The sequence below is a fragment of the Bartonella sp. CL434QHHD genome, assembly GCF_042195145.1.
In the GTDB taxonomy this organism is placed as follows: Bacteria; Pseudomonadota; Alphaproteobacteria; order Rhizobiales; family Rhizobiaceae; genus Bartonella.
The window spans coordinates 64,856-122,526 of the sequence record NZ_JBHINT010000042.1 but is presented as its reverse complement, the minus strand read 5'-3'; the positions used below and the strand labels follow the sequence as shown (position 1 = coordinate 122,526).

Sequence of the window (57,671 nt, the reverse complement as noted above, 5' to 3'; positions counted from 1 at the left end):
ATAGGAGTCAACATTGGAGCCAATAAGGATACGGTCGATAAGATTGATGATTATACTGTTGGTATTGTTCATTTTTATGATGTTGCTGATTATTTTACGGTTAATATTTCTTCTCCTAATACACCAGGTTTACGTGATTTACAGGCCCGTGACAGTTTGCATCTTTTGTTGAGTGCAGTTTCGAAAGCGCGAAATGAGCAAGAGAACAAGCATGGATTCTCCATTCCTATTTTTTTAAAAATTGCTCCCGATTTATCAGAGAAAGAATTAGATGATGTTGCTGAAGAAATAAAACTTTCTGATTTTAATGGACTGATTGTTTCTAACACAACTCTTTCACGCCAGGGGCTTAGCAATAGTCACTTCAGTAATGAACAGGGTGGGCTTTCTGGACGTCCACTTTTTGAGCGTTCTACTATTGTGCTTGCAAAAATGCGTAAAAAATTAGGGAAGGAGATTGCAATTATTGGTGTTGGCGGTGTAAAGGACGCACAAACCGCTTTGGAAAAAGTAAAAGCTGGTGCAGATTTAATTCAATTATATAGTGGGATGGTTTATGAAGGTCCAGATCTTGTCATAACTATTCTGCAAGAGATTTTGCAGATGATGCAACAAGATGGAGTTGATAACATAAAAAGCTATCGTGATCATAGTCTTGAACATTGGGCAAAATTTCCTTTGTAAAAAAACGCTTTTTTCTTCACAAAAAATTGCGAGATTTTTTTTAAGGGGCTTGCAAACTTTGTTGATTTTCCTTATGTCACATAAGCGTAAGAATAAATGTTTACGAAATCGTGAACATTTATGATACATTTTCTTTTTATGCGGTTGTAGCTCAGTTGGTTAGAGCGCTGGTTTGTGGCACCAGAGGTCGTAGGTTCAAATCCCACCAACCGTACCAAGAGAGACGTCATTTCTGCACTAATCGGTGGATTTTGTGCTACTGGTCTCGCGCATATAGGAGCCTGCAAATATGCTGCCATGCGACTTTCTAGTGTCCTCCATGAGATTGAAATAGAGAATCTTGAGGTGGCGGTAACGCATTATTGCAAAGACAAACCCTGGCTAGGGTTTGGTCATCCGATTATGCAACGGGATGTCTGGGTTGATTTCTTTTTTTTTACGCTTTCAGGCGCCTATGCGCCCCTTCAGTTCGCTTGCGCGATCTATTTCGGACAATACAGGACAGCAACCCAATGTCGATTTTCTAATTGCAAGCATCATGAGCAAACATCGGGCTGCTCCTGAGCTGGGATTGTTGGCTTTTTTCGTTTGTCGTATGCCGATACTTCTCGCGCACTATCAAGCGCGGTTTAGCACTCATTCCTTCAGTTTATCATCAAAGGATTTAAGAGAAAAATATAAAAAGGTCTCCCAATTATGGCTATAAAGCATCACACCGAGCCAAATTTCTTGGGTATATGTCAGAGTATTACCTTAACCGCACCGATGCGTGCTTGCGGGCAAATCGATATTTCTCACTGGAATTTAGCCCATAACTATTTGAAACAGGGCTTGTTACTCGAAGCCTTGCATCAGTTTTCAGTTCGATTCGCCACCGTGGTGGCTAAAAACTCGGATCTCACTTATCGCTATCTCCCTGTTATGGTTGAACAGTTTTTCTCTACCACCCATTTTGATAGCGATCGGTTATGCGTTGAAGGACATATTGAACGCATTAATGAGGCCTACCGTATTCACTGTAAGGCTAGCACATATGACAATGGAAAGGCCGTTATTGCGCAGGCAATCATCATGGTCAGTAAGGTCTGCTTCTTTAGCTCGTGTTCTGAGAAAGCCGCTCTTCCATTACTAGGCGATTTATGTAAGATTTCCTCCGTAACCGGAGATTCTTGTACTTTTTCCTTTAATGCGCATCACCCGCTTTTTGAGGAACATTTCCCCTCCCGCGCCGTATGTCCTGGTTCACTATGATTGAGATGGTTCTGGCTTTAGCCACGCAGGGTAGGACAAAAAATATCGCATCTGTTGCGCTGAAAAAAGTAAAGTTCATTGAAGCAGTTTATCCGGGAGATACCTATCAGTTGACCATTAAACAGGATACAGAGTATGAACCGGGTGGCGTTTTTTATATTCATACGGAAACTAAAAAACGAAGCACTTGCGGTAAGTTTTCTATCAAATATAAAAAGGAGGATGCGCCATGTTTAACATAATAATCTCTTTTATTCCGTGGAGTATTTACTCCTGGGTTATCAATGGAAACTTTTTAACTCTGGTCGAACGCTCTCTCATCTTAACTGTGATTTCATTGTTCATTATTGCTGTGAATATTAAAATTGTCCGGCAGGGAGAACCCGTGATGATTACTAACATTCTGACAGTTATTGTCCTGTTTGTTAATTATTTCGCTGGATGGTCTACACTTTTACTGAACTACCCCACAGTTTTTTGCTATCTGTCACTTGCTCTGGTTTCATTGATTAGCTTGCTGGTAAAGAAACCCTTTACCATTTTTTATGCCAGTGCTGGTGTTTCTGAAGAAAAACGCAAACATATCCTATTTTATCTCATCAATAAATATATTACATGGATTTGGGTAATCATCTTTTTTGCCAATGGCCTTCTAGTGGCTTTTTTTACATGGACCCCGCAGATTTGGTTGGTCACTATGGGTTTAATTTGTACTGGTATTCTTTTTTCTAAATATCTTCCTAACATCATGCAATATTTTTATCGCATCAAACATCATGGAGCATAATATGTCATTGTTTAACATTCTGACCGGAACCCCTTTATGGGCTTGGATTTTGCTTATTTTTCTCATTGCGAGGGGAATAATCGCATTGAAAGATAGGGAAACGAAGGTTTACCGCCTTTTTCTCTTGCCGTTAGTCTTTCTTTTTTTGGGCGCAAGCGATGTGATTAACCAGCTGGCTTTCCCACGCTGGGGAGCAATCGCAATGTTGGCAGGGCTGATGATCGGCTTTGGCGTTGGCTGGTTGCTCTGGCGTGCTACTGCGCGTTTAAAAATCAAAGAGGGAACGGATTTCATTATTCTGCCTGGTACGCCGTTGACGCTGACATTTATTCTTATCGCTTTTGTCATCAAATTCACATTGATTGTTTTTCTCAAGGTTGTACCTGATTTGAAATATGCATTTGATTTTAACCTTCTTTTTGGTCTTTTAAGTGGGTTTACTGGTGGTGTGTTGTGGGGCGGCACATTAAATTTATATATAGCATTTCGAAAGAATCCAAATTAGTTCCTATATCCTTAGCTGTTGATGCTTCTGTCAAGTATTATGATACAGAAGCGTCCGCTATTTTACGTTGAAACTGCGGCTGCTATACGACTAAGTGGCCTTACGCCTGAGTATGCAAGAGCGGCAGAGTTTGTACAGTCTACGCCATAATATGTGGAGCACTCTTGCGGGAATGAGTGCATTATTATTGCGATATACATGTAACCCTCTAGCTAATATTATATTAGTAAGGCTGTTTTTTGAAGCCGCTTGTAATTACGGTGTGTTTTTAAAGAGAACGTTCGAACCGATGTATCGCTTGCAGTACCATTTCTCTTTATAAGACTATTATCATTTCTTTTAGAAATCTGCACTTCTCACCTTTTTTGCGTATGATCGATAACGTAGTTAAGATCCTTGAGATAGTGAATTTTTATCTCTTTTGCTAAAAATGCCCAAACCATCTTATTTAGTCGAGACTTTGTTTAAGAAGGGATCTTCTAAATTTATTTTTTCAATAGGATATAAATTTCTCGTTTTGGGTGCGCGGTAAACTTATAGCAGCAATAAGCTTAGGTTTATTGGTTCTAAGCGTGGAGGGAGTTGAGCTATCCAATGCAAAAGAATAAATTGCACTTTTGTCTGACTTTGTGAACACACACTATTTTCTGGACTAATCGAGGAAATAGAACATTCATGTGTTTGAGAGGATTAGACAATGAGTTGTAAACAATTAGAGCAAGAAATAGCCACAGTAAAGTATACGTCAATGTAGGAGCCCAAAGCCTTATGGCACACTTATTTCAGTGACGATTATTTAGGACAAACGCATCATGTGCTTGTGGTGCCAAAAGGCTATCAATGAGGGCAAGATTTACAAAAGCTTGAAAGTTATTGCCAAGCATATTACCGGCATCAATTGGAATAGCCATTTGTTTTTTGGCCTTGTAAGGCGGGGATGAGAGGATGACAGGGGACAAGAAAGGTGCTTAAACAAGCGATAAAACCAATACGCGGCGCTATATATAGACGTAAAACCGAAGAAGGTTTAAAGCAAGAGTTTAACTAACGGGACGACAAAAAGAAGCAGACGAAAGCTTTGTTAAAGCTTACCGTCATGAAGGTTGGAAATTAATACCAACGTTGCTGATAATGTAAAAATCATGCCGCAATATATTTAAGGAGCGAGTGCAAGAGATTAATACATTCCTATGGCAGATTGTAAAAGCATGGTTTATACATGAGCCTAATTATATGATTGATAAGGCAATACAAATCACTCAGGGACAAAATGATAAGAGCTATATTTTATTATGAATCTGACACACAGTATAAAACCTATAAAGGCAAAGCGTTTTATGGCATGGGAAGGATTTTCAGCCTACTGGTGGGCGTTTGAGGGTGTTTTTATTTTACCTTCCGTAAAAGGTATTTTAGCAAATCTTGCTTGTGCGGACAAGGGAAAACTAGAAGTGGATGCTGACATAATCCCTTGTGAAATGGTTTTTATTGCGTCGAAATACATGATGAAGAAATTTATGTTTTCGTTGGCAGTGATAGTACTTGGATGTGCTTGTGCCAATTGATAAGCTTATTGATAATATTTGTAAGTGCCATAATAGCACACAAGAAAAAATATAAAATCGCTGTCTTTATTATGCCAAACAGCGGCTAATTTAGAGCGCGAAATTATTGCTTTTGCAAAGTAAATCAAAGAAAAGCAAAATGATCAAAATGTGGTAATGCGAATTTATTTAGCTGACTTGCGTAAGCAAAAAGAAATAAAACAAGCACAAGAAACTTTAAAAAATAAAGAGAACAGCTTATACGACATTTTTCATGAAAGTAAATTTGCAGAGGATATAGAAATAAATAGGATAAAAGGAATTGCGACGTACAAAAGAAATATTCATAGACATATTTTATACTAAGCGTAACGGAGAAGCGCAAAGATGAGTATAATAGCGGGTGAAGATAAAATAGAGGGCATGAGTCAAAGCCCTATTAATCCAGACATAGAAAAGTTAAAAGCAGTCTTTCCGCAATGTTTTGCTGAGGGAAAGCTGGATATAGATCAGCTTCTTAATCTATGCGGCGAATATATTGATAATGATTTTGAGAAGTTCAAATTTGAATGGAAGGGCAAAGGAGCAAGTTTAAAGCTTGCGCAAAAGCCTTCACTTGCGACATTGCGCCCGAAGCGCGAGGAGAGCGTAAACTTTGATAATACACATAATCTTTATATTAAGGGCGATAATCTTGAAGTGTTAAAACTTATCCAGCGGGCTTATTTTGGCCAAGTGAAGATGATCTATATAGACCCGCCCTATAATACGGGTAATGATTTTATCTATGATGATGATTTTAAAGACCCATTGGCGCGATATAAGGAAGTGACGAGCCAAACGACAAAATCGAACCCTGAGACAATGGGGCGGTTTCACACGGCTTGGCTCAATATGATTTATCCGCGCTTGCGTTTGGCACAGACCTTATTGCGTGACGATGGGGTGATTTTTATCTCAATAGATGATCATGAAGTTCATAATTTGCGCAAAGTATGTGATGAAGTGTTTGGCGAAGAGAATTTTGTTGCGCAGCTGGTGTGGAGGAAACGCACTGGTGCTAATGATGCGCAAAACAATGTAAGTACAGACCATGATTACATTTTGTGTTATAGTCGCAGGCACACTGTTTTTAGTGGAGTACAAAAGAGTTTTGCAAATTATACCAACCCCGATAATGACCCGCGCGGGCCTTGGATGGCTGATAATTTGACATGCAATAAAACAGCATCAGAGCGGCCAAATCTTAATTACCCGATTACTGATCCACAAACGGGTGTAGTTTACCAGTGTAATCCCAATCGTGTATGGGCTTATGAAAAAGGACGAATGGCAAACATCATCAAAGAAGGCAAGGTGATCTTCCCAAAAAACGGACAAGGTACGCCTACTTATAAACGTCATCAAACAGAAGTTAAATCTCAAACTAAACCATTTAGTACAATGCTTGAAACAGATATGAATTTTATAGCGACCAAACAATTACGAGAACTTTTAGGCGGCCAATTTTTTGATCATCCCAAGGGTGTGAGTCTTATAAAGCAATTGATTGAACAGACGACCAGTGACAACGACATCATTTTCGATTTTTTTGCTGGTTCTAGTACAACGGCGCATGCAGTGATGGCTTTGAATGCTGAAGATGGTGGTAATCGCAAATTCATCATGGTGCAATTGCCTGAATTATGTGATGAAAAGAGCGAAGCCTATAAAACTGGTTATAAAACTATCTGCGATATAGGTATTGAACGTATTCGCCGCGCTGGTGCACAAATCAAGCAAAAGCATGAAGCAGAACTCACAAGTGAGCAGCCTCTAGACACCGGATTTCGCGTTCTAGAGCTCGATAGTTCCAACTTTTCCATATGGGACGATAGCCCGATTGATCCGAATGCACTTGATGTTAAAGAACAATTGCAAATGCGCTTGGATCATATTTTGCAGGGGGTGAATCCCGAGCGCTCTCATCAAGATATTATCTTCGAAATCATACTTAAATATGGTTGGCCACTGGATTTAAAAATTTACCCTTTACCAATCAATGGCAAAAAATTCTATTATATAGGCGAGAGCGAAGGCGATGTCTTGGTAATTATAGCCATAGACCCGCCCTTTGAACCCGAAGATGCGGAAGAGATGATAAAGTATTTGCCCGTAAAAATCGTAGCGCTTGATGCGGCCTTTAAAAGTGATGAGGCGCTTATTAATTGCGACTTTATCTTTAAAGACAATGAAGTAAGTTTTGATAAAATTTAAACTATAGAGAGACGATTGGGGCGGCGATATGAAACTTAAATTTAAACAACAAGAATTTCAAAATGATGCGGTTAAAAGCGTCATTGATTTATTTAAAGGCCAACCACGACGGAATTCTTCTATTTTCTTGCATTCAGAACAAGGACAATTAGCGTTAAATGAATTTGGTTATGGTAATCAATTATTGATCAGTGATGAAAGCATATTAGCAAATTTACAAGAGGTGCAACAGAACAATAAACTCTTGGCGAGTAAGACGCTAGAGCAAAAGCAGTTTTCTATTGAGATGGAAACGGGAACAGGCAAAACTTATGTCTATAGCAAGACGATTTTTGAGTTAAATCAACGCTATGGCTTTACCAAATTTATTATCGTCGTACCAAGTGTTGCTATTCGCGAAGGGGTGTATAAATCACTTCAGGTAACAAGGGAGCATTTTCAAGCAGAGTTTGATAATCTGCCCTATCGTTATTTTATTTATAATTCAAAAGATCTTTCGCAAATTCGCCAATTTGCAAGCTCTACCAATATTGAAATTATGATTATCAATATTGATGCATTTAAAAAAGCAGAAAATATTATCAACCTTCCGCAAGATAGACTGAATGGCGAAAGTGCTATGCGCTATATCCAAGATACAAATCCGATTGTGATCATAGATGAACCGCAATCGGTGGATAATACAGCAAAAGCGAAGGAGGCTATTGCGAGCCTTAATCCGCTTTGTGTTTTCCGCTATAGTGCCACGCATAAAGATGAGATTAATCTTTTATATCGTTTAACACCTGTTGATGCTTATAAAAAAGGACTGGTAAAGCAAATTTGTGTTTCTTCTAATCAGATAGAGCAAAATTTTAACCGTCCCTATATTGCCTTGAAATCCGTATCTCACAAACATGGCTTTAAGGCGCGCTTAGAGTTGGATATTGCGGGAAAGAATGGCACTGTGAGCCGCAAAACAGTTACAGTGAGACAAGGCGATGATCTGTATCGCGTTACGGGCGGGCGTGAGCTTTATAGGGGTTATATTGTTTCGGGTATCAATTGCATGGCGGGGGATGAAGCTGTTGAGTTTTCTGATACTGAAATTGTCAAATTTGGCCACGCCCTTGGTGATGTGAATACAATAGAGCTTAAACGCGCGCAAATTTATCGCACTATAGAAACACATTTAGATAAAGAATTGCGGCTTGCGCCTTTAGGGATTAAAGTTTTATCACTTTTTTTTATTGATGAGGTGGCTAAATATCGTAGCTCTGATGAAGAGCCAGCACTTTATGAGCGTATGTTTGAAGAATGTTATGAAGAGCTGTTGGCGAAAAAGAAATATGCCTCCTTGCGAACTAAGTTTGCACAAAATGTTCGAAACGTGCACGGCGGTTATTTCTCGCAAGACAAAAAAGGCGTCTATAAGGATACAAAGGGCGACAGCCAAGCTGATGATGACACTTATAACACGATTATGCGTGATAAGGAGTGGTTATTATCTTTTGCATGCCCCTTGCGTTTTATCTTTTCGCATTCGGCCTTGAGAGAAGGCTGGGATAATCCGAATGTGTTTCAAGTGTGTATGTTGATTGAGCAAAAATCGAATTTTACCGTACGGCAAAAGATTGGTCGCGGTTTGCGCTTGTGCGTAAACCAACACGGTGAACAGGTAGAAGATAAAGATATAAATGTGCTGCATGTCATGGTGAATGAAAGCTTTGCTGAGTTTGTGAGTACATTGCAAAAAGAATTAGAGGCGGATATTGGTTATAAACTTGGTACATTGCAGATGGAGCATTTGGTTGGCCGTATTTATGAAGATGTAAAATATGTGGCCGCTAAAGTGGAAGTATCGCAAGCACAAAAAATTGTTAAAATACTTGTTGCAAAAGATTTTATTGATGAGGCAGGTGTCGTTAAAGTAGATCAAGATTTAGTAGCGAGCGAATTTGATGCTATAGGGGCGGAGGAAATGCCACGCGAATTGCGTCAAGAAATTGTGAAAAAAACTGATGCGGGCGCGCTTATTAATGTTGAGACGCTGCAAGATCTGATTTATATGACAACTGTGACAGAAACAAAAATTCTGTCTTCGCAAGAGGCTGCTGATATATTGGTTGAGTTGCGTGAAAAAGCCTTGCTTACATCAGCAGGAAAAATCACAGATACATTAAAAGCGCAATGGGCGACTGGGACGTTAGATTTAAGTGAACGTTTTAGTAAAGGGCAGAAGCAGGCTGTGCTGCAGGCGCTAGAAGCGAGCCAAGCCATGCCGATTATTCGTAATGCTACGCGCGAGGTGCGGGTTAAGCTTAAAAAGCAAACAGTGGCTTCACCAGAGTTTTTGGCCTTGTGGGAAAAGATCAATAAAAAGACCACTTATCGTGCAAAGCTTGATCGCACAGAGTTTGTTGCCAAAGCAGTGGATGCAGTGGAAAAAATGGCGCCAGTTGCGCCCGCGCATTTGGTTTATCAGACAGCAGAGATAGAACTGGATAGTGCTGGTGTGACCTATGAAGAGCAGTTATTAAAGCAGAGTGCGCTTGATTATAGTTTTTGTGCACTGCCGAACATTGTACATTATTTGACCTTAAAGCTGAAATTAACCACAAAGACAATTATTGGTATTTTGACCAAGAGTGGCCGTGAGCATGAGTTTGTAAAAAATCCACAAGCTTTTTTAGAGCGCATAGAAGAAATACTCAATAAAACCCATGTTAATCTTACAATTGATGGCATTAAATATTTAAAGCTGGTCGGGCAAGAATATAGTGTGCAAGAGCTTTTTACCAGTGAAGAGCTTGTGGCAAATTTAGAGCGTACAGCTGTTGTGAGTGAGAAGAGTGTGTATGATCATGTGGTTTATGAAAGCAGTGTGGAGAAAGAGTTTGCACAAAGTCTTGAAAATGATCCTGAAGTCAGATTGTTTTTTAAACTACCAAGAAGTTTTAAAATAGCCACTCCCATTGGTTCTTATACGCCTGATTGGGCAGTTTTTTTAGAGCGAGATGGCGAACAAAAGCTTTACTTTGTGCTGGAGACAAAAGGGGCAAATAGCGAGTTTGATTTGCGACTTAAAGAAATACTGAAGATTAAATGCGGCAAAGCGCATTTTGCTGCACTGCAAACGAGCGTTGCGTTTAACGACCAGCCGGTGATAAATTGGCGTGAATATAAGCGTACTTTGCCCGAAGGGGCGCATGAGTTTCCAAGTGCTGCGGTGGTTGTTACAGAATGATTGGAGCATGAAATACTTAAGGGGGAGGGGAGAAAAGATTTTTATATCAAAATAATAAATTGATAAAAGGTAGTTATAATGTACACTTCATGTTGAATTTAATTGTTTTCATTTAATACAGGAGGTAAAGTTATGAAAACTAAAGATATGTATAAACCCCTGAAAAAAAATTAAACGGGTTGATGTTGCTGCGCTCAAAGCCCGAGCAAGTGAGCAGAAAATGGCTGCTTGAGGCGCTTCTATGAATTGAAGTTTTAAAATATATAAAGCTGGCGGCAAAAAAGCTGCCAGCTTTATAGCTTTTGGATATATTAATGACGATAGATTATGAAGTTAAAAAGTTGCTCTATGGCTGTGGGGCAATGAGCGGGGTTCGGCTGATTACAGGTTCCTTCCATGCTTTTTTTTTCTTGTCTATGGGCGTTAGTATAGCACAGTTAGCCTTATTACAAATTGTATTTAGCGCGGCTATTTGTATTTTTGAAGTGCCTTGTGGGATTTTAGGAGATAAAATTGGCGTTAAAAAAAATGTTATCTTATCATGTTTCTTTTTTTCGCTCTTCTTCTTTTTATGTATTTACGCGCCTAATCTTTCTGTCTTAATTCCGGCAGAAATTATATATGCTTTAGGCTTTGCTTTATGTTCTGGCGCTGATAGCACATGGATTAAAGGCTTAATCGATAGCGGTGGTTACAAAGGTAGTTTGGTCTACCACCAAGTAAACGCCTATAAGCGGGAACTAACGGCATTCATGAATACGGTTGCTGGTGCTCTAGGTGTTCTTATTGTTTTGTGTATGGATAATTATCAGTCGGCATATTATTTTTGTTCTTTCGGGTTTCTCGTGCTTGTATTCTTGTTTAGTCGGGTGACGGGGATAGGTATTGCATCCGCTTCGGATAGTCAGTCAATAAAATCGGGTTCTTTGTTGCATGCAACAGAAGCTTTTACTTATTTAGTTACCTCAAAAATCGGGTTATATTATATATTGATATGTGGTTTTATTGTTGCTGCATTGCAGCCAATATTTCATTTTTGGCAACCTTTTATTTTGGGACAAACAGGAGTATTAGACAATGCAACAGGAAAGACTAAAATTCTTATTCTTGGCCTGTGCTTTGTGTCTTATACTCTCGTAAAATACTTATTTAATCGCTTTGTAATTAAATATCTTATGCAAAAATATGCTCCTATGGCGATAACTTTGTGCTCACTCGTCCTAAGTGCTGTTGTTATGCTTGCTCTGCTTCTCGTTGCAAACAGTTGGGCTCCTATTATTTTATTCACCGTATTTCACAGTTTTTTTTCTGTTCCTATGACGCAGTTTGAAGCAGAGTTTTTTAAACATATTCAACAAAAGAATGCAAATACGGTTTTATCCATGGTTAGTTTTCTTGCGCGTATTTTTGGTATTTTAGCGCTTGTGCTGATTGGTTGGTTGGCAAATAATGTTTGTATAGAAGCAGCTTTTTGTTTTGCCTTGGTTTGTATATGTTTAATTATCCCGCTTAATTTGGCTTGGCTTTATACTGATAAAAAGTTAATAAAAGACGAGGAGGTTTGAAAGTGAAGATACAGTTGAACAGGGACTTGCCTGTGACTTACATAAAGACACAGGAAAAAATAGTGTGTGGGTCATCTTATATGGATTGAGTCGAAATTAATAGCTGTCCATCGTTTTTAGTAGAGATGCTTACCGATTTGAATACATCAAATGATTGTGCGGCTATTAGCCAGAAATATCGCGAACGAGCATATCAAGAGGATATGATATTGATGTGTTGTTAAATGAATACTTCAGATTGGATTCGGAGGTGGACAAAATTATTATTTTTGGAGAGGGCAATCATTCATATGAAGTCTCTATAGTTTTGTGATGTGGACATGGTGCGTATAGTTATAGAATGCTCTCCTAGTGAGTGCTAGATGGTGCTTTTGCGTCCGTAAAATATTGTGCGTTGGTTGTTGAAATAAAGTTTCATAATTTTAGATCGTAAAGCGGTGGGGCATCGAGGTGCCTTATGTATCATAAATGCTCTTTTTTAATTGGTGTATAGGCACAATGGATTGTAAAAATGCTAATGCCTGTGTTTTTTGACAACTTGGTCGGCTTTGTTTTTTTACGTATGTAAGCAGCGAGTAAGCAAAGGTTAGCACAGGTGTATTACTTGCAGTACCAAAAAGTTTGATTAAAAATACTAAAAATGGATATACAAGACGAACAAACGGCTCGCTGAGGATCTTTTATCAATGACTGTAGTTGCTTGGGGGCATAGTATTGTACAAAAAAACGCATGGCATAAAGTCCAAAAAACCAATAAAGGTGCATTGCGCTTCTTTTTTAAGAACTGGGCATCTCCTCTTACCTTAATGCGTTCTCATTATGCATCCTTTACACAAGACTTGCGATGGAAAGACTTTACGGAAAAAATCAATGTGTTTTGTTTAAAAGATCCGAGCTTAATATGCCCTTCAATATGGAAAGATATTTCACAATGTTTGTTGTGATGAAGCAATTGCTCTCTCTTGGCATGCCACTGGCTATAGGGTTTATCTCTCAGATGATGATTTCCTTCACAGATGCAGCGCTTGTAGCGCATTTAGGCGTGCAAGCCTTGAGTGGTACAATGTTAGCTCTGAGTATATTTAGTTTTGTTATGTTGTTTGGGCTAGGTATTATTACCGCGGTTGCACCAAAACTTGCGGAAAGTTTTCGCAGACAAGATAGATATGCATTAAAGGCATGGTTTGATCAAGGAATATGGCTTTCCCTTGTGATTGGAATGATGAGTGCAATCATTTTACTCAATACGAGGAATATTTTGTGTCTTCTCGGCCAAGATGAGACAATTGCCAATATAGCACAGGAATATAATAGTGGCGCTGCTATAGGAGTGGTGTTTTTTTATCTTTATGTGAATAGCCGAGGATTGCTGTCAGTAATTGGTAATCCACAGCCCTTAACTTGGGTTATGCTTGCGGCTATCATCGTGAACTTTTTTATCTCTTGGCTGCTTATTTTTGGTATAGGTTCTGCAAGCGGATTAGGTGTCTTTGGTGCAGGAATTGCGAGCAGTTTGATCCGTATTTTAATTGTTATTGCAGCAGCAATAATTTTGTCCCGCAATTCTGCTTTTCATTCTTTTCGCTTTAATTATTTGAGACCAAAGTTAGAGATTTCACGATAATAAAATTGCTGCGAGTAGGGCTACCTATTGGTATACGTATTCTTATTGCGGAGGGCTTTCCTTCGGTTATTGCATTCATGATTACGGCTTATGGGATCGAATCTTTGGCCGCACATACGATAGGGATGCGACTCGATATGCTTATTTCTGTGGTGGCTTTGGGGATTTCCAGCGCAGCCGCGACAATAGCAGCGTGGTATAGAGCAGATAGGAATAATATGGCTCTAAAACAGCTGCGTATGAGTGTCACAGTTTTTGCTGTAGCTTATGTCTTATTTTTATCAGTGGTTGTTTATCTCTCTTATGAATTTATCCTTACAACCATCTTTAATATTTCTGAAGACAGCGTTGTTGTTTTCTCTTGGAAGTTGCTTCCGTTCATCTTATTGTCTTTTGCTTTTGGCACTTTAGGAGCTATGCTCAATGGCATACTTGTGGGTTTGCTTGATACGTTTTGGTCAACAATTGTTGTAGCAATAAGTTATTGGGGGTTAGGCCTATTTGGGGGAGCGCTAATGGCAAATTTTTTTGAATATGACTTTATTGGCTATTGGCTTGGCATGATTGGTGCAAGCTTAATCGTTTCTCTCTTTAATTATATGCGCGTGGGTTATTTAATAAAATGCAATCCTATGTTTGGGGCAGAGTGAGTGTTATAAAAGCGCTTGTAAAGCACTAGCTGTGAAGGCTTAGCTACTCACCATCCATAGAGGCTGTTTTTACTTCTATGGAGATAACAATATAGGTTACAAAACTTGCTTAATATTGAAAAGAAGTGTCTTTGATTGTAGCCTCAATATTATTTGTTGAGTTTTTAAAATAATATGGGTTTATTAAAATCATTCGGCTACAATTTAAGAGTAAGTTCGGTAGATTGGAAGAGTTTAATACCTTAAAAAATGACGAGAAAAAACGTGCTTATATTCATACGCCGTTGAGGAGGCATTTAAAAAAGTTGTTGTTTTTATAAGTCATTACCATTGTGATGCTAAAACGCATGCATTTGTCAAAACAATCGCAGACGCTAACGATGTTATTCTTGCAAGCCCTGTTTATCACGGGTCTTATTCAGGGGGATTGAAGAATGCTCTTGATAATTTAGAGTATAATGCTTTTGGGATAAAGTTTTTGGTCATCTCTCTCATGACAATATAACCCAAAATGCGCACTGCCCTGTGTATATTTGGTACCAATTGTGCATACGCTTTATGGACAGGCGCTGCAATATCAAGTTGCTTCGGCTAAAGATGATTTTGCGTTTGAGAATGAAAACCGCACACGGAGACTTAGCAGCGTAAATGTACGGGCTTGCTGCGCACATCTTGCTGATAAAATGTACAATAAGGGTGGAGGATATGATCAAAAATGATAGGAAATACCGTTATTTAGTCATTGGTGGTGCAGGAATATTGGCTCCCTTCGCCGGTTATTAGGGCTGAGCAACGTGATTATCGCAGCGCGTTTTCGTTCTCATCAATCCAAAATTGAGTTATTTCAGACAAGGGCTAAATATATATTTTGGAGATTATTATAAGCCATAGGCACAATTTTTAAAAGGGGTACCCCTATGGACGGGCTTGAAATATTGCATATTATGGGGGGCATTCGCCTGCACATGTATTTTCGTGTAGGTTGAGATTGAGCGGTTGGCCTTCTTACCGAAGCCTCTGCGTATTGTTCATGTTTTTGGTTCTAATGCAGAGGATAAAATAATCTCTGGATGTGCGCATCACAATGAGATTGATCCCATATCTGTAAAATTAGGTCGGAAAAGGCGATCATATGGCCGGCGGTGGTCAATGAGAAGAGTGTATATGATCATGTGGGGTTTATAAGAGTAATATTGAGAAAGAATTTGCGCAAAATTAATGATAATGCCTCCGAAGTAAAATTATTTTTTAAATTGCCAAGGAGCTTTAAAATCGTGGCGCTCATAGGCTCTTACACGCCGGATTTGGGGGTGTTTTAGAGTGAGATGGCGCGCAAAAGCTTTATTTTGTACTGGAAACAAAAGGAACGAATAGCGAGTTTGATTTGCGCCTTAAAGAAATGCTGAAGATTAAATGTGGCAAGGCGCATTTTACCGCCCTTGAGACTGGTGTGGTGTTTAACGAGGCACCGGTGATGAGTTGGCGCGATTCTAAGCGGGGGATGGTGGTAGAAAGAGTGGGGGGCTGTGGTAGGAGTGGGCGGCACGAATGACGCTGTCTTTAATTGCGTACCGCCAAGCTAATTTTGTGCTTTGCGAAATTAGCCAAGGCTTTTGGACGTACCGCGTTTACCGCGTAATAAAATCTTATGAATATCATGCAGAAGGCGCGCAGAAATGGGGGATTGCGTGTCTAGCTTCCCAATGCCGTAATTAAGTACAGCCACAAATGAGATAGCTCTTCAATATCATCAGTCGCACTGATACTTGTTCTTTATTTTCAAACAATAATAGGTCAGATGGTAACGATTATGTCCTTTCTATCTGAGAAAAGAGTAGCACCGCTTGCGTATATGCACGAGTAAAAGTCAATCAACATTGGTCTGAGGTAAAAACAGCCAATTATTTCTAATACACCTAAGGATTTCATAGCTTGCTCTAACGGTTTATATAAATCCGCCCTTTTAAAAGGTGGATTGGGTGGAAAATTTATTGGGATATAGGCTTTATGAATCTCTCGAACTAAGCTTCCTACTATGCAGGCCCTAAGGCGTGATTGCATATATGGTCGCATCTGTTGCTCGTTGTGTAGGCAGAGATCCTAAATTAGGAAAGGAGGGCTGGTCTTTTAATTACAAAGGAAGAATACGGCGCGTAAGTGCAACAAAATGTATTTTGAGGAGCGGTAAAGGGGTGAGGCATTTGATGTCCAGCGGGTGACGGATTAACTGGAGTATAAGTAGGCATTGCTAGGGCGGAGTTTTTAGTTAAGAATTGCGCTCTGTGCGCTATAAGCTCTCTGCATCCTTCATATAGGCGTTGGATCATCGCCCAATGCAACGTAAAGGGGCTGTTTTGTCTTTAGCGCTTGTTTGGCTGCTTCTATAGTGCCGCTGGCTCTATCAGCCATTATGGTTATAATTTCCTCGTCCAAAGAACAGATCAATCGATTGCGTAATAGGGTATGTGTGCCTTTTTTGACCGTGTCTTTTTTAAAAAGCAGCTGTTACCTCGTGGCAGGATTGGGTGTGTTTATATGATCAGCCTGCCAAAGAAATGGAAGCGTTATCGCGATAGCCACCAATAGTAGTCCAGCGATAAAGGCGGCAGCAAACTGCAATGATATAAAAGAACCAAGGACGCCGACCAAAAAGCTTCCGACCGGCATTCCAGCATAGCCTATCACCCGAAAAGCAGAATTAGCTCGCCCGAGAAGTTGCTTTGGTGTGAGGCGCTGCCTGAAGGCGGTAACACCAATAAACCATAAACTTGCTCCAACGCCAGCGATAAAGGTGACGCCCCATACGACGACAGCACTTTTTGAAAAGGCTGGAATCAGCAGCAAGACAACCGTTCCTAAACCGTCAGTGAGAACAGCTAGGCGCACCGGTGCATAACGTATACGCGGCGCAAATAGGGCACCTGCCATTGTTCCAAGCGCGTAGGCCGCAAACATCACGCCATATTGGCTGCTATGTAGGCCCAGATACCGACTGTCGGTAACGAAGAAGATGAACGAGGTTAGGAATGCTCCAAATACCACCGATAGAAAGAATGTGAGTAATGTAAGGGAGGTAAGATGCCGATTTGAAAAAATGAAACGAAAGCCGGCAATAATATAACGGAAAGTGATGTTTTCTTTATCAAGTGTTGGCGATGTCGGAACAGCACGGCGAGCGGTAAAAATCAATGTGATAAAAAGCACGATTAACAAGCCAAGAAATAGCAGTGTGCCATGCCCTAAAATGCTGCTTGTTATGACAGGGGCAAGAAAATAGGAGACCCCGAAATCTAAAAACAAGACAATTGAGTAGAAGGTCATCAATCGCTCTCCCTCCATGATAAGTGGTGGAATCGTCATTATATAAGCTTCGGCAGAAACGACGATGAATCCAGCAATGGTTGCATAGAAGAAAATTTGTTCGGCTGGAGCAATCTGTATCATGAGCAGTATGAACAGGACAATATGCAGTAGCATGAAGATGAGGAGAGCTGTGGTGGCAAGTTTTATTTTGTCGCAGCGATCAAGTAAAGCGCCTGCAAGGATGCCGAAAATTGGCCACGCTAATGAGAAGAGACCTTGCGCCCAACTTACTCCGACTACGCCATATCCAGATTGTCTTGCTAATAGCGGGATGGCAGTGCGCAAAGCACCGCTGAGTAAGGCGAGCAGACTAACGGTTAGGCAAAAATAGCGTATGTTCCTGTTGGCAAAAAGCGTGAACATTCTTTTCTCCTTAAGATGCCATACAGGTTTCCGCTGTTCCATCAAGTACGGCGGTTGTATTCAGCATGTTTGCGACATAGCCGTCCAAGATATTCCTATCTGCCTGAGGTAGAAGAAAATACATAAGGTTGGAATACCATTGCCAACCACGCTGAGTCAGCTGGAGATCGTTATCACTTTCTACGATGAGACCTGCACCTATGAGCTGTTGTAGGTTATTGTATACGAAAGAGGGGGGTGCGGTCCAGTCAATTCTTTCTTTTTTGGCATAACCGTTATAAGGTAGCCTCATACACAAAGCCTTGGAGGCTTGTTGCTCCGCTGATACCCAATTGTAGTATACTTTGGATTTGCCTTTAAGTTGTATGTCGGTAATGTATCCGCTTCGACTGGGATTGGCTCGTGTGACGAGTGAGCCGAGAATCGACATTGCTGACGCCCCGAAGCCAACCACATAATCGTCATGATAACCATGCAAATATTTGTGATAGCGGAAATAATTAGCTGAACTCGTTTTAGCGAGCGTTAGAGGAGTGTTGTTGGCAATTTTGATATAGGAATGCCCATTACACGGCGCATAGCCGCAGCTGCGCATAACGATGTCGCTAAATAAGCGAAGCATCTGTCGATGCTGTAGGCTGGATGGCTTTAGCCCTTTTTGTGCGTAAGACTTATGCAGTTGCGACGTGATAGCCAGATTGTTGATTGCATAGAGGTTGATGGTTTCAGGGTGAAGCTCGCTGGCTTGCTTCAAATCGTATAATAGTTCTTCGGCTTGCTGGCTGTGCTGCCATATAGTAGGTCGAAACCGACATGTCCAATTATCTCTTGTGACCAAGCCACGGTATTGTTGATTTGTTCACGTGTTGAGGTGAGGTTAAACAATGATCGGAAACGCTCAATGAAACTCTGTATACCGAAGCTGATCCGGTTAACGCCGATCTCACGGGCAGCATAAAGTTTATCACGTGTGACGCTCTTCGGTTCGCTTTCCAGTGTAAATTCGGCTAAGGAAGAGAGCTCAAATTCGGCATGCAATACTTTTCCGATGTGTCGGATATTATCTGCGGACAAAAGCGACGGTGTGCCGCCCCCTATATAGATGCTGCGGATGTGCCCTCTAAGCGAGCGAATGAAATTTCCTTTGTTTCTGATCTCTGTGGTAAGCGCTGACATATAAGATTCGATTTGCTTAACGTGCTTGTAGGCTCCTTTCTGAAAGGGACAGAAGGAACAGATGGTTTCGCAAAAGGGAATATGCAAATAAAGAGAAATGGTACGCGCTTATGGAATTTTCTTACTGTGCGCTAGTTTATTAAAGTCTAGGTAATCGTAAAATTCATTTGAAATAGTGCGAAATAACGGATATGTGAAGTTGTAAATCGTCTTGAGTTGGTCGAACTTCACAAAAGGATGATCCACGAGTTGCATAACTTACCTCCCCCAATTTCTTAACTCGCACTATATTATTGACGGGCGACTGGTGACCCAATCACCCGAGTGTATTACCAAAGATTTTTACGGAACATAATGAATCCTCCTTTTGTAGAAGTTATATGTATTATACATATAACTTCTTATATGAACAGGCGAGCTTGTTTAAGAGGCAATGTAAAGATAAAAATATAAAAGAACTTTCTCTTGCAGCCTTATGGTCTGATATTGTAATTGGTATCCTGTTTTACGTGGTCGGGCTATGAATGCCTAGGGCGAGAAAAAGCAGGGTATTTTAATGGACGTGCGGGGCATCATTGTTATGTTGCTGGGACTTGGAATTTGCGTCTGGTTATGAAATATCATTAGTGCAAAAAGATGATTTTAAAGGTAGATATATATTTTTTGATATCCCTGTAAAACTTCGAGAAGAGATAGAATTATCTATTAGAAAACATATAAATGTCCAGTGTGATAATATTATCGAATTACATGACATCATCGCTCTTGCCCGCCATTTTGACATATTGCCTAAAATCTCATTGAGATTGTGCCATGTACTGGCAAACGGGGATAGATTGCGTTTTGGTATGACTGCGGCGGAGTTACGTGCCGCATTATCTTTGCTAGAATCCAATAGGATTAGGCTTAATGGGGCGCCTTTGCATGTGGGCTCTAATTTGAATTCGACTGAGTTAATAGTATCCACCTTAACTAAGGCTGGAAAGGATATTTACGCATTGAAGGATCAAAAAAGTTTTATCAGTCTAGGCGGGGGATATCCGACTTCCACAGCGTTCTGCGATGCCGTGACGATCAATGACGAATACCCTCGTAAAATTTATGAGGCATTATCACAATTGGGTTGTGATTTACATAAGCTTACGGTAATTATTGAATCTAGGCATATTATATCTGAAGATTATGGTTATTTATTTTCTATAAAAGAGCAGAGTGGTACGAACTTAATTACAATCTGGGCTCTGGGGATGTGTACTCAATCTGCACAGTATCACTAGGTCATAAGTCAAAGTATGTGAAAGCAACTGATACAAAAAAGATTTTACGATGGTGGAAGATCGACGATGAAGGACTTTAGTTCAAAGGAAATTGATATTATTGTGTTCTCATATCCTGATTTTTTGGCTTTTTAGATATAAATAACACACCTCCTAGTGGGCTGGAGACTATCAAATGTTGGATCACGCATGGCGCAATTAGCAAAAATTCCTATCTATTGGATTTGGTATGCTCTACTGGATTCTCAGCTCTAAATATTGTGTGCGAAGTGCAATGTCAAGCGGTGGAAATTGATATAAGTGCAGAGTTTGTACCATTCGCTCAGAACAAGGTTGATAGCTCTGTTATGCAGGCGATGGTTAAGTTTCATGTCGGAAATGTTGAGCGTATGTCTTATCCTGAAAATACATTTACGCATATTATGGCGGGGTGAGTGTTTGTAAGCACTAGCTGTAAAGGCTACTCACCATGACTAGGGTGTTTACTTCTATGTGGATAACAATAGAGTTACAAAACTTGCTTCATATTAAAAGAAAAGTTTCCTTTCTTTTAATTAAGCATTGCGACAACCAAAAGGAAATTAAATATCTCGCCTTTATTATTCTCACCAATGTTTGCTTATATATGATTATTTGAATCGGAATTAGGTTACGTACAATATGGTATTTCTCGCTGTTTTATATAAGGAGAAGGTTAGCACCGATGTATCGCGTGCAATATCATTTTTTTCACTATGGTGATAGGATAGCTTGTTGAGCGTAAAGTTCTTTTACCTTGATGGATCTTATAGTATTATTCAAAATATCAGTTGATAAATTTTTTTCGTGTCGTTTATGCATGGGCTGATACAATAAGAATAGGACTTGATTGTTTTTAAAGTTGGTATGTTATGGATGTAAAAAATGGTAAACAAACGAAAAGTAAGAATTTTAAACCTGTTTCTCGTTTTCTCAAAAGTTTACGTGGTGTGCACAATTGGGAACAAGTTTCACAATGGCTTGCTTTCCGTAAGGTAGAGGATATTGAATGTATTACGCCTGATCAAGCAGGGGTACCACGGGGCAAGATGATGCTTTCTAAAAAATTTACATCGGAAACATCATTGGCATTGCCTTCAGCAGTTTTTATGGCAACAATTTCAGGGGATTATCCGGAAGATGGTCATGGTTTTGAATATCCTAAAGCAGATGGTGATTTACGCCTTGAGCCTGATCTTTCTACGTTAAGCATTGTTCCATGGGAAGATGCTCCTACGGCACAGGTGATTTGTGATCTTGTGTATCAAAATGGTCAGGTTGTAGATTACACACCACGCAATGTTTTACGAACGGTGGTTCACTTTTACACAAAAATGGGTTTAAGCCCTGTTGTTTCACCAGAAATTGAGTTTTATTTGGTACAAAAAAATCCCGATCCTGATTATCCGTTAGTTCCACCGGTTGGTCGTTCTGGACGTTCAATTGGTGGTGGACAGGGGTATTCCATTGCTGGTGTGAATGAATTTGATGATTTGATTGATGATATTTATCAATTTTCAGAGGCACAAGGATTGGAAATTGATACCCTCATTCATGAAGAAGGAGCAGGTCAGTTTGAAATTAATTTACGTCATGGTGATCCTATTGAATTAGCGGATCAAGTTTTTATGTTTAAACGAACAATTCGTGAAGCAGCACTAAAACATAATATGTATGCAACTTTTATGGCAAAACCCATTCAAGGGCAGCCGGGTTCTGCTATGCATATTCACCAATCGGTTGTTGATAAGAAAACCGGTATGAATATTTTTACACAGGAAAATGGTGAAGAAAGTATCTGTTTTCGCCATTTTATTGGTGGATTGCAAAAACATATGCCAGGGGTACTTGTGATGCTTGCACCTTATGTGAATTCTTATCGACGTCTTGTTCCTGATAATTCGGCTCCTGTTAATTTGCGATGGGGATATGATAATCGTACTACAGCTTTTCGAGTTCCTCGTTCTGCTCCTCAAGCGCGGCGTGTTGAGAATAGACTTCCTTCATCAGATGCGAATCCTTATTTAGCCCTTGCAGCTTCTTTAGCGTGTGGTCTTATTGGTTTGCAACAAAAAATTGAGCCGGATGAGCCAGCGACTAATAATGTAAACGCTGATAATATTGAGTTGCCGCGTGGACTCATTGAGGCAGTCAATTTGTTTGAACAAGATACAGTGATACGTGCTATTTTAGGGGATGTGTTTGTCAGTACTTATGCTGCAATCAAACGCCAAGAGTTTGAAACTTTTATGGAAGTAATCAGTCCGTGGGAGCGTGAATATCTCCTGCTGAATGTTTAAATTTTATGACGATGATTGATTATAATTCAATTTCTCCAGGAATTTCTTGGTATGAAGATGCTTTAAGAGAACGTCCATCGTATCCTTCTTTTTGTGAAAACAGACAGTGTGATGTGGTCATTATTGGAGGCGGATTTACGGGTCTTTCGGCTGCTTATCATTTAGCCAAAGCTGGAGTAGGTGTTGTTTTATTTGAAGCATCACGTTTTGGTGATGGTGCTTCAGGGCGCAATGGTGGACAGCTGGGAACAGGGCAACGGCAATGGGTAGAAACATTAGAAAAAAAGTATGGTTTTGAGCGAAGTAAGGCTCTGTTTGATTTGGCAGAAGAAGCTAAAAGAGATATTTTAGCTTTATGCACAATGCCTAATTGTCCGTGTGATTTGATAGGAGGACAGCTTTCTGTAACTCATAAAAGGCGTGAGCTTCTCTCTTATCAACGGCATATTGAGGCGATGCAGCGTTATGGCTATCACGCGCTTACTTTTATGGATAAGGCTGAAACATTTGAGCGACTTGGATCAACTTTTTATTGTGGTGGTATTTATGATGCGGATACCGGTCATATAAATCCCTTAAAATTGATTATTGGGTTGGCAAAAAGAGCACAAGATGCTGGTGCTAAGCTTTATGAGAAGTCACAAGTAACGACCGTAAGGCGCAAGGGAGCACATTGGAAAGTAATAACAGAAAAAGGCAGTGTAACAGCAGAGCATGTTTTACTTGCAACAAATGGGTATAAACTTGGTCTGGAGCGTTTTATTGAAAAAAATATTGTTTCTATTCGCTCTTATATTGGAGCAACGGACCCATTACCAAAGCATAGTTCAATTCTTATAGGGGGGGAATCGGTTGATGATTCCCGTTTTATGGTTCGCTATTTTCGCAAAAGCATTGATAATCGTCTCTTATTTGGTGGTGTAGAAAGTTATGATAATAAGCATCCTCTAAATTTAGATGAACGTATAAAACGGCAAATTGTTGAAATTTATCCTCAATTACATTCTATCAATTTAAGCCATCGGTGGGGAGCAACGGTTGCCATCACAGTTGAACGCATGCCCTATGTTCGCCAAATTTTTTCAAGGATGACTTATTGTGGTGGTTATTCAGGGCATGGCGTTATGCTGGCTCCTTTCGTGGGAAAATTATACGCAGAATGGTTAACTGGAAAATATGAACGTTTTTCCTATTTCCAAGACTTAAAGGTTTCATCTTTTCCGGGGGGAAGAGTTTTGCGTTATCCGCTTATATTTTTAGCAATGCGTTGGTTTTCTTTATTGGATCGCCTTTAATGGAAACATTGCTTGAAATGAAGAAAATTAATGGCTTATTTAGTATCTGTCTGCTTTAATGATGAAAGCTTTTATAAGTGATATGGGATTTCATAATCGAATAGAAAAATAAACAAGTTCATGGTGCGTAAAATTATTCCAGTTTCTTCCTTTGATTGTATTGTTTTTGGTGGCAATGGTGATCTGGCGTTGCGCAAGCTTTTGCCGGCTTTGTATCATTGTCAGTGTGCTGGGCAATTCAGTGAGCCAACACGTATTATTGGGGTTTCGCGCACTTCCTTAAGTCGTGAAGAATATCAAAATTTTGTCCGCATTTCTTTAGAAAAACATATCCATCCAAAAGATCTAAATTCAACAGAACTCAATCGTTTTCTTGCACGTTTAACTTACGTTTCTGTTGATGTTTCCTCAAATCGAGGGTGGGAGGATTTAGCCCTCCTTCTGTCACAAGATTCAGCGGATATTCGAGCTTTTTATTTGGCTGTTGGTTCGTCACTTTTTGCTGATATTGCGATGAAGTTGGAAAAAAATGATTTGGTGACACCACAAACACGGATTATCATTGAAAAACCAATTGGTTGCGATGTAAAAACAGCGGTTTCACTTAATGATGTATTTGCAAGCGCCTTTAATGAAGAGCAGATCTTTCGTATTGATCATTATCTTGGGAAGGAAACTGTTCAAAATTTAATGGCATTGCGGTTTGTTAATACACTTTATGAACCGCTATGGAACTCCAATTATATTGATCATGTTCAAATAACCGTTGCTGAATCTTTAGGGTTAGAAGGGCGTACAGAATATTATGAAAGCACTGGTGCTTTACGCGATATGGTTCAAAACCATATGCTACAATTACTTTGTTTGGTTGCGATGGAAATACCATTTACCAACAGTGCTAATGCTGTACGTGATGAAAAACTTAAAGTTTTACATTCTTTAACACCGCTTGATGTCCATAATGTAGGGCAGCATACTGTACGTGGGCAGTATCTTTCTGGTCTATCAAATGGTATATCTGTAGAGTCTTATTTTGATGATTTGGGAAGAGTGAGTAAGAGCGAAACATTTGTAGCCCTTAAGGTTAAGATTGATAACTGGCGTTGGGCTAATACGCCTTTTTATTTACGAACAGGTAAGCGCATGTTCACGAGAATGTCTGAAATTGTTGTGGTTTTTAAACCTATTCCTCATAATATTTTTAATGTGGATTTAGATGAAATTTTTTCTAATCGGCTTGTAATTCGTCTCCAACCTGATGAAGGTGTAAAACAATGGTTGATGATTAAGGATCCAAGTTATGGCGGTATGCGGTTTCGTCACATTCCATTAGACATGAGTTTTGCTTCCGCATTTTCTGAACGTAATCCTGATGCTTATGAACGTTTATTAATGGATGTTATTCGTGGAGATCAAACACTGTTTATGCGTCGTGATGAAGTTGAGACTGCTTGGCGTTGGATTGATCCAATCATTGAGGGGTGGGAAGCAATAAAACAGCCTGTTCACAGTTATAATGCTGGTTCGTGGGGGCCGTCTGCTTCGATGAGCCTCATGGAACGTGATGGGCGTATATGGAACAATTTAGTTTAGAGCAATAAGTATGTATAGAATGAATATTGACCGTTTAGATTTTGAAACCCCTCAGACTTTAGCCTTGGCATTGGCAGATCGAGTAGCCGCAGAGCTTAGTGTATCTGTTCTTGAGCGCAAGAGAGCAGTTTTAGCGGTGTCTGGTGGTAAAACACCAGCATTGTTTTTTCATTATTTGTCAAAAGCGGATATTGATTGGCAAAATATTATTATCACTTTGGTCGATGAACGTTTTGTCCCTACACACGATGAACGTTCAAATGAACATATGGTACGGTGTCATTTGTTACAAAATTTTGCCGAAAAAGCACGTTTTGTAGGGCTTTATCATAAAGCAATTACTGCTGAACTTGCTGCTTTTTCAGCGGCGAGTCGTGTTAATACTTTGCCTAAACCCTTTGATGTTGTTGTTTTAGGAATGGGGCAGGATGGACATACGGCTTCTTTTTTTCCTGATGCTGATCGTTTAAAGCAAGCGCTTGATTTACGAACACAAGCACTTGTTTTACCCCTTCATGCTAAGAGTGCTGTTGAGCCAAGACTCTCACTAACTTTGCCAGTTATTATGCAATCTCGTTGTATTATTCTCCATTTTGAAGGTTTTCAGAAACGCGATTGTTTTGAAGAGGCTTGTCAAGACGGGTCTGAAATAGAAATGCCTATTCGGGCAATTTTGCGTAATTCCCCTCATCTCGTTCAGGTTTATTGGTCGCCTGCAGAAAATGAAATAAGTGAATCAAAATATGCGACACAAGGTGAATAAAAACGTAATCTCTCTCAATGAATGAGGGGCAGCAACAATGAAAGGGGGAGAGAAATATGGCACTTTCCAAGACAATTGCCACAGTTACACGAAGGATTTATGAACGGTCTCAATCAACACGAGAAATTTACTTAGATCGTATTGCAAAAGCACAAGTTCATCGCCCCAAACGAAGTTTTTTAGGATGTGCCAATCAGGCGCATGGCTTTGCTGCTTGTGGTGCAACAGATAAAGAGCGTTTGAAGGGAAATATTGTTGGGAATATTGGCATTATCACGGCATATAACGATATACTTTCAGCGCATCAACCTTTTGAAAAATTTCCTCACTTAATTAAAGAGTCGGCCCGTATGGTTGGTGGTGTTGCACAGGTTGCAGGTGGTGTTCCCGCGATGTGCGATGGTGTTACGCAGGGAAATGCGGGGATGGAGCTTTCCCTTTTTTCGCGTGAAGTAATTGCAATGGCGACAGCTATAAGCTTATCACACGATGTCTTTGATGCAGCATTGTATCTTGGGGTGTGTGATAAAATTGTACCAGGTTTATTGATTGGTGCACTAACATTTGGTCATTTACCAGGAATTTTTATAGCAGCTGGTCCCATGACGAGTGGTCAAGGTAATGATGAAAAAGCGAAGATACGTCAACTTTACGCGGAAAATAAAATAGATCGCCAAACACTTCTAGCATCAGAAGCACGTTCTTATCATGGGCCAGGAACATGTACATTTTATGGAACAGCTAACTCTAATCAGGTGATACTGGAGATGATGGGGCTTCATATGCCTGGAGCTTCTTTTATTAATGCTAATACACCGTTGCGTGATGCTTTAACAAAAGAAGCTACGAAACGTGTACTTGAAATGACAGATCTTGGTGATCATTATAGTCCACTTGGTATGATCATTGATGAGCGTTCTTTTGTGAATGCCATTGTAGGATTAAATGCAACAGGAGGTTCTACCAATCATGCGATTCATTTGATTGCTATGGCTGCTGTTTGCGGTATTAAATTGACATGGCATGATATTGCAGAAATTTCATCCGTTGTGCCTCTTTTAGCGCGCATTTATCCTAACGGTTTAGCAGATATTAATCATTTTTATGCTGCGGGGGGAATGGGATTTATTATTCGCGAGCTTATCGAGGCAGGCTTGGTCCATGAAGATGTTTCTACGGTTTTTGGTAAAGATCTCAATGCTTATGCAATTGAAGCAAAGCTTTCTGCTGATGGTCATGTGGTGCGTGAAGCGGCTCTTAAGGAAAGTGGTGATCATAAGGTGTTAGCAGGGTGGAGAAAGCCATTTCAGTCTGATGGTGGTCTTCGTGTTTTATCAGGAGATTTGGGAACAGCTATTATAAAAGTTTCCTCTGTTAAACCAGAGTATTGGCAGATTAAAGCACCAGTCTTTGTTTTTAATGATCAAGAGGAACTACAAAAATCTTTTAAATCTGGAGTGTTGCATAATAAAGACTTTATCGCTGTTATTCGCTATCAAGGACCAAAAGCCAATGGTATGCCAGAGCTTCATAAATTAACGACCATTTTAGGCGTTTTACAAGATCGCGGTCAAAAGGTAGCATTGATAACCGATGGGCGTATGTCAGGAGCGTCAGGAAAAATTCCTGCTGCCCTCCATGTGACACCAGAAGCAGTGGATAATGGCCCCATTGCACGTTTGCAGGATGGTGATATTGTTTTTCTTGATGCTCATGAGGGTAAATTAACTCTTTTGGAGGATTTAGCAAAATTTAACGCGCGACAAATCATACCTCCAGATCTTTCAAAAAACGAACATGGTGTTGGACGCGAACTTTTTCATGTTTTTCGTCAATCCGTTAATCGTGCAGATCAAGGGGCATCTGTTTTTATGACATGAAAAATGCAAAAATAATAAGCTGAATCATATACAATGAAACCATATACAAGGAATTGTTACAATTCTTAGAATTTTGGTATAGGCAGATTGTGTGATCGCGCAGCAGCTTTGAGTGTATTAACCATAAGCATGGCAATTGTCATTGGTCCAACGCCTCCTGGAACAGGGGTAATCGCAGCAGCTTTTTCTTTTACGTTTTCAAAATCGACATCACCAACAAGACGTGTTTTCCCTATACCTTTTTCTGGTGCAGCAACGCGGTTAATACCGACATCAATAACAATTGCACCATCTTTTATCCAGTCTTTTTTAATCATTTGTGGACGGCCTACAGCTGCTACTAGAATATCAGCGCTTCGACACACATCATCAAGGTCACGGGTACGACTATGGGCAATTGTCACAGTAGCATTTGCTGCTGTTAAAAGGGCAGCCATAGGTTTTCCAACAATATTAGAGCGTCCAACAACGACAGCATCAAGTCCAGATAAATCTTGCCCACAGTGTTGTTCAATCATCATCATGGCACCAGCTGGAGTGCAGGGAATAATTGCATCTTCAAGTGCATTTGCCGCGAGTTTTCCTACATTAATATAATGAAAACCATCAACATCTTTTTGGAAAGCAACGGCTTGTGTTATGCGATTTGTATTCATATGAGCAGGGAGAGGCAGCTGTACCAAAATACCATGAATTTTGGGATCAGAATTTAATGTTGCAATAAGTTGAAGGAGTTCTTTTTCTTGTGTTTCTTTGGAAACGGCATGTTTGATTGAAAGAAACCCACATTCTTCGGCTTTTTTATTTTTTGAGGCGACATATACTTGACTTGCAGGATCATCTCCAACGATAATAACAGCGATACTAGGTTGTATATTATAGTGATGGCGGAGCTTTGCTGTTTCGGCCTTAACTTTCACAATAATCTCTTCAGCAAGTTTTTTTCCGTCGATAATATTATTCATTCAGAGATCCTTTCGGTAAGGCTGTTTGTTTTTGTTTGTAAAGCATTTTCTAATAATACGATAGAGTTTTATAGCAATATTCATATGAGAACAGTAAGAATGGTTTTATAATGTTGTGGATTTATAGTTTTGAAGACTTTTAAATAATTGCTTTATAAAGAAGCAGCAACATTGCTGTTTGAATAAATTTTGGATAAAGAACAAAAATAATGAAGATACAAAGTGGATATAGTGAATTATAGGGTTATAAAAACTTTTTATGATCATTTAAGTTTGTTTTTAATCTGTTATAGGGGGATAAGTATAGAGGGATATTGTGCGCATCAGAATAATAAAACTTTTGAGCGGAATTTTTATTACAATTATCTTTTTATTGGGAGTGGGGATTCTCGTTTTACCTTATCTTATCTCTACAGATGCGATTCGTATTCGTTTAGCGCAGGATTTGAGTGCATGGACGGGTTACAATGTGCAATTGCGTGATCCACCGCGATTACATCTTTTTCCTTATCCTAAAGCATTTCTTTCTGGCGTTACTTTAACATCAAAAATGGATGATGTTGCGCCATTAATGGAAGCTGAATCAATAGAAGTTGATCTTTCTGTCGTCGATCTTCTTTGGGGACATATTTCTTTTTCAGAGACGCGGATTATGCGTCCTCAATTTGTTATGGAAAAGCCTGTTAAAACAATAGCAGATTTTTTTGATCGGTTTTCTCGCTCACAAGGTGCATTAGGGTTGGCAATACGTAATACGCGTGAAATATTAAAACATAATCCTGAACATCCAGAGATAGAGCAACTTTTAAAACAACCTTTTGGGCGGATTGTCATTAAAAATGGTGTTCTTGTGTATCACGATAGTTTTTCAGGAGCAGCAGAAAAAATAACAGGATTAAATGCAACTTTAGATTGTCCGAAATCAACTCAGGAAGTACGGTTACGCGCAGATGCGCGTTGGCGTGGAGAATTTACAAAGTTATCAATTGATGCTTCTCAAGCATTGTTGCTTCTTGCAGGAGGCAAAAGTCATATTAGGGCAAGTCTCAATTCTGTACGTGGGGGAATAACTTTTACAGGAAAGGCTCGGTTATCTGAATATTATATTTTTGACGGAAAAGTATCGATGCGTTCTCCTGGATGGAATCAGACATTGTCTTGGGTTGGTGGAAATCAGTTTTGGGGACATAAATTAAAAATACCCATTGTATGGGAATCTCATTTTTTAGCGCAGCCAATGCATATCCAAATGAACAATGTTACATTTACGATGGGAAAAGCCAATGCGCGAGGAGCTTTAAAACTCGATTTTCAAGATTATGTACCAAATGTCATGGGCTCTTTAGCTTTTGATAACCTAGACCTTAGCCTCTTGAGTTCAATATTTTTTTCAGGCAAAAAGAAAAATGCCTGCTTTGACATGAGAACTTTTGATCGTATTGGCGTGGATATACGACTTTCTGCGCCACAAGCTAAAATAGGAAATATTTCACTCACAAATTTAGCTGCTGCAATACAAATAAGAGATGGGCATGGTATTTTTGATCTTGGACATGCTAATATTTTTGGGGGATCCGTGCAAAGTAATATTGAAGTTACGTCAGCTGGACAGAGAGTGCGTATTGGAGGAAATATTTCAGGCGCTTCTATTGATATGCAGGAGACTTTAGAAACCTTGGGATTTATTCCATTTATACAAAGCAAAACGAATTTTACTGCAACGGTACGAACACTTGCTGATTCTTGGCCAGAAATTTTCACGAAAATGCAGGGTGAATTAACACTGAAGATGTCTTCTGGTCGGCTATTAGGGTATGATCTGAATGAATTACAAACAAGACTTTCAAATAAACAACAATTTCTTTTAATGAATAATGATACTTTTTCAACAACATTTGATCACTGGGATATTCAGACAAGCTTTTCAGAAGGTATGATGAAGGTGACAGAGTCATTAATGCGTACAGCAGACTTGAGCTTATCCATTCAAGGAACCATTGCAGCTGCTATTGCGCAAGGGAAGCAAAATGAACTGATATTACAGGCACAACTAGACAAAAACTATAGATCAGAAACTTTATGTAAAGACGTCCAATGTCTTGCTAATAGCCTTGCATGGCCTTTTACATTTTCTCTAAGCTCTAAAGGACAAAATCATGGTAATTTTTGGGTTACAAAAGACATTGACGCAGATTGAGTATCGTTTTTCATCTGTATAATATTCTATCCTATAATGGTAATTCGTTTTTTTGCAACTTAAAATTGTCTTTTAAATTTAAATCAGAACTCCCATTATCGAAAGATTCTCTCATTTTAAGTCCGTTCGTCGTGAAGCAGTAAAAACCGTCCTCTCCGTCATAATAAGTGTGGTTGATATAGATAAATGACTGAAGAGAAGAATAAAAATCCTTCTTATGGAATCTCTCAAATACAAGAGATTCATAATATTGATGCAAATCTTAGAAAAGTTGCTAAAAAACATTAAAATTTTAAGGAGGATGTTGGCCAGTGCTTATTGAATCGCAGAAGAAATACCATAGCCATCTTTGGTAATTGTATGCTTCCCGTCTGCTCCAACAGAACCAATTCCCACTGTAATCAAAATAAAGGCTAAGAGGGTTGTAATCGTAATAATTGTAGCTTTTTTAGCAGACATATTTTTCCTCCACGGATGCATCAATGACTGAATGCAAAGATGAATGGTGCATTATTTAAACTTTTATGAAAGCAGAATCACTTAAGGATCTATAAGTTCCTATTATTATCTCATAAAGCTAAAAAAACTCTATAATTCTTTAATATATTATAGTTCTATAGATATAATTTTTTCTTTTTGCTATATATTTTTCTTCATTTTCTCGATGACGATAGTGAGCTTTGGCAAAATTTTTATGCGCATAAATTATAAACTTAAAAGATTATTTATCAGACAGACATTGGCTTTGAATGAAGAAATAAAGATAGAGGGGGCACAAGCTTCTTATCTTGTGCATGTTTTGCGTATGAAAGAAGGAGCAGAAATTTTACTTTTTAATGGACAGGATGGTGAGTGGCTTGCTAAACTTATCGCTATTAAGAAAAAATTTGTTGTGGTTCAGCTTATCCATCAAGAAAGATTACAAACGACGCATTCCAATCTTATTTATTGCTTTTCTCCACTCAAAAACGCGCGGTTGGATTATATGGTGCAGAAAGCTGTTGAAATGGGGGTATCGATTTTGCAGCCTGTTATGACGCATCATACGCAGGTTACGCGTATCAATATGGCGCGTATGGAAGCCAATGTTATTGAAGCTTCTGAACAGTGTGGAATTTTATCTCTTCCTGAATGCGTCTCTGCTCTATCATTAGCAGAACTTTTAGCACGGTGGGATAAGACACAGCCTTTATTCTTTTGTGATGAAGAGCATAAATCGCATAATCCATTAGCTTCTTTTAAAAAGCGTGACGTTACAACACCTGGTATTCTTATTGGACCGGAAGGTGGCTTTAGTGAAGAAGAGCGGAGCTTTTTAAAAAAACATCCTTTTGTGGTTCCAATATCATTAGGTCCGCGTATTTTACGCGCTGACACTGCCGCTGTTGCTGCTTTGGCTCTTCTTAATGCTACCGTGGGGGATTGGGCAATGGATTGAGAAATCTGTAAAATCATTCTAAACAATTCATTTAAGATGATGATACCAATTATAGGATACGATGAGTTATGGCGCTTGATATAACTGATGAAAGTGAAATTTATAACTTAGATTCTTTGGTTAGCTATTTCCAAGGGGGGTATAAAGCAGAAGATGATTGGCGCATTGGTACAGAACATGAAAAATTTCCGTTTTATAGAGATGGTTTTCACCCTGTTCCTTATGAAGGAGAGAGGGGAATCCGAGCGCTTTTAGAGAGGATGCAAAGCGCCTTAGGATGGAAACCTATTTTAGATGAAGAGAATATTATTGGGCTCGTAGGATCAGTTGATCAGGGAGCCATTTCTTTGGAACCTGGGGGACAATTTGAATTATCTGGTGCACCATTAAAATCAGTAGGCCATACATATTATGAGTTGATGGAGCATTTAACTCTTCTCAAAAAAATTGCAGAACCATTGGGTATAGGTTTTCTAGGTCTTGGAGCTAGTCCAAAGTGGACTTTAGCTGAAACGCCGCGAATGCCTAAATCACGTTATCAGATTATGACTGATTATATGCCTAAAGTGGGGTATAATGGTCTTAATATGATGTATCGCACATCAACAGTTCAGGTTAATCTTGATTTTTCATCTGAAAGTGATATGCGGCGAAAAATGCAAGTGTCCATGAAGCTACAGTCCATTGCAACAGCATTATTTGCAAGTTCACCTTTTACAGAAGGGCGCCCAAATGGCTTTTTGTCGTGGCGTTCTGAAATTTGGCGTAATACGGATAATCAGAGGACAGGCGTTCTTCCCTTTATATTTTCTGAGCGTTTTGGTTTTGTTGATTATGTTGAATGGGCCCTTGATGTTCCAATGTATTTTGTTGTGCGTGATGGTCGTTACTATGATTGTACACACATAACGTTTCGTCAGTTTATGAATGGAGCATTAAAAGGACAAGTTGCAAATTCAATTCCAAACATGGGAGATTGGATTAATCACTTATCAACGTTATTTCCTGAAGTCCGCTTAAAAAGATTTTTAGAAATGAGGGGAGCTGATTGCGGTTCTTGGAAGCGCATTTGTGCGTTGTCGGCTTTTTGGGTTGGGCTTCTTTATGATAGGGAAGCACTTAATGAGGCAGAGGCTTTGACAAAAGATTGGTGTTTTGAAGAAGTTTTAGAGTTGCGCCAACGCGTTCCTAAAGAAGGGTTAAGAACTCCTTTTCGTCAAACTATTCTTTTAGAGTTAGCACGTCAATCTCTCGCTATTGCTCGCAAAGGCTTAAAAAATCGCAAACAGTATGATACGAATGGTTTTGATGAAACAAATTTTCTTAATCCTCTAGAAGAGGTTGTTGCAATGGGACAAACAGATGCTGAAAAATTTTTGTCCCATTACTATTCTATTTGGAATGAGTCGGTAGAACCTTTATTTTTAGAATGTGCCTATTAAATTTGAAGCAAAGATACTTCCTACTTTTTTAAAAATGCATATAACCGTGGTGGTTCATTCACTCATTTGCTCTAGAGAGCATATCCTACCTTGCTTTTAACATTTCTCATAACGGAAAGGATACAATACAAAAATCTCTTGGGCAGTGTGATTTTTATACCCAATAATATCACGATATTTCCGTAATCGTAATGTTGCCCTTTTGTACTAAAGATAGTTCATAAGAGATAAAGCTTATTATCAAACATTTTTTATTCACTTGGCTCATCTACTTATGAATAGGTCTGAAAATAATATTTTTCACTTTTAAAAGGGATAAAAAAATATAATTTGCGGTTAATAGTCAATTATTATAATTCAATATACGATGCTTATATGAAAGAGCATTTTATTATACAAAAATTATGATATCAATCTTTCAGTGCGCTAAAAAGACAGTAGAAAAAATACCGATAGATCTATGTATGTATAACTCAAGCTTATTTTTATAGAAAAAAGAAATATATTATATAAATAGATAGAAATAAAGATGATAATATATAGAATGAATGTGTTAATTACATCATTAAATATTAATAAATAAAAATATTATCTTCATAGGGTTATATGAAATTATAAGCTATTCATAGATAAGAAATAACTATTTGTATGCAAAGGGGTTATTATATTAAAATACTATTATTCTTGATAAAGATGAAAGAGATAAAGAGATTGAGCTTGTAACGAATGAGTGTTTGAATACGCATAAAAATTCAAAAAAGAACAACATTTCTATAGCAGAATAATTTTTATCAGTATGAGCGCAATTTATTATAGACGATTAATTATCTCCCATATATTGTAAATTTACTTTAAAGCTTCTTTTAATGCTTTATAACTGTACTATTCATAAAATTTATAATATTTGTAGGCTTAAAGCCTCTCATTTTAATCATATACCCTCAGTCTTTTCCATTGTTTTCATTATCTAGAAATTTGTAACCGCCTTTGTTATGCTCTCACTAGGATAAGCAGCTTTAAAGTGCATCCGTAATGGCATCACGCCTCTGTAAACCAGCTGTTGTGTTTTCTTCTGTAGAATTTGTAAATAAAAGGGACTGTTTCTCATCACGATCAGTTACAGAGATTCAACGTTTTTATAAAGATACCGTGGAAAGCATTGACCTGTATCTATTGCATCTATATTAGGCAAATTCTTAGCTATCAACACAGAAAAAACGCTTCGTGCTCCTATGCCTATAATTTGTATTACTCTATTTTCTACTACTGGCACCATAGGGAATATATGTGGTATCTGATAAACTCCATCATTGAAGATACAACTATAATAAAGCCATTGTCGTGTAAAAGGGCGATACGAACTTTGCGTGAGGCATGCCTCTTCAAATTCAAAAACCTTCCTCTTATTAGTTCTTGCTTAACATTATAACTCCAACTTATCTTTTTTGTATCTAAAATGACAAAATTATCTACAGCACGTGCACGTGTTGTTCGATCAGCATATGAATAGGTATCGTTAAAAGTTTTACTGCGCTATTATAAAAAGCAATCATATTATTTATATTTGCTGCTCAAGCTCCGCCCTTCAATGTTTCGACAACTCTTGCATTAAGACGTTTCATAAGAGGTATTTCTACTCCTTTCTCATACATTTTTATCCACATATCTGCCCTGCTTGTGACGTGCAAGCAAATGATTTTGATTGATTCAAGATAAACAGGTTTGAAATGAGAGAATCTTATGTGATTCGGGACTCTCATTTAATATGCAAACAGTAAATTATGACTATAAATCAACATGTTGTCTTTAAAAACCTTTTTATGACTATAAAAGAATTTTGAAAAATAAAAAAGCTTTCATTGAGAGCAAAGAAAGAATGTATAAAAGGTATTTTCAATAAAATAATTATACTTGAAGTGCTGATCAAAGCTATTGAGAGTGCAGTCCATAAAATGAGCAGAAGTAGCTTGTTGGTGTATTTTCTAGAAAAATCATGAATGTTCGATTGTTAATTCATCTTTTCTTGGAAAGCTCGCTTCAGTTCAAATAGCAAAAGAGAGTGGTAAGGACATTTATAGGATAAGATACGCTGGAATTATTCAGTATTAAGATGCAATGAATGTTGTTTATATTTTTCTTATTTAACTATTTTATAAGAGCATAAATTTAAAGAATAAGAAAATAATTTTATTTATTTTCTTTAAACAGTTATTAGTAGATAAAAAATTCTCTTTTAATCTATAAATTAAAAAAATAATGATTTTGTAAAAGCCTTGTAAGCTTTATAGGTTAATTTTAAATATCATGCATTGATTTTGAATTATGCAGATTATTTATGTCAACCATAATAATAGTGAGCATAGACAATGACATTTAATTTTTTCGTCAATTTATTTCTATTTGTTATTTTTTTATTATTGGTTTCTCAAAGTAAGAAAATGCAATGGAGTCTTTCACTACGTGTTATGCTATGGCTTATCCTTGGCTTAATTTTTGGAAGTGTTTTGCAGTTTATTTATGGAGAGGGTGAAAGCACTTTATTGAAATCCGTTGAATGGTTTAACATTGTCGGTGAAGGCTATATTTTATTGTTGCAAATGATTGTTATGCCACTGGTTTTTATTTCTATCGTTTCAGCAGTTGCTCATTTACATTCTGTTTATGCTGTTGGAAAGATGAGTATAATAACAATTTCAATATTGCTTTTTACAACGGCTCTTTCAGCATTGGTTGGTGTGCTTGTGGTTAATTTTTTTGGATTAACAACCGAGGGTTTGGTGCATGAAGGGCAAAATGTTTCTGCTCTTCTTGAAGGTCATATTTCTAAACTTGGAGATATGAATATACCAAAGATGATTTTGTCTATGATTCCTAAAAATCCATTTGCTGAGTTGAGTGGCGCTAAACGTACGTCAATTATTAGTGTTGTTATTTTTGCGTCATTTTTAGGTGCATCGGTTCTCCTTTTAAAGAAAGATGAGCCAGAAAAAGGAGAAAAAGCGCTTTTATTTATTCAAGTGGCACAAGCTTGGATTATGCGGTTAGTCCGTATTGTGATTGCTTTGACGCCTTATGGTATTTTTGCACTTATGACGAAAGTAGGAGCAATATCGCGTATTACAGATATTTTAAATTTACTGGTTTTTATCATTGCTTCTTATGTCGGTATTATTTTAATTTTTGGAATTCATGGTGTATTGCTTGGTATTTCTGGGATTAATCCCTTTCGTTTTTTCAAAAAGGTTTTACCAGTTTTAACATTTGCTTTTAGCAGTCGTTCAAGTGCTGCAAGTATTCCTTTGAATATTGAAGCGCAAACACAGTGGATAGGTGTACCACAATCCATTGCGAGTTTTGCAGCTTCTTTTGGGGCAACAATTGGACAAAATGGTTGTGCTGGTCTTTATCCAGCGATGCTTGCGACCATGATTGCACCCTCTATGGGTATTAATCCTCTTGATCCTACTTGGATTGCTACGCTTATTGGTGTTGTAACATTGAGTTCTATTGGTGTTGCTGGTGTGGGGGGAGGTGCTATTTTCGCTGCATTGATTGTGTTACCAATTATGGGGCTTCCTGTTACTTTGGTTGCTGTACTTATCTCTATTGAACCGCTAATTGATATGGGACGGACTGCTCTAAACGTGAGCGATTCAATGATAGCTGGAACGGTCACTAGTCAAATATTACGGACAACAGATAAAAGTATTTTAAAAAAATAATTTTAGGTTATATTTTTTTTGGCTGTAAAACATCTGTAAGAGATATTTGCGCTGAACCAGGTTGTAGGGGTTTTTGTTGGTTGGGATGAGGAGCCCAACCAGAGAGCCAGATGAAAGAAAAATGTGCACGAATACGTCCATCAGGGTCACTAAATTGTTGTGCATAGATTTCAGCTGCGCGGAGAAAAAAACGTTTGGATACAGGGCGTCGTGAACGATTGATGAGTGCATTTTGCATTCCCATAGCTTTAAGATCGTGCATAAGGTCAAACATTGTATTATAACGTATTGTGATATCTTCAACGTCTGCTACAGGCAGGGCAAAGCCAACACGCTGTAAAAGAGCGCCTGCATCACGAATGTCGGCAAAAGGGTAGATCCTAGGGCTTGCTCCACCATAAATTTCACTTTCAGCTTGCAGCAGGCTTTCCCGCAATTCTCTTAATGTACCAGCTCCTGCCATAACAGCAAGAAATAAGCCATCTGGTTTAAGGGTATTTTTTATCTGGCTTAGAACACCAGGGGTATCATTGGTCAATTGTAATGAAAGAAGTGAAACAATAAGGTCACAGTAACTTTGAGGTAAATCAAGAAATTCTCGATGACGTAAATAGAATTTTTTATCATGGCTTTGATAAAGCGTATCGGTTTCAATGCGTTCTATGGAACAAACTTTTCCAGATTTCATTAAAGCTTGCGCAGCAAGGTCTGTATGGCTGTGTAAATCAAGAGCTAATGTAAAGAGGCGATCAACAGTGCTAAGGCGTTTATAGAGATCTTCTGCCATGTGAGAGAGTAAAAAGTCACATCCTTTTTTTGCTTTTTGAAAGGCACGTTTTCGGAATTGTTCAATGCGGTTATGATCAAAAATTAAAGGATGCGACATATTGTGGAACACTTTCGATCTATGAAAGAATATATTTTGAAAAGGTTCATTATTTGTGCAAGCTCTGTCAAGTTTATAATATGAAAGAAAATAAATTTATAGAAGGTAAGAGTTTTTAAAGGAATTAAAATTATAAATTGAGGAAATACAAAGGAACTTTTGTTTTGAGGGAAACTTGTAAAAGCCTAAATTTATAATGTTGTATTTTCGAGAAGCGGCGTTAAATAGCGGGGATATACTAAGTAAGTTCGTTGAACGCTTGAAAACGATGCTTTATCCACCAATTTGTCCTGGATGTAAGCAAAATGTTTCTACTTATGGTACGATTTGCTCCGAATGTTGGAAAGACCTTCAATTTATCACGAAACCTTATTGTCCTGTTATGGGGACTCCTTTTGTTTGTGATATGGGGGATGGTTTTCTTAGTGGTGAAGCACTCCGTAATACTCATCCTTTTTCACGTGTTCGCTCAGTCATTGTTCATAAAGGGCTTGCACGAACTTTAGTAACGCGCTTAAAATATGGTGATCATATAGAATTGGCATCATTTATGGCCAATTGGATGATGTTTGCTGGACGCGAGGTTATTGATGATTGTGATGTTATTATTCCCATTCCATTGCATTTTCGTCGTTTTTGGGAGAGGCGTTATAATCAATCTGCTGAGCTTGCACGTTATATTGCAGCATCACAAAAAAAGCTTTTAAAACCGAGTTGGCTTGTTCGTTGTCGGCATACCCGTCCGCAGGTTAGTCTTTCTTCAAGAGAGAGAAAACTTAACGTAAAAAATGCTTTTAAGGTTTCGCATAAAGTTAAAAAATATCTCAAAGGATGTTCTGTTTTGCTGATTGATGATGTATTTACAACGGGTGCAACAGTTACAGCAGCAGCTGCTGCATTAAAAGATGCAGGTGCACGACAGGTTGATGTGCTAACATTTTCGCGTGTTCTCAAAGAAGATTCTATTTTTCCCTCTTCTTAAGAGGAATTTAAAGTGAATATTATTAAAAAATATTGGAGGATAATACTATGAAAGAGATAATAATTTATACACGCCCTAACTGTCCTTATTGTACAAAAGCACGTGATTTGCTTAATAAAAAAGGCGTAAAGTATACAGATATTGATGCTTCCACATCCCTTCGCCAAGAAATGGTACAGCGTGCAAATGGACGTAATACATTTCCACAAATTTTCATAGATGATTATCACGTTGGCGGTTGTGATGATCTTTATGCTTTAGAGGCTGAGGGAAAGCTGAATTCTTTATTACAAGGCATATAATATTTGTAAATTACATATCCTTACGACCTTTTTGCGAGAAGGAGATAGTTAACACCCATGTCTTTTGAGCGATTCCAGCTGTCGTTTAAAGGGTTATAAGTAATACCTATCTCATCAATAACAGTCAGAGCGTTTTTTGATAAGAAATTTTTAAGTTCTAGAGGTTTTAGGAATTTTTTATAATCGTGGGTTCCTTTAGGAAGCCAACGTAGAATATATTCAGCGCCTACAATAGCAAGCCCCCATGCTTTCCATGTGCGGTTGAGTGTTGAGACAAACATCAACCCTTGTGGTTTCAACATTTTTGCTGTAGCTGCTATGAAGAGATTAACGTCAGCGACATGTTCAACAACTTCCATATTAAGGATAATATCAAATTTTTCTCCTTCATTGGCAAGTACTTCTGCTGTCGTCGTGCGGTAATCAATGGAAAGGTCATTTTGAGCAGCATGGGTTTTTGCGACTTCAATATTTGTTTGTGCAGCATCAACGCCTACAACCATAGCACCAAGACGTGCCATTGGTTCAGATAACAAGCCTCCTCCACAGCCAATATCAAGAATTTTCAAATTGTGAAAGGGCGTAAGTGAAGAAGGGTCACGATTAAACTCTAAACAGATTTTTTCTCTGATGTAAGCAAGGCGTGTTGGGTTAAATTGGTGAAGAGGTCGAAATTTTCCTTGTGGATTCCACCATTCTGTAGCAATACGTGAAAAGTGATCAATTTCACTTTGATCAATAGTTGTTTGTGTTTCATCGATCATGTTGCCTTCCTTTTATTTTTAATGATCAGGTCAAGTAGATTTTATACAAAGTCAAGAGAAATTAATATAATCATAATGAAACTTGCACAAATGATAGATATTCGCTATGTCGAGAAAATGGTTAGTTGATACAGCATCTAATTCTCATTACTGTTTGAGATAAGAGATGTAAAGGTAAGAGTGTTATTAATGGCGCGCATTGTCATGAAATTTGGTGGAACATCTGTAGCAAACATTGAATGTATTCATAATGTTGCACGGCATGTCAAAAGAGAGGTTGATGCAGGCAATGAGGTTGCCGTTGTCGTATCTGCGATGGCTGGTAAAACAAATGAACTTGTTCAGTGGACGAGTGATGCTTCCTCCATGCATAGAGATGCTCGTGAATATGATGTTGTGGTTGCTTCTGGTGAACAGGTTACTTCAGGATTGTTGGCTTTGACACTTCAAGAAATGGGGGTGAATGCACGTTCATGGCTTGGTTGGCAAATTCCTATTCATACAGACAATGCGCATGGCCGTGCACGTATTACTAATATTGATGGATCTTTTTTAATCGAGTGTTTTCAGGAAGGTCAGGTTGCCGTTATTGCTGGTTTTCAGGGGTTAGCTCCGGATAACCGGATTTCTACCTTAGGGCGTGGGGGATCAGATACAAGTGCTGTTGCTATAGCCGCTGCTGTACAAGCTGATCGCTGTGATATTTATACGGATGTGGATGGTGTTTATACAACGGATCCACGTATAGAACCGAAAGCGCGTCGTTTACCAAAAGTAGCTTTTGAAGAAATGCTAGAAATGGCTTCTCTTGGTGCAAAGGTTTTACAGGTTCGTTCTGTTGAATTAGCAATGGTTCATAAGGTTCGTACCTTTGTGCGTTCAAGTTTTGAGGATCCTGATGCGTTAGGCATGGAGGATTCAATGAGTTCTTCTGGAACACTTATTTGCGATGAGGATGAAATTGTGGAACAACAAAATGTTACTGGTATTGCTTTTGCCAAAGATGAAGCACAAATTTCCCTTCGTCGGCTTGCCGATCGTCCAGGGATTTCGGCAGCAATTTTTGGTCCCTTGGCTGAAGAACGCATTAATGTTGATATGATTGTGCAAAATATTTCTGAAGATGGCTCAAAAACTGATATGACTTTTACTGTACCATCATCAGATGTAGGAAAAGCCGTTACACTTCTTGAGAAGAATCGCAAAGAAATTGGATTTGATGTTCTCCAATTTGAAGGCGATCTCGCCAAGGTATCTGTGATTGGTATTGGAATGCGTAGCCATGCAGGTGTTGCCGCTACAGCATTTAAGGCTTTGGCTGAAAAGGGTATTAACATTCAAGCAATTACGACTTCAGAAATTAAAATTTCTATTTTGATTGATAGTGCTTACACTGAACTTGCGGTTAGAACATTACATGCTGTTTATGCTCTTGATAAGGGATAAGTATTTTTTAGTTTCAACAAAGTTTCAATAACATAAAGCTTTAATATATGTTAATAATTTTTGTTAAGAACAATTTATATTTTTAACTTAAATAGAATATTTAATACAGCAAAACTCTCTCATTTTAAACTTGTTCATGATGAATTTAAAAATGGTCACTTATACATTACAAGAGAAAGATGTTTGGGTAAAAAATTGTTTAAGAAGGGATAAAAAATATGCCGTCTATAAACGTTTTAGAGCCTATAGAGAGGGATGGAGAAGTCTTTACGATAAGCCTTAATGGAATAAGGAGCAGTGCACAGTGTTTATTCAAAAGATGCATGTTGCATGAGGGACAGCCCCGTCAATACAGATTTAATATTATAAATCTTAGAGAAATTAGAGCTCATTAGATTAATGATGGAATTACCAAAAGTAAAATTGATGATGTATTTTCTATAGATGTTTAGTTTATCTTCAAATGATTGTTTATGACTTTATGTGTATCTTGAAAAGTTAATTTTTTCCATATTATGAGGCAATAAAAAAATCTATCTCTATAGACAATATTTATGTTTACGCTATACGTTATAAAATTACTATATCTTATGCGTTTATAGCTTCTTCAGAAGTACTTTTCATAAAATTATGTAACTATAGATCAAAATTAATGATAATGTTACAAGTGTGTTGCTTTTATTAATTAAATTTTTTTTCATGTCTATTTCTCTTTTTTGAATTATAATTAAGATTTTCAAAGTTTTTGATACCTCCATATGTTCTTTAGGTTAACTTTCTTCCCTTAACTACTCTATTATAAGTATTTTCTGTGTCATACTGCCAACCACGCATGAAATACATTCTTCCGTTTTTTCAGTATATCGTGCTAGTTTCTTTATCGTGTTTACATATTTTGCAAATGGTGGTCTTTGTAAGCAAAACTCTTCTTGTGAGAAATATAGCCATATTATTTTACTCTTTTTGTATTTTATGTGGCGTTGTATAAATTCGAAAGTCTCGGAAATAGTGCTTTTTAAATTATCTGTGAAGAGTATTTTATGGTATCAAGAAATATAGAGCGAGCTCTTTAAACAAAAAGAAAATAAATATCAAATAAGAGCGCGAAAAGGGGAGAACAACGATATACATGCTCTATTTTTCCACCAATCATATGTTTTAGAATAGTCTAAATGACTAGGGTTTTCTTTTTTCCCGCGAGTTAATTACTTAAACTAGAGTGCTTCCTATGGAAGCATGCTTCAAGTTTAATTCTTTCATGGAGTGAGACAAGTGATGTGTCGATGATAAAAAACGGGAATATTTTTATCCAAAAATAATGTGCTTTTAAGAAGATAAAAATTAAAGTTGTTTAGAATACCGGCAATAAAATCAATAACGAGGAGGGTGGTTTATTGGGAAAAATAAGCCATGGAATTACTTAACTGATTATTGAACTTTGCTTATTCTTATCTTTTTCTTATTATTAAACATAATATATTGATTTATAATAATTAAATTCTTCTTTATAGTGAATCATAGTCCCAATAAAAAACAGCTTTTCTGAAACCACGAAGCCTTTATTGAAACAATTAAAACCATTTCTGTGTATATCATGAGTGGAGCTGGTACATGAGTAAAAGATTATTGAAGAAAGGAATAAAAATATCTCTTATGATTCCTCTCGAGTGTCAAAGGTTGTTGCAACATTAGAGGCTAGTAAATAGTATGATGACGTTAGTTTTCTCCTTCATAAGTGTAAAGATGAGGCGAGACAACGGATTTTACATTAAATATCGTCCGAATCGAACAAATGGGCAAAATTACTTTTTAGAATTTCTGCATAAAAATGTATTTTCAGTTAGTTTGTTAGGAACTATGAGAAATTCCTTTATTGCGCTTAATATAAATAAATCCATATCCCAGACCGATAAGGGCAGATAAACCAGAGCCACAAAGGACTCCAATTTTTGCCGCATCAAGCAGAATAATATCTTTAAAAGCGAGCATTGAAACAAAGATAGACATTGTAAAGCCAATTCCTGCTAAAAAACCAATGAGTAAAACACCTGTCCAGGTCATATGAGGGGGTAGGCGGCATAGTCCTGATTTTACAGCTATATAACTGGCAGTGATAATACCAAGAGGCTTACCGATGAAAAGACCAATGACAACACCCAGAACAATCAAGAATGATTTGTCAGAAGAAAGATCAAAGTTTGCAAAACTTACTCCTGCATTTGCGAAGGCAAAAACTGGCATGATAACGTATGCAACCCATGGATGCAATGCTTTTTGAACACGAGTTACTGGGGCAATCATGGCCCGTTGTCCTTTGCGCATCTTTTTTAATGCTGTTGAAATATGATGCAGATCTGTTTTTGTATTTTTTTCTTGAAGAATTTGCATAGCGTTACTGAGCATGGTGAGTGGCGCTACAAGAGTACGGGTAGGAAGAACGGGAGTCATCATCCCTAAGATTACGCCAGCAAGCGATGGGTGAACGCCTGTTGCCATTAAACCCCACCAAATGATTGCACCAGGTAAAATGTAAAGCCATGCTGATGCAAGCCCAATCCACTGAAAAAATAGTACCAAAGCAATACCCGCTCCTGCAATCATTAAACCGCTAGGATCAATGTTTGTTGAGTAGAAAAAAGCAATAATAAGAACAGCGATAATATCGTCAATAATCGCTAATGATAGAAGAATAATATGAAGATTAGAAGGGATTTTTTTTCCGAGAAGAGCTAGAATACCTAGAGCAAAGGCAATATCTGTTGCTGTTGGCACAGCCCAACCGCGCATATGTCCCTCGTTAAAATTGAAGATAAAGTAAATAATTGCAGGAACACAAACGCCCCCTATTGCAGCAACAATTGGTAAGATTGCTTGTTTAAAATCGGCAAGAGCACCTTCATGAATTTCTCGTCGAATTTCCATTCCTGCGACGAGAAAGAAAATAGTCATAAGGGCATCATTAACCCAGAAATGTAAATCCCATGAAAGAGTGAAATGACCCAAATTAAAGCCAAGAGGTGTATGCCAAAAAGATTCATAGAAAGCAGCATATTTAGAATTGGCAAAAATAAGTGCAGAAGCAGCAGCTAATAAAAGAACAACACCACTAAGAGCTTCAATATGGAGAAAACGCTCGATAGCAGAAAGCGCTTGATTGGTGACACGAGAAGCGCGATTAGGCAGGCGATTTGAAGATAAACCAGACATGAACAACTCCAAGCATCGACAATTTTAGATTCTATATTCTCTGTATAAATAACTCTGTATGATACCTTCTGTATCATATAAAAGAAAAAAGAGGAATAAAGTTCTTAATTTATAGACAAGATCATCATGTTTAAAGCACAAAATGTTTAAGGCGATGCTTCATTTTTAATAGTAAGATGTACTTTGCTTAAAGCCTTGGATAGATCATTTTGTAGAGCAGATTCGAGATCAACTATTGCGAGACCTTTATTATCTTTTGCTTTAATTTTAACGATCAATGTTTGTGGATTTTTAGCAAATTCTCCTAAGGATTTTGAAATTTTTTCTGCTTCGTCATGATTTTTTAGCAGAATTTTTGGGGTCTGCGTCATCATTAGATAGAAATCGTCATAAAGTTCCTTTTTAAGATCATGTTGGCTGTCATTAAGATTTTGCGCAAGATAAGAAAAAAGCTTATCAATGAAACCTGCATCAGTATATTGTATATCAATTTCATTAATGCCAAGATCTTGAGACGCAGCAATCATTATATTTTTCTGACCAGAAAAAAGCTTTTCATCAACATCAATAACCTTAGCCGAGATGTTCCCAGATCCAACGTTTTTCATATTGAAAGACATTGTATCAAGAAAGAGCATACGTTTTTTTTCATCGTAAGAAATATCAATTTTTCCTGAAACATTAAAGCGCTCAAAGTTCAGATTTTTGAAAAACTCTAAGTCTTTTTCATTCATTTTTTTAGGTAGAATGGAAAGGTTGTTGAGAGAAAGAAAAAGCTTTTTAGGGATAGGTTGTTTCCACAAACTTGGTTTGAATTGGAATGATTCGAGCGTTGCTTTCAACTGCGGTATATCAACGGTGATATTATCAACTTTGGCATCCGCTGAGGTAATGGCGAGCAGTATGTTTAGAAGAAGACCATTTTGTGCAACTTTTTCAGCGATTTTATTATTCTCTTTTCTTGCATTAAGATAAGCTTTGATTAATTTTTCAGGAGTTTGTTCAAGCGGTTTCATCTTTAAACCAGATGTTTTAAACTGCCCAAGGAAGAAAGAGCTATTTTTTTCTGCTTCTTCAAAAATATCAACACTTATATTATTCAGAGAAATGGGGCCAGTAACGGTTTTACCTTGATTGAGAGCATTGTTTTTTCCAAAAATGATAGAATAGGCATAGTTGATGTCGATATCATGGGCTTTTATTGTATCACTTTTAGCCATAAGTTGCATCTGTTTGGCACCATTTGCTACGACCGTTTTAAGATCCATATTTTTGATACTAACTGAACGGATATGGTTATTTCTAAAATCAGAAAGCTGGAAATTCTTGATTTCAACCGTTTCTGTTTGGTTATTTTTATTTTCTATAGAAAGTTGTATATTGGGAGCAATAATTGAGGAAAGCTCAATACGCATCATTGATTGTAAAAGACGTGATGTTATCGTTCTATCTTTTTCTTTTAGGGATACACTCCGAAGAGAAATTTGGGGAATTTGCACATGAATATTATTATGCTTTAAATCAACATTATAAAATGTAAAAGTTCCGGGAATAAAGGAAAGAGGAGGACGGGCAGAAATGGCACCAATTTTAAGTGATGTACCAGCTGGAACGGGTAATGTCACATTCTTCAAGTTGACTTTACCTAGAATGCTTACTTCAGATGTTTCGGCTTTTATGGCACGACGGGCTATTTCTTGTCTTACAAAACTGTCAAGATAGGGTTTTGCGATATAAAATCCACCAACAATTATAATTGCCAAGATAGCAACAAATCCAATAATGCAAGTGAGCCAATATCTGAGGTTACTTTGATACCCACTATTAAGATTGACCATTCTTTCTTCTTTCATTTTTATCACTCTTTGAATTGAGAGTGAAGATAAATTCTTTTAAGCAACGACAAAGGTTTAAATATAGCGTGTACCAGTTTCAACAATTATCTACTCTCTATATTAGAGTTATTCTCATCTTTTTTGCAATATAGCTTTATCAACTTTTATCAATTTTCTTTGGGTTCAGCACTTTATAGAAAAGCACGCATAATAAGGAGAGGTGAGTTTATGCGCATCATAATTGTTTATCACTTTAAAATTATCCTAAAATATTCCGATGTCTGCTTTTATCTTGCTGCTGTTTATAGGAATATTTAAAACATAAAAGATATGTTTTTGTTCATTAATTTAATGGGGAGAAGTGAGTGTTATGACAGAAAATCAAATAATGGCCTTTTCGATCATTGGTCTCATGATGGTTGTTTTTATTTGGGATCGATTTCGTTATGATCTTGTTGCTATTTGTACATTATTAATAGCTTGTGCCCTTGGTCTTGTTAGCCCGAAGGAAGCGTTTAGCGGTTTTAGTAATGATATCGTTATTATCGTGGGGAGTGTGTTTGTTGTCAGTACTGCTGTATCTCGCTCTGGTATAATGGAATTTATTATTCAACGGATATGGCCCGATGTGAAATCGGTGCGTCTTCAATTAGCTTTTTTGGTTCTTTCTGTTGTCGTATTATCAATGTTTGTTAAAAACATTGGTGCTTTGGCGATTATGCTTCCGATAGCTTTTCAGTTTGCACGTCGTTCTCAGGTTTCTCCTTCTGTCTTTTTGATGCCCATGGCCTTTGGTTCTTTGTTGGGAGGGCTTATGACACAGATAGGAACATCTCCTAATGTTGTTATTTCAGCGATGCAAGAGCGTTTAGCAGGAACACCTTTTACTATGTTTGATTTTACACCAGTTGGTGCGGTTATTGCGACGGCTGGTGTTGTATATTTGGTCTGTTTTTATTGGCTTTTGCCTGTGCGTGTGCGTTCAGGTGTATCATTTGATGATGCCATTGATATCCGTAATTATGTTGCAGAAGCGCATATTCCAATAAATTCACCGATTGTGGGGAAAAATATTGTTGATTTGGTTAAGCCATCAAGTGGTGATGTTATGGTAATTCAAATTATCAGAAACAAAGTATCTATTTCACCATTACCAGATTTTGTTTTGTCTGAAAATGATATTATTTTGCTGGAAGGGTCACATACAGGGTTAGATAGCGTGATGAACTCTGCTCGTTTAGAGTTTTCTAAGGGGCGAACTATTGCTGCAGGTGATAAGGACAGTGACATTGATATTATTGAAGCAGTCATTACCCATAATTCACCTCTTATTGGTATTAGTGCGAAAGAGTTTTCCCTATTTGATCGCTATAATGTAAATTTACTTGCGTTAAGTCGTCAACATGAAAGGGTGCGGGGAAGACTTGATGATATTATTTTCCATCTTGGAGATGTGATTGTTTTGCAAGGACAGGATGCAATTATTCCCAATTTATTAAGAGAATTGAAATGCTTGCCCCTAGCAAAACGAAATATTGTGTTTGGAAATTTACGACATGGTTTCATCTCTTTAGCTGTTTTATTTATAGCAATTATTTTTACAGCTTTTCATATTGTTCCAGTTGCTTTTTCTTTCTTTTCTGCTGCTGCAGCAATGGTGATCTTTCGTGTTTTGCCCGCGCGTGATCTGTATCAGGCATTAGATGGTCCAATACTCGTACTATTAGCGGCTCTTATTCCAGTGAGTGAAGCGTTAGAGAAAACAGGATGTACGGATCTCATTGGTCAATGGCTGAGCCAATTGGCAATATTTTTCCCGCCATCTGGTGCTTTAGCGCTTATGTTGGTGACAGCTATGTTGGTTACGCCATTTTTGAATAATGCAGCAACAGTGATGATGGTAGCACCAATTGCGTCAAGTTTTGCTCATTCCCTTCATTATAAGCCTGAAGCTTTTTTGATGGCTGTTGCAATTGGTGCGGGATGTGAGTTTCTTACACCTATTGGACATCAAAGTAATATGCTCGTGATGGCGCCAGGAGGATATCGTTTTAGTGATTATCCACGTTTGGGTGCTCCATTGGCGGTGTTGATCGTTATTATTGCTGTTCCAATGCTTATGTGGGTTTGGCCCTTACAATAGGATATTTTTAGAAACTTTAAGGATCAATTACAAAAGGTTGTTAATCGTATGAAGATAAGTTGAAGGGATACACTTTATATAAGGAGCTTTAACTGAATATAAAGAGCTTTAACTGAAGATTTGGAATTATACCACACTTTAATCATGGCGCTTCGGTATTTTTGATACAGATAAAAATTTATTTATTGGGTTTTAAGGGACTTTCATGGAAAATTACCTTTTTTCAAGAAGTGGTTTTTCTATTATAATTCTATAATCCAATACAACCAACGATTGCGGTTGAAGACTTTAAAAGATTATCTCTCTATATAATGGGGAGAAAATCTGCTTGAGATGATAGGCAATCATGATAAATATTAAGGCAGTGAATTTTTCATAAGACTCAATATATGTAAAAGCTGTAATATGTACAAACAGGGTGCTTATATCATTTTCGATTAAGACTGTTGCAAAAATCCGATTGAATTGGCTACATGTTGATTTAAAATAAATAAACGAGCAATTTAAAGATTTTTAGTTAATTAGGACTACCATCTTTATCCATTTATGCGTAAAAGCACAGATAAAGTAACTTTTTTCAAGGTATGATATATGTCGTATGATAGTTTTATTGCTGAAGTGAATGCAGAATTTCGTCAGGAAAAGGCGCTTGCTTTTTGGAGACGGTATGGTTTTTCAATTATTGGAGCAGTTATTCTTTTTATATTCATGATAGTTGCTTATCAAGTTTATCATCATACGCAAATAAAGAAAGCTGGTTATATTGGTGATGCATTTGTAAAGAGTCTTGATCTTGCGAATACACGTGATTTTGATAAAGCGATAAAGCAATTAGAAACTGTTAAAACCTCTCATTTTGGGGGGTATCCTTTTCTTGCTCGTTTACGTGAGGCTTCTTTACTCATGGAGAAAGGTGATATTATTAAGTCAGTGGAGATCTTTGATTCTATTGCAGCGGATGAGAAAGCACCGCAGATTTTGCAGAAAGTTGCAAAAATTCGGGCGGCTTATATTCTGGTTGATACAGGGACATTAGCTGATGTTGAAAAGCGCATCAAAGATATGGCAAGTGATACCGATCCTATGCGTATGTCTGCAAGAGAAGCTTTAGGCTTAGCTGCCTATAAGGCGGATAAAATGGATGAGGCGGTTTATTATTTTAAAAAAAATTCTGAAGAAGGTGCTTTGGGTTCAAAAATAACAGATCGGGCTCGAATGATGCTTGAGCTTATACAAGCTGAGGGCAAGGCAAATAAGGAATAAATCGATGAGCCTTACCATTGCTATCATTGGTCGTCCCAATGTTGGGAAGTCGACACTATTTAATCGTTTGGTTGGGCAAAAATTGGCTTTGGTTGATGATAAGCCTGGTGTAACACGTGATCGGCGTATTCATGCGGCAAAACTTCAAGATCTACGTTTTGATGTGATTGATACGGCTGGGCTGGAAGAAGCAGGTGATCATACACTCGAGGGGCGTATGCGTTCTCATACAAAAGTTGCAATTGATGAAGCGGATCTTATTTTATTTGTATTTGATGCAAAGAGCGGAATAACACCAAGTGATTTAAATTTTTCTTCATTGGTTCGCAAATCAGGAAAGCCAATTGTGCTTGTTGCCAATAAGTCTGAGTCAAGAGCGGCAACAGGAGGAGAGTATGAGGCGTGGTCATTAGGTTTGGGAGAGCCGTGCCCAATATCGGCTGAACATGGTTTGGGACTTAGTGATCTGCGTGATGCAATTATAGATGCTGTTGGGTCAGAGCATGCTTTTGGCAACAACAAAGAAGAAAATAGGATGATACAGCCTGCATCTGTTGGTGATGATGTAAAGGATTTGGAAGAAGAGGAGCTTATTTACGATGAAAGTAAGCCCATTAGGATTGCGATTGCGGGGCGTCCCAATACAGGAAAATCCACTCTTATTAATAGTATGTTGAAACAAGAGCGATTGTTAACAGGACCAGAAGCAGGACTCACGCGTGATTCTATTTCTGTAGATTGGGAATGGCGTGGTCGTCATATTAAACTTTTTGATACTGCGGGTTTACGTCGAAAATCGAGAATTCAAGAAAAATTAGAAAAACTATCTGTTGCAGATACTTTGCGTGCTATTCGTTTTGCAGAAGTGGTGGTCATTGTTTTTGATGCAACGATACCTTTTGAAAAGCAGGATTTACAAATTGCTGATCTTGTGATTCGTGAAGGGCGTGTTCCAGTTATTGCTTTCAATAAGTGGGACCTTATTGAAAACAGTCAGACTACATTGATTGATTTGCATGAAAAATGTGCTCGATTTCTTCCTCAAGTTCGTGGTTTGAGAGCCGTTCCTTTATCAGGACAATATGGTCAAGGGATTGATAAACTGATGGAAAATGTCATGATGATGCACCGTGTATGGAATCGTCGCATTTCGACGGCTAAATTGAACCAATGGCTTGGAACTGTTGTGGCACATCATCCACCTCCTGCGGTTTCTGGACGTCGACTTAAGGTTAAATACATCACACAGGTTAAGACACGTCCTCCTGGATTTATGATTTCTTGCTCGCGTCCCAAAAGTATGCCACAGTCGTATTTGCGTTATCTTGTCAATGGGTTACGTGAAACATTTGATATGTCTGGTATACCCGTTCGCATATCATTACGAGCCTCTGATAATCCTTTTGCGACACGTTCCAAGAAGAAATGATAACTCTTTAATTTTTTGAGTGAATGAAATCTATACTTAAGAATCTTAAAAGTAAGTTTTTTCAATGATCTTTCTTTTCATAAAATTAAAATTTTATTTGCTAAAGTTTTAATTTTATTGATGATCATTTATTTGCATGTCATGAGAAGAGTGTGATAGGGAGTATTTAAGAAAGAGTACATAATCCTCTTAATGGGTTATTTAAGTGCAAGAATAGATGCAATATGAGGGTAGGGGAATATAATTATGATGCTTGTGTGAAAAGCAGTATTAGATTATCGTTTCATAAAAATAAAGATTATGAATAAGCGCTTTTGCTTACGATAGTTTGTCTGAATAAAAAGCAAAAATACTTGCTAAATCTACCGATATTCAATTGTAAAGAGTGAAGTTCATAAAAGTGGATTAAAATTGTATAAAGTGGTATGGTAATCGTATTTAAATTTTATTGTGTTCTATTGGCTTAATCTATTTGAAATTTTAGATTTATTAATATCTTGTATTTAAAGGAACTTCTCTTAATACCCTCAAGCTCATTTCGTGATGGGGCCTGTAATGGCATATGTAAAATACTTTGCGAATAGGATCATATAGAAACCATTGATTATTATTTTCATAAAATAAAAAGTGCAAGTTTATTTGAATAAAAGGTGTAAACTAACGCTCTCATACTGTTTTTTAGCTTTCTATGTTCTCTTTCAAAACTAGGATTGATATAACATTGGGAGCCGGAAAATAAGATGGTATCAGTTGACACCTTTCGTTAAGCGTAAAAATGGTTGTTCTATGAGTTTTATATTATTCACGGGAACTTTTGTTATACATTCACGGGTGCTGTCGTGAAATCGGTTTAGGTGCTCAGAATATCTTTTTAAGAAAGCATGTAAATTGAAAAATACGTTATTTCTGCAATAAAATTTATACGATAACTTGTGATAGATTTCTTTTAGTATCTTGACGAATAAATTCGGGAACAATATGATGCACACGGTTTTATGAAATGTATTCTTACGTTGCTTTTTAATTAAGGAGCCAATGATGGCGATGGGCGAGAAACCCGTTATGAGCCGTAAGGAGGCTGAAGAGGAAAAGCAAGGAGAGTGTCTTCATTCAGAGGATTTGGAATGTCGTAGTAGGAATTTAAGCGTAGCTTTAGTGCGCAAGCAAGCATTAAAGAAGCGGGAGCATAAGAATAAGCGGGAAAAATCACAAGGAAGGATGGCAGGCGCAATTAAGCTTTCCAGTGAGTTTCTGGCAAGTGTTATAGTTGGTATTGTTTTGGGGTTGGGGTTTGATAAGTTAGCAGGTTCATGGCCTTGGGGATTAGTATTTTTTCTCTTCTTTGGGTTTGCTGCTGGTGTATTGAGTATTCTTCGGTCTGTGGGGTATGTTTCCTCCAGTCAATTAGGAAAAAAAGGCGCATTGCGCCAAAAACAAGATAAAGGGGCCAATGAGAGGTCCGATAAATGAGGTTGAAGTGACAACGCACGCTCCAGATCCTATTCATCAGTTTGAGGTTTCAAGGCTGATTAAGATTTCCATAGGAAATATGGATTTATCGTTTACAAATGTATCATTGTTTACAGTCCTTACGGTTGTTGTAACTTCTATTTTTCTCTTCATTTCGTCATCGAGTCGTGGATTGGTTCCAACGCGGATGCAGTCTCTTTCGGAAATGGCATATGAATTTGTAGCATCGACTCTGCGGGAATCATCTGGTGTGCAGGGGATGCAGTTTTTCCCTTTAGTTTTTTCTCTGTTTACTTTTATTTTAGTTGCTAACTTTATTGGTCTCTTTCCTTATTTTTATACGGTTACATCTCAAATCATGATCACGTTTTCGTTAGCAATGGTGGTGATTTTGACGGTGATTGGTTATGGCTTTTATAAGCATGGGGTCAGTTTTTTGAAACTGTTCGTTCCCAGTGGAGTTCCTGTTGTGGTTTTGCCTCTGGTGACAATGATTGAGGTTATTTCTTTTCTCTCCCGTCCAATTAGTCTTTCTCTTCGTCTTTTTGCGAATATGCTTGCTGGTCATATTACGCTTAAAGTGTTTTCTGGGTTTGTTGTTTCAATGATTGGGGTAGGACTCGTAGGTGTGGGTGGTTCGGTTTTACCGCTTATTATGACTGTAGCAATTACTGCACTTGAGTTTTTGGTCGCATTCCTTCAGGCTTACGTCTTTACGGTTTTAACTTGTATGTATCTTAATGATGCAATTCATCCAGGACATTAATAAAACTGGCGGTTATTCCGTCGAATAATGCAATTTCGCTTTAAAGGAGAATAACATGGAAATGGTGCTTGCAGCAAAATATATTGGCGCTGGTCTTGCTTGCTTTGGTATGGCTGGAACAGCTTTAGGACTTGGTAATATTTTTGGTAGCTATCTTTCTGGTGCATTACGAAATCCATCAGCAGCAGATAGTCAGTTTGGACGTCTCGTCTTTGGTTTTGCTGTAACAGAAGCTTTGGGAATTTTTTCATTGCTCATTGCTTTATTACTTCTTTTTGGGGTTTGATCATCATCAAAAGGGTATATCTGTTCTTGCATGAGGAAAGATTTACCCTTTTAGCTCTTAACCAGAGAGATGCCAGAGAGATGTCAGTCAGTTATCATCGGTTATAGAGGGCTTTAATAAGCTATTTAAAGGATGAAGGAAGATGTTTGTTTCAAGCGCTTATGCACAGAACACTGAAACGTCGATAGAACATATTAAAAAGGTGGCAGAGCATGCAAATCGTGTGTTTCCGCCTTTTGATTTTGTGCATTTTGGTTCGCATTTTTTCTGGTTGGCAATTTCTTTCGGTCTTTTTTATCTTTTTATCTCTCGTGTAATTGTACCACGTATTGGTGGTGTTATTGAAACACGGCGAGATCGAATCGCATCTGATTTAGATCAGGCAATGCGCATGAAGCAGGAAGCAGACATTGTCGTTGAAACTTATGAGCGGAAATTAGCAGAAGCGCGTTTGAATGCGCAGGCTATAGCGCAGGTAGCTAGTGAAGAATTAAAAGAAAAGGCAGAGCTTGAACGGAAAGAAATTGAAGAGAGTTTAGAGAAAAAACTCGCAGATGCTGAAAAACAGATAGCAAAAATTCGGGATAAAGCGATGCAAAATGTTGGTTCTATCGCTGAAGAAGTAGCTCTTGAAATTGTGAAAAAATTGATTGACGTTGATATTAGCAAAGAGGCTGTTCGTTCAGTTGTTAAAACTGCGGATTATTGAGGAAGACAAAGATGACTGATACTTTTTGGGCATTTGTTGGGTTAGTTCTTTTTTTGGCTCTTTTAGTCTATTTCCAAATTCCACAAAGGGTTATACACCATCTTGATGCGCGTGCAAAGCGTATCAAAGATGAACTGGATGAGGCTCTGCGTCTTCGTGAAGAGGCACAGGAAATATTAGCTGAATATCAACGCAAACATGCAGAAGCAGAAAAAGATGCGCAAGAAATTGTTGCAGCAGCAAAGCATGAAGTTGAATCTATTATTGCTGAGGCCCGTGCAAAAGCAGAAGAATATGTAAAAAACCGTAATAAATTGGCAGAACAAAAAATCGCTCAAGCAGAAGCGGATGCAATACGCATGGTTTCTTCATCGGCTATTGATTTGGCAATTTCTACAGCACGTACCCTTATTGCAAGGGAAATAGATTCTAACAAGGCAGATGAACTTATTAAAGAGTCTCTTGAGAAAGAATCGTTTATCAAAATGAAAACATATCTTAATTAATGATATTTGAGAGATAAAGAGACACTCTCTTTGGTTGCATAATTTTCTCAGTATTAATTAATAAAAGTCATAAAAAAGAAAAATTTATCTTCATTGTTTTTACCAGTTAATAGGCTCTTTGATTTTAAATGACAAGTTTTGAGAAGTCTGCAACCGATTGTGTAACAATGTGAGTGCGTTTGAGAAGAGCAAGACGGTTAGCACGAACATCAGGTTTTTTATCATTCACCAATACTTTTTCAAAAAATATATCAATCAATTTTCCAAGTGGCGCTAGCACACTGAGTGCAAATGATAAATTTGTTGCATTGATGGGAGCAAGAACCTTTCTTTCTACTTCACAGATTGCATGATAGAGCTGCTTTTCTTCTTTCTCGATAAAGAGCTCAGGATTAATTTCATTCGCTATTGTTGTGCTTTTTTGAAATTCATTTTCAAGAATATTGGCAGTACGTTTTACAGAGGCTACAAAGTTCATTCCATCATGGGTATTGATAAAAGCGATAAGCGATTCGACACGACGTGCAACCAATAAAAAATCATCAGAATCTTTATTTAAAACGGCTTCAAGGGCATCGTAACGAGCACCTTCCTCTTTTAGATAGATTTTCAAACGGTCATGAAAAAAGAATAACAGATCTGATAAAATATATTCTGTTTTTTCTGGAAGCAGATTCTGCAATTGTGAATTTTCTCTTTGAGAGATTTCATGTTTATTTTTTTGTTGTAAGAAAAGATTCGTTGCTAACTGAAACAGTGGCATAAGATTGATTTTCCAATCTCGCGAAAGTACAAGTCTAATAATTCCCAATGCTGCTCGTCTTAACGCATAGGGATCTTTTGAGCCCGTTGGTTTTTCATTAATGAGCCAAAAGCCAACGAGCATGTCAATTTTGTCGGCGAGCATAACGGTTATAGCAAGTGGTTCTTGTGGAAGACGATCTGTTGGACCTTGAGGTTTATAATGGTCTTCGATTGCTACAGCTACGCGAGGATTTTCCCCTTGAAGAAGGGCGTATTTTTGCCCCATAACACCTTGTAGTTCAGGAAATTCTCCGACAATTTCTGTTTGCAAATCAGCTTTTGCAAGGATGGCTGCACGTTTTGCTAAAAGAGGATCTGTTTGTATCAAAGGGGCAATTTCTTGTGCGAGTGTAGCAATGCGTTCTACCCTTGCACCTTGCGTACCCAATTTAGCATGAAAAGTTACATTCAAATGATCAAGTCGCGCCATTCTTTGATCGAGAGGTTTTTTTATATCAAGTTCAAATTTTTTTATAGAAGATTCCAATTGTTGAAGATCAGGCAAATCACGCTGATCAGTTTGCCAAAAATGAAGTGCATCGGAAAGACGGGCACGGACAACCTTACTATTTCCTTTCGAAATTTCTTTGCCTTCATCATTTGCAAGAATATTAGAAACGAGAATAAAATGATGAGAAAGTTTTACGTTTTCTCCTTGTTTACGGGTGACAAAACATTTTTGATTGGCTCGAATGGTCAAGCGAATAATTTCTGGAGGAATATCAAGGAATGATTTTTCAAAATCACCCATCAGGATAACAGGCCATTCAACAAGACCAGCAACTTCTTCTAGGAGAGGATTATCTTGAACCAGTTCTAAACCGTTTGCAAAGCAGAGATTTTGGGCATCAGCTAAAATAATATTCTTTCGTCTCTCGGCATCCAGAATGACTTTATGGGTTTCAAGTTGAGTAACATAATCATCAAAGCGGCGCACTTGAAATGGCTTTCCATCACTTAAGAAACGATGACCATAAGTTAAATTATTG

The 57,671-nt window shown here is 37.9% G+C and carries 50 protein-coding genes, 1 tRNA gene and 1 pseudogene (2 of these 52 running past the window's edge); 40 read left to right on the top strand and 12 right to left on the bottom strand.

Annotated elements, in window-relative coordinates:
• From ACFILN_RS07710 to ACFILN_RS07625, 18 genes are all read left to right on the top strand, one after another.
• Positions 1–684, top strand: the 3' portion of a protein-coding gene (locus ACFILN_RS07710) for a quinone-dependent dihydroorotate dehydrogenase (protein WP_375630988.1). Its footprint begins 399 nt before the window's first position; only the last 684 of its 1,083 coding nucleotides appear in the window; its start codon lies beyond the left edge, outside the window; it ends in the stop codon at positions 682–684.
• 140 nt (positions 685–824) lie between these two features.
• Positions 825–901, top strand: a tRNA-His gene (locus ACFILN_RS07705).
• A 195-nt stretch (positions 902–1,096) separates the two neighbouring features.
• Positions 1,097–1,390, top strand: a complete 294-nt coding sequence (locus ACFILN_RS07700; RefSeq protein WP_375630989.1) for a hypothetical protein — start codon at positions 1,097–1,099, stop codon at positions 1,388–1,390.
• 170 nt (positions 1,391–1,560) lie between these two features.
• Positions 1,561–1,935 carry a hypothetical protein gene (locus ACFILN_RS07695; protein ID WP_375671217.1) on the top strand — a complete coding sequence of 125 codons (375 nt, stop codon included), beginning with the start codon at positions 1,561–1,563 and terminating at the stop codon, positions 1,933–1,935.
• Positions 1,936–1,940: 5 nt separating this feature from the next.
• A complete protein-coding gene (locus tag ACFILN_RS07690; protein ID WP_375671215.1) occupies positions 1,941–2,177 on the top strand; it encodes a hypothetical protein in 237 nt (78 codons plus the stop codon).
• Positions 2,165–2,722: a hypothetical protein gene (locus ACFILN_RS07685; RefSeq protein ID WP_375637529.1), complete on the top strand. Its 558-nt coding sequence runs from the start codon at positions 2,165–2,167 to the stop codon at positions 2,720–2,722. Before ACFILN_RS07690 ends, ACFILN_RS07685 begins: the two co-directional genes overlap by 13 nt.
• Before the next feature lies 1 nt (position 2,723).
• Positions 2,724–3,227: a DUF6622 family protein gene (locus ACFILN_RS07680; RefSeq protein WP_074380593.1), complete on the top strand. Its 504-nt coding sequence runs from the start codon at positions 2,724–2,726 to the stop codon at positions 3,225–3,227.
• Between the two features lie 812 nt (positions 3,228–4,039).
• Complete coding sequence (locus ACFILN_RS07675) at positions 4,040–4,168, top strand: DUF2924 domain-containing protein (protein ID WP_375630993.1); 129 nt, start codon at positions 4,040–4,042, stop codon at positions 4,166–4,168.
• Between the two features lie 351 nt (positions 4,169–4,519).
• On the top strand, positions 4,520–4,792 hold the full coding sequence (locus tag ACFILN_RS07670) for a hypothetical protein (RefSeq protein ID WP_375671213.1): 273 nt from the start codon (positions 4,520–4,522) through the stop codon (positions 4,790–4,792).
• 366 nt (positions 4,793–5,158) lie between these two features.
• Entirely contained in the window at positions 5,159–7,027 is a 1,869-nt protein-coding gene (locus ACFILN_RS07665) for a site-specific DNA-methyltransferase (protein ID WP_375654420.1), read from the top strand.
• A 28-nt stretch (positions 7,028–7,055) separates the two neighbouring features.
• Positions 7,056–10,253, top strand: a complete 3,198-nt coding sequence (locus ACFILN_RS07660; RefSeq protein ID WP_375630996.1) for a DEAD/DEAH box helicase family protein — start codon at positions 7,056–7,058, stop codon at positions 10,251–10,253.
• 314 nt (positions 10,254–10,567) lie between these two features.
• Positions 10,568–11,818 carry an MFS transporter gene (locus tag ACFILN_RS07655; protein ID WP_375671211.1) on the top strand — a complete coding sequence of 417 codons (1,251 nt, stop codon included), beginning with the start codon at positions 10,568–10,570 and terminating at the stop codon, positions 11,816–11,818.
• 931 nt (positions 11,819–12,749) lie between these two features.
• On the top strand, positions 12,750–13,442 hold the full coding sequence (locus ACFILN_RS07650) for an MATE family efflux transporter (protein WP_375671209.1): 693 nt from the start codon (positions 12,750–12,752) through the stop codon (positions 13,440–13,442).
• Positions 13,443–13,447: 5 nt separating this feature from the next.
• Positions 13,448–14,092 (top strand): MATE family efflux transporter, encoded by a 645-nt coding sequence (locus tag ACFILN_RS07645; protein WP_375671207.1) that lies wholly within the window; start codon positions 13,448–13,450, stop codon positions 14,090–14,092.
• Positions 14,093–14,408: 316 nt separating this feature from the next.
• Positions 14,409–14,597 carry an NADPH-dependent FMN reductase gene (locus tag ACFILN_RS07640; RefSeq protein WP_375612108.1) on the top strand — a complete coding sequence of 63 codons (189 nt, stop codon included), beginning with the start codon at positions 14,409–14,411 and terminating at the stop codon, positions 14,595–14,597.
• 40 nt (positions 14,598–14,637) lie between these two features.
• Positions 14,638–14,811: a hypothetical protein gene (locus ACFILN_RS07635; protein WP_273790372.1), complete on the top strand. Its 174-nt coding sequence runs from the start codon at positions 14,638–14,640 to the stop codon at positions 14,809–14,811.
• 423 nt (positions 14,812–15,234) lie between these two features.
• Entirely contained in the window at positions 15,235–15,411 is a 177-nt protein-coding gene (locus ACFILN_RS07630) for a hypothetical protein (RefSeq protein WP_375637525.1), read from the top strand.
• A gap of 65 nt (positions 15,412–15,476) precedes the next feature.
• Positions 15,477–15,644, top strand: a complete 168-nt coding sequence (locus ACFILN_RS07625) for a hypothetical protein (RefSeq protein WP_375637524.1) — start codon at positions 15,477–15,479, stop codon at positions 15,642–15,644.
• A 48-nt stretch (positions 15,645–15,692) separates the two neighbouring features.
• On the opposite strand, the gene ACFILN_RS07620 is transcribed toward ACFILN_RS07625, so the two are convergent.
• The 4 genes from ACFILN_RS07620 to ACFILN_RS07605 form a co-directional block, all read right to left on the bottom strand.
• Positions 15,693–15,818, bottom strand: a complete 126-nt coding sequence (locus ACFILN_RS07620; RefSeq protein ID WP_375631000.1) for a hypothetical protein — start codon at positions 15,816–15,818, stop codon at positions 15,693–15,695.
• A 779-nt stretch (positions 15,819–16,597) separates the two neighbouring features.
• Positions 16,598–17,818 carry an MFS transporter gene (locus ACFILN_RS07615; protein ID WP_375643332.1) on the bottom strand — a complete coding sequence of 407 codons (1,221 nt, stop codon included), beginning with the start codon at positions 17,816–17,818 and terminating at the stop codon, positions 16,598–16,600.
• 10 nt (positions 17,819–17,828) lie between these two features.
• On the bottom strand, positions 17,829–18,572 hold the full coding sequence (locus ACFILN_RS07610) for a hypothetical protein (protein WP_375667303.1): 744 nt from the start codon (positions 18,570–18,572) through the stop codon (positions 17,829–17,831).
• A complete protein-coding gene (locus ACFILN_RS07605; protein WP_375667302.1) occupies positions 18,569–19,081 on the bottom strand; it encodes a radical SAM protein in 513 nt (170 codons plus the stop codon). Before ACFILN_RS07605 ends, ACFILN_RS07610 begins: the two co-directional genes overlap by 4 nt.
• A 506-nt stretch (positions 19,082–19,587) precedes the next feature.
• On the opposite strand from ACFILN_RS07605, the gene ACFILN_RS07600 reads away from it, so the two are divergent.
• The 7 genes from ACFILN_RS07600 (at position 19,588) to edd (ending at position 28,120) form a co-directional block, all read left to right on the top strand.
• Complete coding sequence (locus ACFILN_RS07600; protein WP_375645303.1) at positions 19,588–20,271, top strand: hypothetical protein; 684 nt, start codon at positions 19,588–19,590, stop codon at positions 20,269–20,271.
• 218 nt (positions 20,272–20,489) lie between these two features.
• Positions 20,490–20,705: a class I SAM-dependent methyltransferase gene (locus ACFILN_RS07595; RefSeq protein ID WP_375663704.1), complete on the top strand. Its 216-nt coding sequence runs from the start codon at positions 20,490–20,492 to the stop codon at positions 20,703–20,705.
• A 456-nt stretch (positions 20,706–21,161) separates the two neighbouring features.
• A complete protein-coding gene (locus tag ACFILN_RS07590) occupies positions 21,162–22,589 on the top strand; it encodes a glutamine synthetase family protein (protein ID WP_273790377.1) in 1,428 nt (475 codons plus the stop codon).
• A gap of 11 nt (positions 22,590–22,600) precedes the next feature.
• The gene (locus tag ACFILN_RS07585) at positions 22,601–23,884 is read left to right on the top strand and encodes an NAD(P)/FAD-dependent oxidoreductase (RefSeq protein ID WP_375671235.1); all 1,284 of its coding nucleotides are present in this window, start codon (positions 22,601–22,603) and stop codon (positions 23,882–23,884) included.
• Positions 23,885–24,004: 120 nt separating this feature from the next.
• The gene (zwf, locus tag ACFILN_RS07580) at positions 24,005–25,477 is read left to right on the top strand and encodes a glucose-6-phosphate dehydrogenase (protein WP_375671206.1); all 1,473 of its coding nucleotides are present in this window, start codon (positions 24,005–24,007) and stop codon (positions 25,475–25,477) included.
• 10 nt (positions 25,478–25,487) lie between these two features.
• On the top strand, positions 25,488–26,240 hold the full coding sequence (gene pgl / locus ACFILN_RS07575) for a 6-phosphogluconolactonase (RefSeq protein WP_273790379.1): 753 nt from the start codon (positions 25,488–25,490) through the stop codon (positions 26,238–26,240).
• Positions 26,241–26,296: 56 nt separating this feature from the next.
• The gene (edd, locus tag ACFILN_RS07570; protein WP_375671204.1) at positions 26,297–28,120 is read left to right on the top strand and encodes a phosphogluconate dehydratase; all 1,824 of its coding nucleotides are present in this window, start codon (positions 26,297–26,299) and stop codon (positions 28,118–28,120) included.
• A gap of 65 nt (positions 28,121–28,185) precedes the next feature.
• Here edd and folD read toward each other — a convergent pair whose 3' ends face one another.
• Complete coding sequence (gene folD / locus ACFILN_RS07565; protein WP_273790381.1) at positions 28,186–29,085, bottom strand: bifunctional methylenetetrahydrofolate dehydrogenase/methenyltetrahydrofolate cyclohydrolase FolD; 900 nt, start codon at positions 29,083–29,085, stop codon at positions 28,186–28,188.
• Between the two features lie 316 nt (positions 29,086–29,401).
• Here folD and ACFILN_RS07560 point away from each other — a divergent pair, with 316 nt between their 5' ends.
• Positions 29,402–31,282, top strand: a complete 1,881-nt coding sequence (locus tag ACFILN_RS07560) for an AsmA family protein (RefSeq protein ID WP_375637517.1) — start codon at positions 29,402–29,404, stop codon at positions 31,280–31,282.
• Between the two features lie 315 nt (positions 31,283–31,597).
• Here ACFILN_RS07560 and ACFILN_RS07555 read toward each other — a convergent pair whose 3' ends face one another.
• On the bottom strand, positions 31,598–31,741 hold the full coding sequence (locus ACFILN_RS07555) for a hypothetical protein (protein ID WP_273790383.1): 144 nt from the start codon (positions 31,739–31,741) through the stop codon (positions 31,598–31,600).
• Positions 31,742–31,976: 235 nt separating this feature from the next.
• On the opposite strand from ACFILN_RS07555, the gene ACFILN_RS07550 reads away from it, so the two are divergent.
• Together ACFILN_RS07550 and ACFILN_RS07545 are read left to right on the top strand one after the other, a co-directional pair.
• The gene (locus tag ACFILN_RS07550; RefSeq protein ID WP_375631008.1) at positions 31,977–32,720 is read left to right on the top strand and encodes a 16S rRNA (uracil(1498)-N(3))-methyltransferase; all 744 of its coding nucleotides are present in this window, start codon (positions 31,977–31,979) and stop codon (positions 32,718–32,720) included.
• Positions 32,721–32,788: 68 nt separating this feature from the next.
• On the top strand, positions 32,789–34,162 hold the full coding sequence (locus tag ACFILN_RS07545; RefSeq protein WP_273790385.1) for a glutamate--cysteine ligase: 1,374 nt from the start codon (positions 32,789–32,791) through the stop codon (positions 34,160–34,162).
• Between the two features lie 985 nt (positions 34,163–35,147).
• On the opposite strand, the pseudogene ACFILN_RS07540 reads toward ACFILN_RS07545, so the two are convergent.
• Positions 35,148–35,733 (bottom strand): annotated as a pseudogene (locus ACFILN_RS07540) (type ISP restriction/modification enzyme); the annotation flags it as partial.
• A 795-nt stretch (positions 35,734–36,528) separates the two neighbouring features.
• Here ACFILN_RS07540 and ACFILN_RS07535 point away from each other — a divergent pair.
• The gene (locus ACFILN_RS07535; RefSeq protein ID WP_375660049.1) at positions 36,529–37,884 is read left to right on the top strand and encodes an L-cystine transporter; all 1,356 of its coding nucleotides are present in this window, start codon (positions 36,529–36,531) and stop codon (positions 37,882–37,884) included.
• A gap of 7 nt (positions 37,885–37,891) precedes the next feature.
• Here ACFILN_RS07535 and ACFILN_RS07530 read toward each other — a convergent pair whose 3' ends face one another.
• Positions 37,892–38,770 carry a methyltransferase gene (locus tag ACFILN_RS07530; protein WP_375631010.1) on the bottom strand — a complete coding sequence of 293 codons (879 nt, stop codon included), beginning with the start codon at positions 38,768–38,770 and terminating at the stop codon, positions 37,892–37,894.
• 196 nt (positions 38,771–38,966) lie between these two features.
• Here ACFILN_RS07530 and ACFILN_RS07525 point away from each other — a divergent pair, with 196 nt between their 5' ends.
• Positions 38,967–39,752, top strand: a complete 786-nt coding sequence (locus ACFILN_RS07525; RefSeq protein ID WP_273790388.1) for a ComF family protein — start codon at positions 38,967–38,969, stop codon at positions 39,750–39,752.
• 47 nt (positions 39,753–39,799) lie between these two features.
• On the top strand, positions 39,800–40,054 hold the full coding sequence (grxC, locus tag ACFILN_RS07520) for a glutaredoxin 3 (RefSeq protein ID WP_273790389.1): 255 nt from the start codon (positions 39,800–39,802) through the stop codon (positions 40,052–40,054).
• Positions 40,055–40,074: 20 nt separating this feature from the next.
• Here grxC and ubiG read toward each other — a convergent pair whose 3' ends face one another.
• Positions 40,075–40,818 (bottom strand): bifunctional 2-polyprenyl-6-hydroxyphenol methylase/3-demethylubiquinol 3-O-methyltransferase UbiG, encoded by a 744-nt coding sequence (ubiG, locus tag ACFILN_RS07515; RefSeq protein ID WP_273790390.1) that lies wholly within the window; start codon positions 40,816–40,818, stop codon positions 40,075–40,077.
• 189 nt (positions 40,819–41,007) lie between these two features.
• Between ubiG and ACFILN_RS07510 the strand changes: the two genes are divergently transcribed.
• Positions 41,008–42,264: an aspartate kinase gene (locus tag ACFILN_RS07510; protein WP_375671202.1), complete on the top strand. Its 1,257-nt coding sequence runs from the start codon at positions 41,008–41,010 to the stop codon at positions 42,262–42,264.
• Between the two features lie 1,848 nt (positions 42,265–44,112).
• Here the strand turns inward: ACFILN_RS07510 and nhaA are convergent.
• Together nhaA and ACFILN_RS07500 are read right to left on the bottom strand one after the other, a co-directional pair.
• Positions 44,113–45,471: a Na+/H+ antiporter NhaA gene (gene nhaA / locus ACFILN_RS07505; RefSeq protein WP_273790392.1), complete on the bottom strand. Its 1,359-nt coding sequence runs from the start codon at positions 45,469–45,471 to the stop codon at positions 44,113–44,115.
• A gap of 146 nt (positions 45,472–45,617) precedes the next feature.
• The gene (locus ACFILN_RS07500) at positions 45,618–47,324 is read right to left on the bottom strand and encodes a hypothetical protein (RefSeq protein ID WP_375643342.1); all 1,707 of its coding nucleotides are present in this window, start codon (positions 47,322–47,324) and stop codon (positions 45,618–45,620) included.
• Between the two features lie 352 nt (positions 47,325–47,676).
• Between ACFILN_RS07500 and ACFILN_RS07495 the strand changes: the two genes are divergently transcribed.
• The 8 genes from ACFILN_RS07495 (at position 47,677) to ACFILN_RS07460 (ending at position 55,878) form a co-directional block, all read left to right on the top strand.
• Entirely contained in the window at positions 47,677–49,449 is a 1,773-nt protein-coding gene (locus ACFILN_RS07495; RefSeq protein ID WP_375631015.1) for an SLC13 family permease, read from the top strand.
• A 591-nt stretch (positions 49,450–50,040) separates the two neighbouring features.
• Positions 50,041–50,712 (top strand): tetratricopeptide repeat protein, encoded by a 672-nt coding sequence (locus ACFILN_RS07490; protein WP_273790395.1) that lies wholly within the window; start codon positions 50,041–50,043, stop codon positions 50,710–50,712.
• A gap of 4 nt (positions 50,713–50,716) precedes the next feature.
• Positions 50,717–52,141 (top strand): ribosome biogenesis GTPase Der, encoded by a 1,425-nt coding sequence (der, locus tag ACFILN_RS07485; protein WP_273790396.1) that lies wholly within the window; start codon positions 50,717–50,719, stop codon positions 52,139–52,141.
• A 1,038-nt stretch (positions 52,142–53,179) separates the two neighbouring features.
• Entirely contained in the window at positions 53,180–53,611 is a 432-nt protein-coding gene (locus ACFILN_RS07480) for an AtpZ/AtpI family protein (RefSeq protein ID WP_375631017.1), read from the top strand.
• Between the two features lie 7 nt (positions 53,612–53,618).
• Complete coding sequence (locus ACFILN_RS07475; protein ID WP_273790444.1) at positions 53,619–54,377, top strand: F0F1 ATP synthase subunit A; 759 nt, start codon at positions 53,619–53,621, stop codon at positions 54,375–54,377.
• Between the two features lie 55 nt (positions 54,378–54,432).
• Positions 54,433–54,663, top strand: coding sequence for a F0F1 ATP synthase subunit C (locus ACFILN_RS07470; protein ID WP_005773968.1), 231 nt, complete (start codon positions 54,433–54,435; stop codon positions 54,661–54,663).
• Between the two features lie 142 nt (positions 54,664–54,805).
• Positions 54,806–55,372, top strand: a complete 567-nt coding sequence (locus ACFILN_RS07465; RefSeq protein WP_273790398.1) for a F0F1 ATP synthase subunit B — start codon at positions 54,806–54,808, stop codon at positions 55,370–55,372.
• A gap of 11 nt (positions 55,373–55,383) precedes the next feature.
• Positions 55,384–55,878, top strand: coding sequence for a F0F1 ATP synthase subunit B (locus tag ACFILN_RS07460; RefSeq protein ID WP_273790399.1), 495 nt, complete (start codon positions 55,384–55,386; stop codon positions 55,876–55,878).
• Between the two features lie 124 nt (positions 55,879–56,002).
• Here the strand turns inward: ACFILN_RS07460 and glyS are convergent, their stop codons facing one another.
• On the bottom strand, positions 56,003–57,671 hold the 3' portion of the coding sequence (gene glyS / locus ACFILN_RS07455; protein WP_375671200.1) for a glycine--tRNA ligase subunit beta. It continues 554 nt past the right edge of the window; 1,669 of the gene's 2,223 nt are visible here — the last part of the coding sequence; the start codon falls outside the window, past its right edge; the stop codon is at positions 56,003–56,005.

Excerpts from the sequence above, each read along its gene's own strand:
- ACFILN_RS07700 (WP_375630989.1), top strand. The coding sequence starts at position 1,097 with ATGTCTGGGTTGATTTCTTTTTTTTTACGCTTTCAGGCGCCTATGCGC.
- ACFILN_RS07690 (WP_375671215.1), top strand. The coding sequence starts at position 1,941 with ATGGTTCTGGCTTTAGCCACGCAGGGTAGGACAAAAAATATCGCATCT.
- ACFILN_RS07685 (WP_375637529.1), top strand. The coding sequence starts at position 2,165 with ATGTTTAACATAATAATCTCTTTTATTCCGTGGAGTATTTACTCCTGG.
- ACFILN_RS07680 (WP_074380593.1), top strand. The coding sequence starts at position 2,724 with ATGTCATTGTTTAACATTCTGACCGGAACCCCTTTATGGGCTTGGATT.
- ACFILN_RS07675 (WP_375630993.1), top strand. The coding sequence starts at position 4,040 with ATGTGCTTGTGGTGCCAAAAGGCTATCAATGAGGGCAAGATTTACAAA.
- ACFILN_RS07670 (WP_375671213.1), top strand. The coding sequence starts at position 4,520 with ATGAATCTGACACACAGTATAAAACCTATAAAGGCAAAGCGTTTTATG.
- ACFILN_RS07665 (WP_375654420.1), top strand. The coding sequence starts at position 5,159 with ATGAGTATAATAGCGGGTGAAGATAAAATAGAGGGCATGAGTCAAAGC.
- ACFILN_RS07660 (WP_375630996.1), top strand. The coding sequence starts at position 7,056 with ATGAAACTTAAATTTAAACAACAAGAATTTCAAAATGATGCGGTTAAA.
- ACFILN_RS07655 (WP_375671211.1), top strand. The coding sequence starts at position 10,568 with ATGACGATAGATTATGAAGTTAAAAAGTTGCTCTATGGCTGTGGGGCA.
- ACFILN_RS07650 (WP_375671209.1), top strand. The coding sequence starts at position 12,750 with ATGTTTGTTGTGATGAAGCAATTGCTCTCTCTTGGCATGCCACTGGCT.
- ACFILN_RS07615 (WP_375643332.1), bottom strand. The coding sequence starts at position 17,818 with ATGTTCACGCTTTTTGCCAACAGGAACATACGCTATTTTTGCCTAACC.
- ACFILN_RS07590 (WP_273790377.1), top strand. The coding sequence starts at position 21,162 with ATGGATGTAAAAAATGGTAAACAAACGAAAAGTAAGAATTTTAAACCT.
- ACFILN_RS07585 (WP_375671235.1), top strand. The coding sequence starts at position 22,601 with ATGATTGATTATAATTCAATTTCTCCAGGAATTTCTTGGTATGAAGAT.
- zwf (WP_375671206.1), top strand. The coding sequence starts at position 24,005 with ATGGTGCGTAAAATTATTCCAGTTTCTTCCTTTGATTGTATTGTTTTT.
- pgl (WP_273790379.1), top strand. The coding sequence starts at position 25,488 with ATGTATAGAATGAATATTGACCGTTTAGATTTTGAAACCCCTCAGACT.
- edd (WP_375671204.1), top strand. The coding sequence starts at position 26,297 with ATGGCACTTTCCAAGACAATTGCCACAGTTACACGAAGGATTTATGAA.
- folD (WP_273790381.1), bottom strand. The coding sequence starts at position 29,085 with ATGAATAATATTATCGACGGAAAAAAACTTGCTGAAGAGATTATTGTG.
- ACFILN_RS07555 (WP_273790383.1), bottom strand. The coding sequence starts at position 31,741 with ATGTCTGCTAAAAAAGCTACAATTATTACGATTACAACCCTCTTAGCC.
- ACFILN_RS07550 (WP_375631008.1), top strand. The coding sequence starts at position 31,977 with ATGCGCATAAATTATAAACTTAAAAGATTATTTATCAGACAGACATTG.
- ACFILN_RS07545 (WP_273790385.1), top strand. The coding sequence starts at position 32,789 with ATGGCGCTTGATATAACTGATGAAAGTGAAATTTATAACTTAGATTCT.
- ACFILN_RS07535 (WP_375660049.1), top strand. The coding sequence starts at position 36,529 with ATGACATTTAATTTTTTCGTCAATTTATTTCTATTTGTTATTTTTTTA.
- ACFILN_RS07530 (WP_375631010.1), bottom strand. The coding sequence starts at position 38,770 with ATGTCGCATCCTTTAATTTTTGATCATAACCGCATTGAACAATTCCGA.
- ACFILN_RS07525 (WP_273790388.1), top strand. The coding sequence starts at position 38,967 with ATGTTGTATTTTCGAGAAGCGGCGTTAAATAGCGGGGATATACTAAGT.
- grxC (WP_273790389.1), top strand. The coding sequence starts at position 39,800 with ATGAAAGAGATAATAATTTATACACGCCCTAACTGTCCTTATTGTACA.
- ubiG (WP_273790390.1), bottom strand. The coding sequence starts at position 40,818 with ATGATCGATGAAACACAAACAACTATTGATCAAAGTGAAATTGATCAC.
- ACFILN_RS07510 (WP_375671202.1), top strand. The coding sequence starts at position 41,008 with ATGGCGCGCATTGTCATGAAATTTGGTGGAACATCTGTAGCAAACATT.
- nhaA (WP_273790392.1), bottom strand. The coding sequence starts at position 45,471 with ATGTCTGGTTTATCTTCAAATCGCCTGCCTAATCGCGCTTCTCGTGTC.
- ACFILN_RS07500 (WP_375643342.1), bottom strand. The coding sequence starts at position 47,324 with ATGAAAGAAGAAAGAATGGTCAATCTTAATAGTGGGTATCAAAGTAAC.
- ACFILN_RS07495 (WP_375631015.1), top strand. The coding sequence starts at position 47,677 with ATGACAGAAAATCAAATAATGGCCTTTTCGATCATTGGTCTCATGATG.
- ACFILN_RS07490 (WP_273790395.1), top strand. The coding sequence starts at position 50,041 with ATGTCGTATGATAGTTTTATTGCTGAAGTGAATGCAGAATTTCGTCAG.
- der (WP_273790396.1), top strand. The coding sequence starts at position 50,717 with ATGAGCCTTACCATTGCTATCATTGGTCGTCCCAATGTTGGGAAGTCG.
- ACFILN_RS07480 (WP_375631017.1), top strand. The coding sequence starts at position 53,180 with ATGGCGATGGGCGAGAAACCCGTTATGAGCCGTAAGGAGGCTGAAGAG.
- ACFILN_RS07470 (WP_005773968.1), top strand. The coding sequence starts at position 54,433 with ATGGAAATGGTGCTTGCAGCAAAATATATTGGCGCTGGTCTTGCTTGC.
- ACFILN_RS07465 (WP_273790398.1), top strand. The coding sequence starts at position 54,806 with ATGTTTGTTTCAAGCGCTTATGCACAGAACACTGAAACGTCGATAGAA.
- ACFILN_RS07460 (WP_273790399.1), top strand. The coding sequence starts at position 55,384 with ATGACTGATACTTTTTGGGCATTTGTTGGGTTAGTTCTTTTTTTGGCT.